Origin of the sequence: Pseudomonas plecoglossicida NBRC 103162 = DSM 15088, assembly GCF_000730665.1 — a bacterium.
Lineage (GTDB): Bacteria > Pseudomonadota > Gammaproteobacteria > Pseudomonadales > Pseudomonadaceae > Aquipseudomonas > Aquipseudomonas plecoglossicida.
Map to the genome: position 1 here is coordinate 56,571 of NZ_BBIV01000012.1, position 57,083 is coordinate 113,653.

A 57,083-nucleotide genomic window follows, 5' to 3' on the forward strand; every position below is an offset into this window, starting at 1 on the left:
GGTCATCAGCCTCGAAGAAATCGACGAGCTGGTGGAGAAGGCCCGCAAGTGCCTGGACTTGACCTATCAGGCAATCCGTTAAGGGCAGGGCACCTCGGCAGGGGCGCATTTGCCCTGCCGAGGTGCCTGCAGGTCACGCGCTTGATTTGTGCAATTATTCAGGTATTTTCCATGCCAATAATTCCGCAATGACTGGTCGCGCTTGATCATGGTTCACGAAGAAATTGAAGAGCTGGCCACACTGCTTCGCGACCTGCGCAAGTTCAAAGGCCTGACACTGGGCGAGCTGGCACAACGCATCGGCCGTTCGGTGGGCTTTCTCTCCCAGGTCGAACGCGGCGTGTCGCGCCCGACCGTGGCAGACCTGACAGCCATCAGCGAAGCGCTCGGCGTATCGACCGCCTACTTCTATAACCTGGACAAACCCCGCGACCTCGAGTGGGTAACGCGCCCGCATGAGCGGCGTACGCTGCACCTGGCCGGGGGCATCACGGATGTGCTGGTATCGCCCACGATCACGGGGGGGTTCTCCATGCTCGACAGCCACCTCGAGCCAGGAGCCACCAGCGGCGAGGAGTTCCTCAATGACAGCTCGGAGCAGGGCTGCTTCGTGCTCGAAGGCGAGCTGACCGTGTGGCTGGACGAGGGCGAACCGGTGACGCTGTACGCCAATGACAGTTTTCAGCTGCAATCCCACGCCAGTTTCCGTTATGCCAATTTGACCGACAAGCCGACGCGGGTGTTGTGGGTATTCAATTGATGCTGCTGCACTAAGCACCACGCCGGGGAACGCCATCTGCCCGTCGGCGCGGTAGTAGCCCTTCATCACGTTGGGCCCGCGTAGCTACAAGCTGGCGAGCAAGTCGTTGAAGTACGCCGACTTCCTCAAGGCAGGCGCCATCGAGCCGCAGTACGTGCGCTACGAGAAGCACCGCGTCTGGGTGGTCGAGGCAACCCTCAAGCCCGGCGCTCGGCACGTCTATGGCAAGCGGCGCTTCTACCTCGACGAGGACACCTGGCAGATCGCGCCCGAGCTGCTGGAAAAAGTTTGCAGGTAGGCCCGTTTCCATCGCGCTTGGCCATGCGCGCCGAACGCATCACTTCACTGTCAGCGCGACGTGCCCTCGATTGTTGCCATAGCAGTTCCACGCATCATTGGCGTAGGCGTAGAGATACCCTGACCGTTTTGGTGTGTAGGTGCGTTCCTTGCCGATCTCGAATATTTCAGGCTTGATCAGATATCCCTTGGCGTCGACCCCATCGCCGTTGGCGATCGCCCCGATCAGGCTGAACCAGGGGAACTGTTCATGGCGCTTGGTGAAACTGAAGTTGGCATCGTCGTTCCTGAACAGCTTGCTGTACCAGGACTCCACTTGCCCGACTGCGCTGGCCACCAGTTGGGCGACCTCCGCCGGCTGGAAATTACCGTCATTGGTGCCAGCCGGGCCGCACTTGATCGAGCTATCGAGCCATTCCCCGGAGGCGCTGAAGCGATAGGTGCGGCCGGCCTCCAGCCACAAGCCCGTTTCGTTCCAGAGGATGCGAGCGGAAATGTCGATCACCAGCGGCAGCGGCGGCGAGATGAGGCGCGATTGCCGGTAAGGGTGTTGGGTGATGGGCGGGTCGTCCTGGCGCTTGAGCGCGGTTGCATGAAAGCTGGCCTTTTGTGCCTTGAGGTTGGGGATGCTGCGCGGCTGCGTGGGCAACAGGCTGAACACGCCATCGCAGGAGTCATGCATCATGTCGTGGAAGTCAGGATGAATCTGCTTGATGGTCTTGGGGTTGAACGCCAGGCCACAGCGCGACGCTTCGTCGATCATCCACTTCAAGGCGCCGTCAGCCAGGCCGTTTTCGCGGTAGCCGCCGCCCACGTCGCAATGCACGCCGGGGAACCACAACTGTTGCACATCACAGTTTGCGGGCACGTCTGTCCACAGGGTGGGCTGGAAGGAGGCACGGCGCTCGTCCATCGCCAGGGCATGACGGCCCGTCTGCACAGAGGCGTGGAAGGCGGTGTCGTGGAAGGTGTAGCGATTGCGGTCATCGAGCAGGTTGAGCAAGGCCATGTCGTCCGGTATGCCCAGTGCGCCGACGGTGTCCCACACACCGATGAAGCGGATTGGAATGCTGGCGCCTTTGGCGTTATGGAATTTCCAGCCCAGCTTGATCCAGTCGTCGCGATCTTCGAGTTTGCGTCGGTAGCCGAATTTCATCAGGCGGTCGAGGCGTTGCCAGACCTCCGCTGCTTCCAGGTCGGCGATCTTCAGCAAGCCGCAACTGTTGATCAGCCCGCTGAGGCTGCGCACGGTGTAGGCACCGCGGCTGAAGCCGAACAGGTAGATGTCCATGCCCGGCGCGTAGCTATAGCAGAGCTTCTGGTAGGCGCTCTTGATGTTGTCGTCCAGCCCCGACCCCGTGCCGCCGCCCAGCGCCTTGTCCCACCATTTGCCGGAGGTGCCGACACCGGGGTGGTAGTACTTTTCCTGATGGGCGCCGGTGGCGTCTTCGTCCGCCACGGCGTTGTGCAGCCTGACCACGTTGGTGGGTGCCGGGACACCCTTGTCCAGTTGCTCGGGGGTGTTCCAGGTGCCGTCGCAGCAGATCACGAGGTTGGGCATGGGAGCGTCCTCTGTTCGGGTTGAGAGTGTGATGACCTAGGCATGTATCCAGAACGCACTTTCGGCAAATTGTTCGCCGTTCCACCAATTGGCATTGCCGGTTGCATATTCGAAGTTGCGCGCCCCTGCCTGGCTCTGCAGCGGCGCGACAACTTCGCCGGCGGCACCGCGCCGGGCGCTGTGGGTGGCATCCTCGGGCACCACCGCGACGATGTGCCCGGAGCGGCCATCCTCCTTGCGCCGGGCAACGATCAGGGCCACCGCGCCCTGGTTGGCGGCCTGCTGCAACTTGCTGAGGGTGCCGGTCTGCCGCCAGCCGAATTCGCTGCCGAAATCGCGCAGCCAGCGGAACAGGTCGTTGGCCCGCATCTCGGTGATCGTGGCGCCGATCAGCGGGGCGACTGCCTTGCCTTGCGCCAGGTCCAGCAGCGCCTTGGCCGTCCACCAGGTGCGTGGCAGGTACACCCCGGCGAGGTAGCAGTAATCGTGGCAGTAGATGTTGCAGAAGGTCAGACCGTCATGGGGCTGGTAGCGCTTGTTGGCGGGATTGTCGACGCCCAGCCATTCGATGATGGTGGCCAGTTCGGTGCGCAGCGCCTGCGGCGTGTCGCCCTGGCGTTGCGGTTGGCCGCGTTCGTTCAATGAATGCGCTCCAGCAGGCGCGGTGCGTCGGGTGACCTGGTTCGGCTTGTGCGGCATGTATACCGCGACGATGCCAGTGGAGGGGTTCGTGGGGGCGGGCAGGGTGACAGGCACATCCTCGATCGATTCATCCGCAACCAGGTACTTCTGGGCGACGAAGCCGTGCAGCAAGGCGCCGAAGAGCGAGGTTTCGATTTCCCGGAAGCCGTTCTGCGCACGGCTGCCGACAGCACGAACCGGATGGCCGTCGGGCAGGTTGCCGATGACGTTGGCTTTGGACGGTTCGCTGATGCGCGGTTCACTACGCACGCGCAAGGTGCTTTCGCGGGTGTCCACCCGCAGGAACGCACCCGTGGCCGACAGCGTGCTCGGGGGTGGCAACAGCGCAAGGCCTGGCGCAGCAGGCGCAAGCAGGGGAGGCGCACCGTCCGGGGTGACGGTATGGGCGAGCTGGATGAAGTCGAGCAAGTTCTCGCCGTAGAACCGTTTGCCATCGAAGAAGCCCTGGCGCAGCCCCTTTTTCGGATTGAACCCGCCAGTGTTGTAGGCGATGCCGACCGATGCCAGTTGCAGGTCGCTCAGCGATTGCGCCTTGGATAGCCCCAGTGTCGTCAGGCCGCGCTTGAGTTCCTCCAGGCAATGGTCGAGCGCACCGTCGAACTGGGCGTAGCGCTGGTCGAGAAAGTAGTCGGGATCGTCCTTGAAGAACTGCAGGTCGCGCTGGAAGATGCCGAAGCCGTGGCAAAACTTGTTCTGCCGTTTCGCCACGGGAGCGAAGCCTTGAACGTGCTGGGCCATTTCGACGAGTGACTGGTGGGCGAGCTCGAACATCTCCTGGCCGCGCGGAGCGGCCAGCAAGGCGGCCTTGTCTCTGGGAAAGGCCTTGCGGCCCTTGTCGGCATCGAGCGTGTCGCCGACGCACAGCCGCAATACCTCTGCTTCCGGAAGGTCGTGGCGCAGGGTCGGCCAGATCTCGCCCGACTCCTGGCAGGCGATGGCGGTCAGGAAGTCCACGGTCAGCGGGGTACCGACCAGGGCAGGTTGCAAGCGGTTCTGGAAGTGCGACTTGAACCATTTGACATCGTTTGCAGTGGGCATGATGAGCTCCTCTGCCGGCCCGCAGGCCGGCGTGTGGGTGCATCAGAACTTCGCGTAGTTCAACGCATCGACCAACGCCGAGCCACCGATGCCGGTCAGCGACAGCAGCAGTGCGCGTACCACCGGCTCGTCGGCATAGCGGGAGAAGGCGCCGGTGTTCAGCGCCACGATGCGTTCGCGAATCAGGCGGAACTTGGCGGACAGCGGTTCTTCGCCGGCGATTTCAAGCAGGTATTGGTCGATGCGTTGCAGGCCGAGCGTTCTGGCTTTCTCGGCCGACCGGCGCAGGGAAAGTGCCGAAAAAAGCAGGATCAGCCCCGTCAGCGTGAAGGTGATGATCATCCCTGGCGGGGTGGGCCAGTTGTCGAAGTAACTGCTGCGGGAAACGATCAGGATCAGCAGCACGATGGTTGGCGCGTAGATCAGGCGGCTGACGGCGGCGGTGCGCTTGGCGATCAGGTTCAGGCCGAACCATTCGTCGATGCTGGGGTGTGCGGCCTTGTGCAACGAATGCTGGTGGTTGCCGAGAAACAGGGATTGCTCCCGACGCAGCTTTCTTGGCCAGTGCCAGTGCTCTTCACTGAGCTGACGTATAAAGCCGGTCAGCAGCCAGTTGGCATCTATTACCCAGAAAACCAGCAGGTTGAAGGCCAACAAGGAAGGTAACCAAGTCCACATTCCCAACGACAAGTTGCCCCGTATGGGCGTGCCGGCGAAGGGCCATATCACGAACAGCAGGCTGGTGAGTACCACGAAGACCCAGCAGCTCAGGGCCGCGCGTAACAACCTGGCCCCGAAACTTCCGCAAATGCGGTGCTCGCGCCAGTACCACGCCAGCCTCCTGGGGCGTGGGTTGGTTGGAGTGTCGGGGGAGAGCGGCAGGAATACATGGTGTATCCACAGACCAAGCGCGTCGAACAAACGGTTGAATGGCCGTAGTTTGCCATCTCGGGTCAGGTGCCGAAGTTGCTGCCATAACCCGGCCGGAAATTCGCTCGAAATGGGGCGCAGGCGATATTCACGCTCGATTTCCTGGCAGTTCACACGCAGGCTGCGCGCTCCCCATAGCACTGCGCTGATCGATATGAGCACCGCGAGCAAGCGCAGGGCCAGGGTCGGCCAGGCACTGATGCCTTCCAGGAGGAACATCGGCTCACCCAGGCCATTTTCGGTCAGGCTTCTGCGTTGCTGGTAGGCGCATAGCAATGCCAGGATGAAAACCACCAGCGGTACCAACACATACCAGGCATTGGCGTCGAAGAGGCCGCGGGCCGCAACACCGGTTCGGTCGATGCTGGTCGTGTCCTGGGCCCGACGGTTGAGGATGGAGCCGATCAACCCCAGCACGACCAGGCCGAAGGTGACCCAAAGCATCTCGACCAGCCAGAAGCGCATGGCGACCCACGCAGTCAGCGCAGCCGCGCCATACAGGGCTGATGGTATCCATGCACTCAATCCCACGCGTTTCTCGCCTCTGCTGCAGCCCCACCAACTCAGTGACAGACCGAGTATCACCAGGATCAATGTCAGCGGGCCCGCCTGGAACAACGACAACGTTCCATGCAACCGGTCTTGCTGTGCCTTGGAAGGGTCTGGATAAATCGGCGGCGAGGGATCCTGCAGGCAACGCAAGGCCATGATGTCCTGCGGGCGAATATACGTGCCCTGGGCAGAAACATTGTCCAGAGGCGAGCAGTCTGGCGGGCGTCGCTTGGTGGAGCTGCTGTCGAGCGGTATGAAGCCGCTGATGCCGACCTCGTAGATGCTCGGCGACAAGATGCCGGCCTTGCTGAAATTGAACTTCGATTTTTTGGCATGGAACGGCTCGGGCGCCATCGCTGCCAGTACCGAGACGAACACTGCGCTCTGCAGGCTGTCGCGAAACGGTGGCATTTCCTGTTGCAGGGCACGGGTCAGTGTCAGGCCATAAGGCGATGCCAGTATCAGGTTCCGCGTTACCTGGGATTGCTCGCTTTGCAGCATGCGCGCATCCAGATCGGTGGAGAAATACAACTTGTTCGGCATGCTGCTCTTCAGCGCCTGCAGCACCAGCAGCTTGTCGTAGGTATCCAGGCCCAGCACGCCGATGGCACCGATGCCGTTCTGGCCGGCAGCGAGGAAGGCCTGGTCCTGCATTTTTATGTGATCGGCGAGACGTCGCAGGTAGTCCAACTGCGAGTTGCCGTCCGATTTCTCCTCCGGGCCGAGTTCGATCGGGCGATTCTGCTTTTCGGTCTTCTGCTCGGTCTTGGCGATGGTGTCCTCGGGTAGACGGCCGTCCAGGCCACGCAGGTAGCTGTAGCGCAGGACCCATGGGTCGACCCGGTACTCGTCCAGCGGTGGCAGCGATGGTCGTTCGCCGATCCTGATGCGGAAACTTTCGATCAGAGCGCGGCTATAGAAACTGTCCCATTCGGAAACCAGGGCAATGCGATTGGCGTTATGCCAGTTGGAAAAGCACAGGCTTTCCTTCTCCTCGGTGCATCGGGCGCCTGTCGCTGGGTCGACATTGCGCAGCTTGAGTTCGTCCAGCAACAGATGGGCCATCATGGTGTCGTCGCTGATCGTGCGTACCAGCTTGAGGTCCCTTGGCGACGTTTGCTCATCGTGGTCTTGCGTGTAGTAGCTGCCCACCAACAGTGTTTTGTCTGCCGTCGCCAAGGGGGAATAGATTTCGATGTTCTGCCAGAACTGCGCCGGTTGGTTTTTCCCATGCTCGATGGGCTCGCCTGTGGTGCTCAGGCCACGACGTGCATAGGCCTCTTGCAGATACATGCTGCGCAGCATCGCGGAGTCGGCAGGGCCAATCACCTTCAGCGTGTCGCTGCTCGAACTGTCGCTCAATGCCGTTCGTAAGTTATTCAGCTCCCCTAGCGGATCTTGCGTTGCCGAATTCTTGGCGAGCACATCCTGTTTGAGCCAGAGCAGCCTCACGCGCCCTTCAGGTGCCTGTCTTGCGCTGTCGCGCGGGTAGGCTATCAGCGGATCGGCGATGAAATCCTCGTAGGGGACTTCCACATCCGCTGCTTGCGGCTCTGCTGCAAGTTCCAACGGGTTGGATTTCATGGCCAGACACCGCACATGCTGCTCGTCCTCAGGCACCAGTCGAGCGCTCTTCAGACCCGCCAGAATGGCATAGCGCATCCGCCGTCGAAGCTCGACGGTTTCGGCATAGGCGCCATCTTCCACCAACGCCACGATCAGCTGAGCGGGTTTCTGGGGTCGAGCCTTGGAACATGGCGTCGGCGGTGGGGTGTCGGTCAGGGCCTTGACACGTTTGCGGTAACGCTCCAACGCATCGAAGGGGTCTTGCCACAGGCGGGCTTCGATAGTGGTGTGCGGCTGGAACTGGGCACCTTCGGGGCGCGTTTCCAGAAAGGGGGCGCGCGACAGGGCAAAGGCAGAAACGACAAGGCTCAGTATCAGCGCACTGCCAGGCAGCCAGACGGCATAGTTACTCGTCGAATTGTTGTTGCTGTCCATGGTGCATTACCTGAATCAGGTCGCCCTTGGCACAGGAGCGGGACCGGATCCAGAAGCCACGAACAGCGGCTTGCACTACGTCGATGGGGTCGGACGTGCGGAGCGGCAGACATTGGACTCTGCTGAGAGAGGCTGGCAAGTTCAATTCTAGAAAGTTCAGGCGAGCTGGCAAGTTGCCATTTTAGTGCAGAGTCTGATTTCTGATGTTCGGTATATTTCTGGTCGCTAAACAGCGCAAAGTGTATCAGTGAAGTTACAGCCGAGTTGGGCTGCAGTCCCTGTCAGCAATCCGAAAAGTGCGTAGACCCTCCGTGCTACGCTGCGTCCAGACCCTGCGAGATACGAACCCATGTCCATCGCCGACAACCTGATCGCCTTCACCCTGGCCGCCACGCTCCTGACTCTGACCCCGGGGCTGGACACAGCCCTGATCCTCCGGACCTCTGCAACAGAGGGCCGCCAGCAGGGCCTGCGTGCTGCCCTGGGCATCAATGCCGGCTGCCTGCTGTGGGGCGCCGCCGTCGCCTTCGGCCTCGGCGCCCTGATTGCCGTTTCCGAACTGGCCTATGACGTCCTGAAGTATTGCGGCGCAGCCTACCTGGCCTGGCTCGGCATCAACATGCTGCTGCGCCCGCGCCATTCCATGGCAGCGACCGCTGCCAATGGCCAACTCGCTCGCAACTGGTTCCTCAAGGGCATGATGGGCAACCTGCTGAACCCCAAGGTCGGGATCTTCTACGTGTCGTTCCTGCCCCAGTTCATCCCGCAGGGGCAGCCGCTGGTGGCCTGGACCTTCGGCCTGGTCGGCATCCACGTGGTGCTCGGGTTGCTGTGGTCCATGGCGTTGATCGGTGCGACAGAGCGCCTGGCCGGCGTGTTGCGCCGCGAGAAGGTCATCACGTGGATGGACCGCACGACTGGCCTGGTCTTCGTCCTGTTTGCCGCCCGCCTGGCCCTGAGCAGGCGCTGAACCGCACGATACGGGTCAGCCCAGGACCTGGCGTCGATAAGCGAGGGGCCTGCGCTTGCCAACGCTTGAGTCAGGACGCTGAGCGGATGGCGAGGACCACGCCGTTGGTGATCTGCACCAGCACATAATGGTCGCCCATGCGCACCCAGTGGCTTTCTTTCTCGGGGGCTGGCAGGCCTTTGGCTTTCCAGTCCTTCACAGCCTGGTCGTCGCGCTTGTATTGATCGGGCGCCTTGTCGCCGACCTTGATTTCACGGTTGTGGGTTTGCGGGGCGGTGATGCTTTCTTCAGTCGAGGGCGCAGCTTTGGTAGCTTGATCGAGCGGGCAATGGAGGTCCTTCTCGTGACCATGCTCGGGGTCGTGCTCATCGAGCATTGGGACTGGCGGGCATTGCCGGTCGCCCTAGCGCTTTTCCTGCCACTATTTCATCAGGGGGTTGCGGCTGCGCCGAGGCTGGAACAGGCATCCGATACAGGAAGTGCTCTTCAGTCTCGAAGACGCACTGTTTCAAAAAATCGGCATTGACCAGAGAGGAACCCAGGCTGTTCGGCACCGGCAGCAGATCGTCAGCCATGGGCAACTTGAACCTAACGATCGCAACGACAGTCATCTAACCGACACAAGGACACTCTAATCTCGGGAAGGAACCTGCCGGATCCAAGCCAGTCAATTACAAAAGGGCAGCGCATGAAGGCAATGGACACTGCAACAGCCAAGCGAAAAGGCATCAAGCTGCGCGCCACGATCATCTACCGCAAAGACGGTGAGGTCTTGTTTGTTCGCAAACGCAACGCCAAGTGGAACTTGCCAGGCGGACGCGTTGAGCGAGATGAGACGCCGCTCGAAGCGGCTATGCGAGAAATGGCCGAGGAAACCGGCCTTGCGTTCGATGAGCTTCGCTACCTCACGATGTACCGGGAAGACAAGGTCATCCACTACCTGTTCGAAGCCCGCAAGGCAGACGATAAACCGCGCCCCCGAAACGAGATCGAGGCTTGCCGTTGGATCAAGGCCAGGGATGTGTCGAAGCGCCGAGTGCGACGCCCGATCAAGACGATCCTCAAGCGCTGCGCCTGATCAGATCGGTCAGTGCCTTGGTGACGACTTTCCGTTGTCACCTGAACCGTTCGTTTCAGGGCCGTCGTGGTCCTGTCCAGACCCGCCACACCACACTGTCCAGCCAGGCCGGTCAAAGACTGTCGGGATCCCCGAAGAACATTTGAATCCGCGACCGCAACCACCGCTCCGCCGGGTCATTGTCCTGTGCCCCTCGCCAGGCCATGTGCAGCTCGAAACTGCGCACCTCAAGCGGCAGCTCCTCGGCACGCAACCCCCCGGCCGCAGTCAGCGCATCCGCCGTGTAGTCCGGCACCGTGGCGACGATATCGGTCCCCGCCAGCAGGCTTCCCAGACCGTTGAACTGGGGCACCGCCAGCACCACGTGGCGCTTGCGACCGATTTCCTCCAGCGCCTCGTCGATGAACCCGGACAGGTCGCCGGCGAACGACACCAGCGCATGCGGGCGGGCGCAGAAATCGTCGAGGGTGATGCTGCCCGGCACGCTGTCGGCGCGCAGCAGCTTGGGCATGCTACGGCGCAGCACCTTGCGCTTGGCGTTGGCCGGCAATTCGTTGGTGTAGCTCACGCCCACCGAGATTTCCCCCGAAGCCAGCAGGGTAGGCATGAGCAGGTAGTTGACCCGGCGCACCACCAGCACGATGCCTGGCGCCTCGGCGCGGATGCGCTTGAGCAGCATCGGCAGCAAGGCGAACTCGGCATCGTCCGACAGGCCGATGCGGAACACCGCGTTGCTGGTGGCCGGGTCGAATTCGGCGGCGCGGCTGACGGCGGTGGAAATCGAGTCCAGTGCCGGGGAGAGCAGGGCGAAGATCTCGTGCGCGCGCGCCGAAGGCTCCATGCTGCGACCGGTACGCACGAACAACGGGTCGTCGAACAGGTTGCGCAGGCGCGACAGCGCCGCACTGATCGCCGGCTGGCCAAGGAACAGCTTCTCGGCCGCTCGGGTCACGCTACGCTCATGCATGAGGGTTTCGAACACGATCAGCAGGTTGAGGTCTACGCGACGCAGGTCGTTTCGATTCATCGGTGCGTTTCGCCTTAAGTGGGGCAGGGGTGAATATTAAGGCCAAAGGCTGTTACCCTGCACCGATTTCCGGGGGCCAATGCACAGGAATGTCAGGTGCCCAATCGATGACAGGCATGTCGACTATTAACCGCCACTGATGGTCTAACGGCCAAAGCCCGGATAAAGTTCGTGGTAATACGAGGTTCACACAGGCGAGGTATGCGATGTCCCGCATGATCCGTTTCCACAAGTTCGGCGCTGCCGATGTGCTCCGTTGCGAGGAGCAGGCCGAACCGTCCCCTGGCGTTGGCGAGGTACAGATTCGCGTAGAGGCGATCGGCGTGAGCTGGTACGACGTGCTTTGGCGGCAGAACCTGGCACCGTCCCAGGCCCGCCTGCCGGCCGGGATCGGCAGCGAGATGGCGGGCGTGGTGATGGCGGTCGGCGAGGGTGTCGAAGATATCGCGGTCGGCGATCGGGTGGCCAGCTTCCCGGCCGCCAGCGCCAACGAGCATCCGGTGTATGGCGACGTCATCGTCATGCCGCGCACGGCAATCACCCGTTATCCGGACGTGCTCACGCCGATCGAGGCCAGCGTGCACTACACGCCGCTGCTGATCGCCTATTTCGCCTACGTCGATCTGGCCCGTGCCAAGGCCGGGCAGACCGCTCTGGTGACTGACGCCAGCCACTGTGCCGGCCCTGCGTTCGTGCAGCTGGGCAAGGCGCTGGGGCTGAAGGTGTTCGCCGCCACCAAGGAGCCCGAGCAGCGCGAGTACCTGCTGGGGCTGGGGGCGGACAAGGTGATCGTCACCGAAGAGCAGGACTTGCTCATGCAGGTCGGCAAGTACACCGAAGGCCGCGGTGTGGACATGGTCCTCGATGGCATGGGTGGTCCGCAGATGTCGTTGCTCGGCGATGTCCTGGCGCCGCGTGGCAGCCTGGTGCTGTATGGCCTGCAAGGGGGCAACCAGACGCCGTTCCCGGCCTGCGCGGCGTTCCAGAAGAACATCCAGCTCCATGTGCATTGCATCGGCAACTTCACCGGCAAGCCGGAATTGGGCATCAGTCAGGATCAGGTGGCCTTGCAACGTGCCTTGCGCGATATCAATCAGTTCACCGCCGATCAACTGCTGACACCGCAGATCATCAAGGTGTTTCCGTTCAGTCAGGTGGTCGAGGCTCACCGCTGCATGGACGAGTGTCCCTGCGGTGGGCGGGTGGTGTTGGACATGGCGCAGTCCTGAGAAAGTGACAGTGCAAGAAGAACCCGGGCAGAGCCCGGGTTTTTTCTGCCTGAAATATAAGAAAGTTCCCACGGCGTAAGTTCAATATTCCCATTGCTCTTTCGAGTTAGACTTATTTTTCAATTCGTTTTCTCCCGGGCGACTTCCTGTTTTGGAATTACGTAAGTGAATGTGTTGGAATTTTCCGCAGACTGAATGGTTTTTTTACCGCCATCTGTATCTTTTATTCATTCGGCGACGATTGATAATGGCGTAATGACAGTTAACGCAAGGAGCGTGTGATGGAGAAGGGGAGGCCCCGCGCTGGGTCGAGGTGCCAAGTGGTAGGTGCGCGAAGGGGATCTTTCTTCTCGATGGCTTGGCGACAGCGTTTCGCTACTTCAGTTTTTTACAAATAACTATAGGAAATTTCTCCTGTCGATTTCGCCGCGCCGTTGTTCATGCGAACAATACGGTGCGGTGCATGACTGAAGCGGTGAGGTAATCCCGTGAGCCATATTCACGATCAGGCTATGCATTACATCTACCAACAAGTGCTGGAGCGTTTGCTCGCCCATATGACGCAACCTCAGCGCGCCTCGCTGCAATTGCTTATCCAGCGTTTGCTGGTGGCGGCCGGAGGCCCGGACTACATCGGTACTTTCAGGTTGCTGGTGATACAGGGCGGCGATAACCGCAGCGCCCGCTTGCTCGCGATCTTGCGGGCGGCGCAGTTGAGCATCGCCTTGCGCGCACCGGTGACTTTCCAGCTGGAGGTGCGGGTAGTGGGCGTACCGGCACTCAGCAGTGCCCTGCTGGAACACCATCAGCGCAGTTTCGATGCCCTGTTCATGCATGACGACCCGCGAGTCAACTTGCAGATGGTCATGTCGGGGAGCGTGGAGCCTTTCAATCGTAACGTCGGTGCTGGTGAGCCCTGGGCACTGGCGCGCGATGCCATGTTGCTGTTCGGGCACTTGATCGACCCGCGGCCTGAAGCGCTGCTCGGCAGCCGCCTGCACCTTGAGCTGGCGGCCGCGGTGGGGTTGGCGTGCGACGGCCAGCCCTGTGCAGATGCGCTGGTGACCGCCATGCCCGCGAAGCAAAGGCGCCGCTACCTGGCCTGGGCTCGCCGGGGCTTGCGTCTGACAGGGGGCGCCGGCCCGGTCAAGGTGACCCCCTGCGTTGCGGCCTTGGCCGATCGATTGAGCGAGTTGCACGGGCTGGCCGGCCTGCCGGTTGGCGAGCCCGAAATGCCTGACCACGAGCAGCCCGATGAAGCAGTGATGCGGCTCTTGTCCATCGATGATCTTTTGCCCCAGCTGCTGGATGAAGGCGCGCTTGATCGGATGATGGAGCTCAAGCTCGAGCCTGCGCATGACGCCACACCGCTGGCTGCCTATCTGGATCCCGTGGCATTGGCGCAGCTGCGGGCGTTGTGTTCGCGCTGCCTGGCGCCTGCTCGTGCGCGGGAGGCATTGCGGCTGCAGGATCAAGGAGCGTCGAGCGCGCAGCACAGGCCACAGTCGGTGCGCTTCTCTCAGGTGCATGGCGCCGACCAGGCCCAGCTCATCTGCATGCTCCATGGTCCGTTCGCCGACCGCGGGCGGGGGTTGGAGCGCTTCCTGCAGTGCCGACACCCCGACATGCTGGTGGCATTGCCGTACCTGCACCGTGCGTTGCAAGGCAAACCTTGCCCGGATGCGGTCAAGAACTGGCTGATCAATACCAGCGGCCTTGCGCTTCGACATTTGCGGGCAATCTACGGCGGGCATCTTCAGCACGGCACTCGGCGGCTGCTGGCAGGGCTGGCGCGGCGCGATGTGCAGCTGCGCTTGCTGGACCGCCCGGCAGGCCGAGAGGCGTCGCGCTGATGGGGCGAGAGTTCGCCTACCACAAGGTGTATCGCTACCTGCAAGCGTTGATCGACCAGGCAGAGCGGGGTGGCGAGCCGCGACTGCCTTCGCTGCGGGCTCTGGCCCGGCGCCTGCGGGTGTCTCTGGCGACTGTTCAGGCGGCTTACAGCCTGCTGGAAAATGAAGGCCGGGTGCGCTCGGTGGCGAAATCCGGATACTTCGTGCAACCCAGCGTCAAGCTGGGTGGGGCTCGCCTGGGCCGTTGTCTCGAGCCTGTGCTGCCAAGCCTTGAGCGCACGCTGTTCGCGCACGAACGTCGCCTTGCGCGCCAACGTGCCCAAGCCTTGCCAGTGCCACCGAGCATCGCCGGCGCGCGTCTTCGCGAGGTGCTGGCGCAGCGCTATAGCCGTTCGGGCAGCCAGCCTTGGAAGCCGGAACATGTGCACCTTGGCCCTGACGTACAGGCATTGCTGGAAACGCTGCTGGCGGTATTGGCGCTGCAGGGCGGCATGGTCCTGGTGACATCACCCTGTTGCTGGCGCTTGCTGCAGGTTTTGCAGCGCGCTGGCATGCAGGTGCTGGAAATGCCTCAGGGCAGCCATGGCGGTTTCGACCTTGGCAGCCTGGCACAGCTACTGGAGCAGGGTTCGGTGCGCATGCTGGTCATGCCCTCGTGCCTGGGCCTGCCCGGGGGGCGCATGATCGTGTCGCACGATCAACAGCAAGTCGCCCGGCTGCTGGCGCGACAACCGGTTTGGCTGCTTGAGAACGACCTGGACAGCGAACGCTGTTTCAACCCGCCTGGCGCGCGCTTGCGTGACTGGGTCGATCAACGTTGGTTGCTGGTGCTGGGCTCGCTGGAAGCCGTGGTTGGCGCCGAGGCACCCTATGCCTACGTGCTGGGCCGGCATCCGGCGCTGGGCGAAGCGTTTGACCGGCGCGCCTACCAATTGCCGCCGTTGCGCCAGCAGGCCCTGGCGCAGATGTTCGCCAAGGGTGAAATCGACGATCACCTGAACCGCCTGCGCGTGGATCAATCACTGCGCATGCGACAGTTCTGTCAGCAGTTGCAGGTGCACCTGGGAGGCCAACTGGACTTTGCCATGCCCGAGGGCGGCAATGCCGTGTGGGTGCGCTTGTTGCAGCCTGTCCCCGTGGATCGCCTGGTGGCGGCGATGGCGGGTACCGCCTTGGCAGTCATCGCCGGCGCACGGTTCAGCGTGCAGGGACGTTACCAGCACTGCTTGCTGCTGACCTGGACGGGGCACGGCTCAGCTGCGCTGCGCGAGGCGCTGTGCCGGCTGGGCGATGCCTTGGCGCAGGACGGCGGGCGCCATTCGTCGGCAGGGTTGATTGCGCTCGGGCAAGGCGAGCAGTGACGCTTGCCAGTGCTGGTTATCTGTATGTATAAACAGTGCCTGTTCCTCTTTGCCTGACGTGCCTTGTGATTGCCCATTCCGTCGATGACCCGCTGTACTACCTGCATAACTTTCGCCAGGTGTTGCAGTGGGTCGAACAACGCTATGCCGATGTGCTCGACGCCCAGGAGCTGGCTTTCCTGCAGGCCTTCGCCGCACTGGAGCAGCCGGCCCAGGCGCTGATGGTGCGCATGGTCATGCGCAAGGGCGAGCTGTTTCGCAGTGATCGTCTCGACTATGCCGAAATCGGCGATACCCGCCAGGCGCTGCAACCCCTGCAGGCGTTGGGCTGGGTACGCGAGCCCGAGCAGTTGAGCGTGGAGCAGTTGTTCGCCTTGCTGCGCAAGGACGAACTGGCCCAGTGTTTCGCCAGCCAGCTGAGCCGACCGCGCGCCGCCAAGCGCGACCTGTTCGACCAGTTGCAAGCCCTGGACCTGGCGCCCAGGCCGCTCTCGCAATGGTTCGCCCTGGCTTCGGTGAGCATCCTTGAGTGGTGCCTGCAGCCGTTGTGCGACCGCATGCGCTTGCTGTTCTTCGGCAACCTGTATCAGGACTGGTCGGAGTTCGTGCTCGCCGACCTGGGCCTGCTGCGTTTCGAGCAGGTGCCGTTCAGCGCTGGATCACGCGCGCTGCAACAGCGCAGCGACGTCGACCTGGCGATGAGCTTGCACCGGTGCACCGAGCGCCTTGAGCACGGTGAGGCCCCAGCGGCGATCCTCGATGCCCTGGCCCCATGGCGCAGCGACAACCCTTGGTTGGCACGGCGCCATGGGCGCTTGTTGTTCGCCCTTGGCCAGCAGTGCGAGCGCCTGGGTGATTGGGACCAGGCCCTGGCGGTGTATGCCCGCAGCAACCACGCACAAGCGCGCATCCGCCAGGTGCGGGTGCTCGAGCGCAGTGCGCGCTGGCAAGAGGCTCAGGCGTTGGCCCTGCAACTGGCCGCGGCACCGGCCAACGCACTGGAAGTACAGGCACTGGAGCGCATGCTGCCGCGCCTGGCGCGCAAGCTGGGCGGGCCGGCGCAACCGCGAAGGCGCACCCAGACCCCGCAACTGATCGAACTGGAGCTGCCACGCGAGCTGGCTGCTCTGGGCGTCGAGGAGGCAGTGCGGCATCACCTGGCACAGGCTGGCGGCCAGGTGCATTACGTGGAAAACACGCTGTTCAACAGCCTGTTCGGCTTGTTGTGCTGGGATGCGATCTTCGCCCCGGTGCCGGGCGCATTCTTCAATCCGTTCCAGGCTGCCCCCCAGGACCTGCATGACAGCGATTTCCAGCTGCGCCGCCAAGCCCTGTTCGACGCCTGCCTGGGGCGGCTCGACGATGGCACGCATCGCCAGGCGATTCTCGACTGCTTTGCCACCAAGTACGGCCTGCAATCGCCGTTCGTGTTCTGGCAGGTGCTTGACCAGGCCTTGCTCGAGCAGGCCTTGGCCTGCCTGCCACCTGCACACCTCAAGCAATGTTTCCTGCGCCTGCTGCAGGACATCCGCAGCAACCGCGCCGGCATGCCCGACCTGATCCAGTTCTGGCCCGAGCAGGGCAGTTACCGCATGGTCGAAGTCAAGGGGCCGGGGGATCGGTTGCAGGACAACCAGCTGCGCTGGCTGGCATTCTGCGCCGAACACGGCTTGCCGGTGGCAGTCTGTCATGTGCGCTGGAGCGAGCCGGTGTGAGCTATCGGGTAGCGGTGCGCGCCCTGTGCGAGTTCAGTGCCAAGGTCGGTGACCTGGACTTGCGCTTCACCCCGTCGCCCACGGCCCAGGAAGGGATCGAAGGCCACCGCCGGGTGGTGGCCAGGCGTGCGGCCGGCTATGAGGCGGAAGTCGCCCTCGAAGGCGAGTATCGAGGCTTGCTGGTGCGCGGCCGGGCCGACGGCTACGACTCGGTCGCCAATCGCCTGGAGGAGATCAAGACCCACAGGGGCGATCTGGCCCGACAGCCGGCCAACCATCGCCAGTTGCACTGGGCCCAGGCCAAGGTCTATGGCTGGCTGATGTGCCAGGCGCGGCAGTTGCCGGCCATCGAGGTGGCGCTGGTCTATCTGGATGTGGACAACGACGGCCAGACGCAGATCAGCGAGCACTACAGCGCCGAGGCCTTGCGTGCCTTCTTCGAAACCCAGTGCCAGCGCTTCCTGGCCTGGGCCCAGGCCCAGGAGCGTCGCCTGGCCGAGCGTGACCAGGGCCTTCGCGACCTGGCGTTTCCCTACCCGCAGTTTCGCCAGGGCCAGCGCGAGCTCGCCGAGACCTTGTACAAGGCGGTGAGCACCGGGCGTTGCCTGATGGCCCAGGCCAGCACGGGCATCGGCAAGACCCTGGGTACGCTGTTTCCCCTGCTCAAGGCGATGGTCCCGCAACAGCTCGACAAGCTGTTCTTCCTGACCGCCAAGACCCCGGGCCGGGCGCTGGCGCTGGAAGCCCTTGCGCACACGACCGCGGCCTCACCGCAGCCGGCCCTGCGCACCCTGGAGCTGATTGCCCGGGACAAGGCCTGCGAACACCCCGGCAAGGCCTGCCACGGGGAGTCCTGCCCGCTGGCCCAGGGCTTCTATGATCGCCTGCCTGCTGCGCGCACGGCGGCCGCGCAACGGCCCTTGCTGGACCGCGACGGCCTGCGTGAGGTAGCGCTCGCCCATCAGGTCTGCCCGTACTACCTGGGCCAGGAAATGGCCCGCTGGGTGGATGTGCTGATAGCCGACTACAACTACTACTTCGACGCCCACGCCCTGCTATTCAGCCTGGCCCAGACCAACCAGTGGCGCACTGCAGTACTGGTGGACGAGGCGCACAACCTGGTCGAGCGCGGCCGCGGCATGTACAGCGCCAGCCTCGACCAGGGGCAGTTGCTCGCCTTGCGCCAGAGCAAGCCCCAGGGCCTGGCAAGCGTGCTGGACCGGCTGAATCGGCAGTGGAATGCCTTGTACAAGGCGCAACGGGCGCCTTACCAGGCCCGCGAGCGATTGCCCGATGACTTCCTGCGTGCGTTGCAGCAGTGCATCGGGTTGATTCAGGAGCGCCTCAGCCAGCGGCCCGCCGAGCTCGACCCGCAGGTGCTGCAGTTCTTCTACCAGGCCCTGCAGTTCAGCCGGGTCGCCGAGTTGTTCGACGAGCACTTCCTGTTCGACATCACCCTGCGCGAAGGCCCTCGCAAGCGCAAGCTGGCCAGTCTGTGCCTGCGCAACGTCAACCCGGCCCGCCTGCTCGGCCCGCGTATGCAGGCGGCGCGCAGCGTGACGCTGTTTTCCGCCACCCTCAGCCCGCGGCATTTCTACACCGACTTGCTGGGCATGCCGGCCGATACCGCCTGGCTGGATGTGGCCGCGCCATTTCGTGCCGAGCAGCTCGAAGTGCGCATCGCCAGCCAGGTGTCCACCCGCTACGCCGAGCGCCAGGCGTCGCTGGCACCGATCGTTGCGCTGATCGCCGAGCAGTACCAGCGCCAGCCCGGCAATTACCTGGCCTTCTTCAGCAGTTTCGAATACCTGCAGCGGGTCGCCAGCCTGTTGGCCGAGCAGCATCCGGCGATACCCGCGTGGGCTCAGGCGCCGGGCATGGATGAGGCGGCGCGCCAGGCGTTTCTCGACCGTTTCGTGGCCGATGGCCAGGGAGTCGGCTTCGCCGTGCTCGGCGGGGCTTTCGGCGAGGGCGTGGACCTGCCCGGGACCCGTTTGATCGGGGCCTTCGTTGCCACCCTCGGGTTGCCCCAGGTCAACCCGGTCAACGAGCAGTTCAAGCAGCGCCTGGGCCGCCAGTTCGGCGCCGGGTTCGACTACGCCTACCTGTACCCTGGCGTGCGCAAGGTGATCCAGGCGGCCGGCCGGGTGATTCGCGGCGACCAGGACCGTGGGGTGCTGGTGCTGATCGACCAGCGTTTCGCCGAAGCGCGCGTGCAGCAGATGTTTCCTGGCTGGTGGCGAACGGCCAGCGAATAATCCCCGACGGGCCGTCGCGCGCCTTTGCAACTCCCAGTACACTGCGTGTTCCAACACCCACATCTGTTGAACTCGAGGTTTCTGCATGACGCTCAGTCCTTTGGCAGGCAAGCCGGCTCCGGCCAGCGTGCTGGTCGATATTCCCCGCCTGCTCACCGCTTACTACACCGGCCGCCCAGACGCTGCCGTAGCGGTCCAGCGCGTGGCCTTCGGCACCTCGGGGCACCGGGGCAGTTCGTTCGACCTGAGCTTCAACGAGGATCACGTACTGGCGATCACCCAGGCCATCTGCCTGTACCGCCAGGAAAAAGGCATCGACGGCCCGCTGTTCATCGGTGCCGATACCCATGCACTGTCCGCGCCGGCTGCCGCCAGCGCCCTGGAAGTGCTGGCGGCCAATGGCGTGCAGGTGATGCTGTCCAAGGACGATGAGTACACCCCGACGCCGGCGGTGTCGCATGCGATCCTCTGCCATAACCGTGGCCGCGAGCAGGGCCTGGCCGACGGGATCGTCATCACCCCGTCGCACAACCCGCCGCAAAGCGGTGGCTTCAAGTACAACCCACCCAATGGCGGACCGGCAGACAGCGACGTGACCAAGTGGATCGAGGCCAAGGCCAACGAACTGCTGGCTGCAGGCCTTGTCGGGGTCAAGCGCATGGCCTATGCCCAGGCGCTGCAGGCGTCGACCACCCAACGCCATGACTACATCAGCCATTACGTGGCCGACCTGGAAAACGTCATCGACTTCGATGTCATTCGCGCCGCCAACCTGCGCCTGGGCGTCGACCCGCTGGGTGGGGCAGGGGTGCGCTACTGGTCGGCGATCGCCGAGCGCTATCAATTGAACCTTGAAGTGGTCAACACCGAGGTCGACCCGACCTTCCGTTTCATGACCGTCGACTGGGACGGCCAGATCCGCATGGACCCGTCCTCGCCCTATGCCATGCAGGGCCTGATCGGCCTGCGCGAGCGTTTCGACGTGGCCTTCGCCTGCGACCCGGACCACGACCGCCACGGTATCGTCACCGCAGAGGGCTTGTTGCAGCCTAACAACTACCTGGCCGTGGCCATCGATTACCTGTATCGCCACCGCCCGCAATGGCGCAGCGATGCCGCGGTGGGCAAGACCGTGGTGTCCAGCGGCCTGATCGATCGGGTGACCGAGCGTCTGGGGCGTGAGCTGTATGAAGTGCCGGTGGGCTTCAAGTTCTTTGCCCAGCGCCTGTTCGACGGTTCGTTGGGCTTTGGCGGCGAGGAAAGCGCTGGTGCTTCGTTCCTGCGCAAGGACGGTTCGGTCTGGGCGACCGACAAGGATGGCCTGATCCCGGCGCTGCTGGCTGCCGAAATGACTGCACGCACCGGCCGCAACCCTGGCCAGGCCTATGCCGACCTCACGGCGGCACTGGGCAAACCGTTTGCCACCCGGGTCGAGGCCAAGGCCGATGCGCGGCAGAAGGCCGCGTTGAGCAAGCTGGCGCCAGAACAGGTCAAGTCGACCGAGCTGGCCGGCGAGCCGATCGTGCAGATTCTCAGCCACGCCCCGGGCAACGGCCAGGCGATCGGTGGCCTCAAGGTGATGACTGCCAACGGCTGGTTCGCCGCGCGGCCTTCGGGGACCGAGGACATCTACAAGATCTATGCAGAGAGCTTTATCGACGAGGCGCACCTGCAGCGTCTGGTGGGCGAGGCCCAGGTGCTGGTGGATGCTGCGATTGCCTGATTGATCTGTGAGGGGCCGCAACGCGGCCCCGGCCACTCAAGCGACATCGACCAGCACGATCTCACTGTCTTCCACGGCAGTCACCCGCAGCACTTGCTCATCCTCGATGGCCACCCCATCCCGGGCCTTGGCCCGTACGCCGCTGACCTCCACCAACCCTTTGGCCGGCACCAGGTATCCCCGGCGCCCGGCATCGAAGGCGTATTCGGCCGTTTCACCCGCTTTTAGCGTGGCCGCGACCAGGCGCGCATCGGTACGGATCTGCAGGCTGTCCTCATCGCCCGAGCGGCCGCTGGCCAAGGTCACGAAACCTTCGCCACGTTCGCCTTTGGGAAAGGGTCGCGTGCCCCACGAAGGTGCATCGCCAACCCGCTCCGGCACGATCCAGATCTGGAAGATCCGGGTATCGACTTCCTCCAGGTTGTACTCGCTGTGCACGATTCCGCTGCCCGCGCTCATCACTTGCACGTCGCCAGCTTCGGTACGGCCCTTGTTGCCCAGGCTGTCCTGGTGGCTGATGGCGCCTTCGCGGACGTAGGTGATGATTTCCATGTCGCGGTGCGGATGCGGTGGGAAACCGCTGCCGGCGGCGATCAGGTCATCGTTCCAGACGCGCAGGTTGCCCCAGTGCATGCGTGCCGGGTCGTAGTACTCGGCGAACGAGAAATGATGGTGGGCGTCGAGCCAGCCGTGGTTGGCATGGCCAAGGCTTTCGAAGGGTCGCAGTTGCAGCATGGTCGTGCTCCTTGAATCAGTGGAATGAAGCCATGATGCGCCAATGAAAGATCGAAAATAAGCGTAAATATCGACTCATAACAATCGACTCAGTCGATTTAACAAAGCGTTGTAAATTATCCGGTTCATCGCCTAATTCACTGATCTGAAAGCATTCGCTGGCGATTTGTGGCGGATGAGGCGAACATGCCTGCTGATTCGATTTTCAACGGAGTGACCGTGCCCCACGATCAACCCCAGGCCCTCGCCGAACTGACCCCGCCCGCCCAATTACCTTGGTTTCGCCGCCTCGCTGCCCGCCTGTTGGGCCGTGGTTTGACCCGCCTGCAGGCACAACACCGTGAGTCGTGGTTTCTCGGCCATGCCAACGGACAGCGCAGCGGTCATGCCGAAGGCCTGCGCGAAGGCTTCGAACAGGGGCGGGCAGAGGGATACGAGGCGGGCCGCCAGGTGCTGGTGATCCGTGATTCGCGCCCCGACAGCGCCGCCGTGCCGGGCCAGGACGACAACCTGTTCGATGACTGGCGGCTGCCACTGACGGCCGAACTGAAAAAGCGCTTCAAGGCCGACGTGGCCCAGCGCCTGCCCGCGCAAGCCCAGCCCAGCGCCGCGCAATGGAAGCTGATCTTCAGCGACACGCCGTCAGCCTGCGTGGTGGCTGGCGCGGGGGCGGGCAAGTCCACTTCGCTGGTGCTGCGCATCCTGTTGTTGCGCCACTACCTGGGCTTCGAGCTCGATGCCATGACCGTGGTCACCTTCACCCGCGAGTCGCGCAAGGATTTCATCAAACGCCTGGTGCAGGTGTTCGCGCTGTGGCAGCTCGACCTGCCACCGGCCCGCGCCCGCGAACTGGTGCGCACCTTCCATTCGCGCATTCTGCCGCTGGTGCGCAGTCTGCCTGGCTTCGGCCAGCTGCGCGCCTTCGAGACCCTGGGCAACGAAATGCCAGCTGGCCGCGAAGCGGAAGCCGACAGCAATCCGTTCGACTTGCGCCTCAACGATGCCCAACGTCAGCAACTCAACCTGTGCTACTTCGACCTGCTCGCAGGCAGCCCGCGCTTTGCCCAGATCGTCGCCACCTTGCGCCGTGAAGCTTTGCAGCTCAAGCCGCTGGACCCTGACCATCCCGACGTGCAGAAGCGTGTGCAGGTGACGCAACTGGCCGCCCAGCGCGACGAAGAGCTGTGCGACGTGATCGAAGACCTGTGGTTCGCCGCAGGCGCGTGGCCCATCAAGGGAATCGAACCTTGCCGCGAAACGGTTGAGATCCGTGGCAGTCGCTTCCACGTCCATGGCCGGCTGGAAGGGCTGGATGCCTGGGTGGTGCTGGGCTTCGACCCGGCCGAAAGCGCCCAGTACCAGCGTCCTGGCGCGAAGCTCGCGGTACGTGCGGAATGGGCAGTCAAGCGCACCTTGCTCCAGGCATTCTGCGACAAGCCGCTGATCTGGCTCGACAACTATGCCATGGCCCGGCGATTGGCCGCGTCGCTGGCCGGCGATGCGGTGGCCGGCCCGGGCTTCGAGTACAAGGTCAAGGGTGAGCTGGCCCCGGCCCCGCTGCTCGATGCCTTTGTCGGTGCAGCCAACTTCATCGAGAACCTCGGGCTGGAAGTGAACACGGCCGTGGCGGCCATGAGCTTCCCGACGGGCGACAGCGATGCACTGTTCTTCGAGGCGCTGGCCTTGTACTGGCAAGCGCTGGAGTCGCACTTGCTGAACCAGTCACCTCCGGTGATGAGCTACAACCGCATGTTCGCCCTGTTCGGCGAGAACAACCCCGAGAACCTGCAACTGCTGCCCGACCCGCTGCTGCGGCCGCTGGCGCACTTGATGATCGATGAATTCCAGGACGTCTCGCCACAGATTGTCAGCTGGTTGCGCGCCAGCCTCCGGGAGATCCGCCGCCGTGGCCCGGCCATGCACACCGGGCGCCGTGCCCAGCATTCATCGTTGATGTGCGTAGGCGACGATTGGCAGTCGATCTACGGCTGGCGGGGCAGTTCGCCAAAGTACTTCATGGAGTTCACCAAGGCTTTCCCGTCACCGGCCAACACGCGGGTGATGCTGGTCGACAACTTCCGTTGCCAGCAGCAGGTGATCGACGCGGCCGAGCACCTGGTCAAGGGCGCGCCGGCCATTACCGGCAAGAAGGCCCGGGCCGCGGGACCCGCGGCCGAGCTGCCAGGCTCGCCGGTCAAGGTGTTCGAGCGCGACGAGGCGGCGTTGGGGCAGACGCTGGTCGAGCATTACCAGCGCGGCGAGTCGGTGATGATGCTGTACCGCAAAGGTAGCGACAAAGCCCTGATGGACGAGCACCTGCAAACGGTATTGCACGCCGAGGCCGCGCTACCGGCCGAACAGCGGCGCCTGCGCCAGCTCACCTACCACAGCGCCAAGGGCCTGCAGGCCGATGCGGTGTTCATGCTCGGTGATTGCCAGTACCTGACCAGTTCGCCGTACAAGAACCAGGTGTATCGCCAGGCCGGCCTTGGCCGCGCCGGCGATGCCCAGCCGTTCGACACGGCGCAGAAGGAGGAAGTGCAGCGCCTGGCCTATGTGGCGGTGACCCGGGCGGTCAGGCACTGCTACTGGCATGTGGAAGCGGCCAACGGCGACGCGGCGACGGCGCCGCGTGCCTCGAGCCAGGTAGATGGACGGCAGGCGTTCTTCGAAGACCTGCGCGGCCAGTAGCGAGGTTCAGTCGTTCCAGTCCTGATCGCGGGTCAGCTGTTCGAACAACGCCTGACGATCCTGATCGCGGCCGGCGTTCAGACGCCGGCTGGCCTGGTCGTAGGCTGCGCTTTCCAGGTCCATTCTGCGCAATTGGCCAGCATCATCCAGCGGCGCCTCGGGCATCACATCGGTGATTGCCTGCAAGACCGCCTGATCCAGCGACGTTAGCGCTTCGTTCTCTGCATCCAGGCAGTAGTCCAGGTACTGGATGCCCTGGTACCAGCGTTCGTCCAGGGCCATGAAGTGCTCGGCAAAGTGTTGGCTGAGGTAGCGCTGCCAGCTGGGTTGTCGGGCAATCCAGTCCCTGCGCCCGGCGGCCGTTTCGTCGAGCGCGAGGACCGCGTGTTCGACGTTGCTTGCCACCCGTCCTGAAATCATGGCTTCGGTGCGGTAGAGCATACCTTGGCTGGTTTCCGGAAAATCCAACCCCAGCGCCAACAATTGGCGCAACGCCAGGCGGATTTCGATCAGGTCCGTTCCGCCCTGCAGAAGGTCATCGTCAGTGAGCCTGTCGAGTTCGTCCAGTGCCGGAACGGCCAGGTCCGTAGGCTGCGCCTCGGGGGGAAGTCGTTCCAGTTCCAGCAGACGAGCTTGGCGTGCCAGGCGGGCGAGTTGAATCCGCTCGCCCAGTGCATTGACCATTTCGCGGCGATAGAGCTTCCTGAAGAAATTGAACAGGTAGGCGGGGCGGTCGGCTTCTTCGGCAAGCTCCCTGAAGGCCAGTGCTTCGAGTTCGAGGGCGCTGAAGCCATCGGTCCCGGCGTCGCCGCAGGTTGGCGGATAATCTTGCGCGACGGTGTCCAGATGCGTACGCAGCTCCTCATCTCGACCGGCCTGCTCAAGCAGTTGCCAGACTTGGTCAGTCAACTCGGGCAGATTGTTCTGGGCCTGCGCCGAACCTGCGACGCGTTCGACCACGTCGCGTAGATGGCGATTGGCATCCCCTTCGAACAGTTCGTTCCAGAGCGCGCGCTGTTCATCGTTGGCATGCTGCGGCCAGAAATCTTCGGCAGCGGCCGCCAGCTCGTTTTCGCTGTCGATGACGACCCCCGTGGCACCTAGCCTGCGATTGCTCTGTGCATCCAGGTCATTGGCAGTGAAGTCCCAATGGCCATTGTCTTGTCCTGAGCGTACGGCCTCGGCGAAGGGGCTGGTGAGAATCGGCTCGAGGTCCACCAGCTCGGCAATGGGGTTGTAGCTCAGGCTCAGGTAGCGCAACTGCAGGTCAGCTTGCGTCATCAGCGCCGTGAGCCCGCGTGGCCAGGTCCGCAGCAGGCAGTTGCGCAGGCGAAGGTTGGCCAGGCGGGTCAGGCCGGTCAGGTCGGGTGCGTGCTGCAGGGGGTTGTTGGTCAGGCGCAGGTCGCGCAGGCGGGTCAGGTTGGAGAAGCGTGCTGCCAAGGCTGGGGTCAGGGCAATGTCGTTATTTTCCAGGTCAAGGCGCTCCAGGGGCAACTGTATGATGGTCTGTAGATCTGCATCGGAAATCTGCAGCCTGTTGAGGCGCAAGCTCAACCGCCGCAGGCGGGTCAGGCCAGCCAGGCGCTGGCGCATGCTCTCGGTCAGGGCGCCTAGCTGGTTGTTGCCCAGTTCCAGCGCTTCCAGCTGGGGGGTGGAGGCGAGCGCATGAAACACCTCTTCGAAGTCCAGCTCAGGGCTTTGCGCCAGGCGAAGCGTGCGCAGTGAAGGGAAGCTCTGGAAGAAGTCCGCCGGGATGTGGCGGATGCCAAGGTTGCGGATGTTCACGGTGGTGATGTGATCGAATCGCGCGGACAACGACGGCAAGGATTCGATATCCAGCGCTTGCAGGGTCAGGGTGTCAGGCTCGTCCCGGCGCCAGGCGCTGTTGATCAGCTCGCGCAACACGCCACGTTCGGCGCGCTGGTCTTCGGGGCCTTGGTTCTGCCAATCGCGCAGGCTGTTGTCGAGTGTGTCGCGTTGGATTTCCAGCGCACGGATCTGCCCAGCGACATCGCCGCGCTGGCGCAACTGGCCCAGCAAGGCATTACGCTCGTTTGCATTCAGGCCTGGATAGAGCGCGCGTAGCCGTCGATCAGCCGTGTTGGGCCAACGCAGACGACCGCTGAGCGGATAGCCAGGGCGCCCATCGGCCAGGCGCATCGGCGAACGATAGCCAGGCCTGATCGGCTGCTGGCCGATCAGCCTGGCCGCATGGGGTCGGTCGGCAGCAGCGATCTCGAAGCGTTGCAGCGCATCGGCGTCGGGATGTTCGGTTTCAAGGGCTGCGTCCAATACCGCGCTATCGGTGTTGGCCAGCTCTGGCCGATAGAGCCCCAGCAGGGCCTTGTCCAGCCGGGCGTGAGCTTGCAGCGCCCGGGCCTCCTCGGCAACGCGCAGGGGCACTCGGCCATTGCCCAGGTGCAAGCGTTCGCTGGCGCTGGTCCTGGCCATGATCTGCGCGATGGCTCGGTGGGGCACGCTGGGAAACTGCGCGGCGATGACCTGGGCTTTCTCGGACCGGACGGTGGCATGACGGGTGTACAGCCGATCGAACAGCGTTTCGCGTTCGGTTTCAAGGTGCCGTGCAAGCTTTTCGCTCAACGCCTTGGCCTGATCGGCCACATCGGTACCTTGAGGTAAAAGCCTGTCGATGGCGTCATCATCCAGTTGCGCCACGATCCGCTCACTGAGCTGGCCGTTCTCCAGTTCACTGCGGTTGATCTCGATCGCCACCGGGTGGGCTTGATCCACCTGCCCGTAGAGCGTGCTTTCTCCCCAGCTTTCCGGCCCACGGTAGGCCTTGATCACGTACTGCTGCGGCCAGCCATCGAGCTCCGTCAGGCTAGGCAGCGCAAAGTTCTTGTAAGCTGCGAGCGCCTTGCCATGGCGCACCCGGTCGATGATGTCGTCTACCTGGCGGTTAGACCTCAAGCGGTCGATGACATCGGCCAGCAGCGCGGGGGGGCGTTGTGCGCCAACCTGGGCATGACGCAGTGTATCGCTGCGCTCGCCGGTGCATTTCATCGCTGCGTCCAGTTCTGTGTCATCGAGGCCGTCGCTGATCGGCCCCAGGCGCCGCAACAAACGGTGCTGGTCCCATTCAACAGGGTTTTCATGAACCGAGCGCCAGCTGCCTGCTTCGTTGTCCACCAAGGCTGGTCGGTAGGCTTGTGGGTTTTGTGGGTGGTTTATCTGCCAGCGGCCGTCCTCTTGCACCTGTTCGTACAGTTCGCCATCCAGTCGCACGTAGTAGCGGCCATCCAACGCGTAGCGGCCCATAGAGTCGGGTTCAAGGTGCGGCGGAATCGAGGTGGTGTTCACATAGTCTTTCACGGAGCCGTTCCACAACTGGTCTTTACCGTCCTTGACGATACTCTGCAGGCCATCGACGAATCCGGAGGCTTTCAGGGCCACCGCGCCTGCGCCTATCGCACCGACGACCGCGACGTTCAGCAACACCGATTCCAATTGCGCCAAGGCCTGTGCGTTATCGCCTTCCTCCCAGGCCGAGATGCCCTCGAAGACACTTTCCATGATTTGCGAGGCACCGAGGGTGAGCATGATCGGGTTCAGGCAAGGCACGAACATGGCCGCGACGTTGAGCACGGTCATGCCCAGTTCGAACCAGTGTTCCAGGTTGCGCAGGCGTACGTTGGCGTCCACATCCGCTGTGGGGACTGCGATTCTTCGCGCATCGGCCTTGAGCCTGATCAGGTGATTCGACTCCAGGGACGCCCACGGACGGACAGGCAAGGCCTTTTCGATGACTTCAAGATGCGTCGAAGTGTCAGGTATCAGTGGCTTGTCGGGCGCTTCGTCGGCGTTGCTGAACAGTTGGCCCATGAGCGTGGTGTTCAGCTCGGCTTGCTGCGCCTGCAGGGCAAGGGCCACGAAGCGTGCGCGGTAGGCGGTGTCCAGCAATTGCGTGCTCAGGTGTTTGTAGGCATCGCCCAAGGAGGCGAACCCTCTGATCGGGTCTTCATCGACCGGGTTGTAGAGGAATACCGGGTCATGCTTGCCGTTGGTCTTTGGCGCGATGAACAGCAGTTCATGAATAGGTACGCCGAGCAGCAACAGCTGCCAGCAGCGCAGGGGCCGGCCCTCATAGGTCGTCGGAGCGTTGGCATCGTCTGCACATATCCCGTGCAGCGCCAACGATTGGGGGGCACTGAGCAGGCCCTTGCATGTGGCGATACGGACCTGGACGCGAAACTCATCGCGTCGTGCCTGGACAGCCAGGGCATGAAGCCGGTCTTTGTTTTCGCCTTCGAACACCGTGCCCAGGTGTTCCTGATAGCATTGGCCAAGGTCCAGTGTGCGGCACGCTTCGATGAAGCGAGGCAGCGTCAGGCCGGTGATTGGCATGATGTCCTGGCGGCTGCGCTGCAAGCGGCTGAACCGCGTGGTGTCGGTGGCGCCCTCGAAGTTGTGCAGGGCCGCTTCCAGCAGGCTGCGGTACTGCGGGGCGCCATCGGCCACGATCTCGTTCTGTTCCGAAGGTACCCCAGGGCCGCCCGGTAAACCTTCCGGTTGCTTGATCTTGGTCGCTTGATGCACGTACTGCGCTTGGCTGACCGGGGTGTCGAGTTTCAAGTGATCTTCGAGCAGCGGTGTGCAGTACTCGGTGATGCCTTGCAATGGTCTCAAGGCAGCCTGCAAGGCATTGCGGCTGTTGTCGCGTTTGGCGATGGCCCGCTGCAAGGTTTCGCGGGTGAGGCTATCGGCCTGGGTGTACCAAGGGTAGGCGACACCCTCTGCATCCAGGTAGTCCTTGCGCAGGCTCTGCACGATTCGGCTGGCGTGATCAGGGTGCAGGGCCTTGCTCCAGTCGGGCAGGGTACGGACCATCTGCGCATGGTGATAAGGCGTGTGGGTCATGTTGGCGCTCCGGAGAAAGGAGCCGCTATGGGGCCGCAGACCATCAAGTGCCGTGCGGTATATAACTGCTCGCTGCGGTCGGTCACGCATATGTGGTTGTCGGCAAGGGGCCAGCGGCGTCCGCTCGGCTGGGTCATGGTTGGCTGCCGGCCTGACGAGTAGACGCCAGGCACCAGTCAGGGAGAGAGAGCATGCGTTCGCCGTTCAGTCCCAAGGATCATCTGCTGGATCTAGACGGTATCGAGATTGCCGTGCGTTGTTGGGGGCCGGAAGACGGCATCCCGGTGCTGGCCTTGCACGGCTGGCTGGACAACGCCGCGTCGTTCGAGCGCCTGGCACCAATGCTCGAAGGCTGCTTCGTGGTGGCGCCGGACCTGGTCGGCCATGGCCGTTCCGACCACCGCCGCCACGACAGCGGTTATTACCTCTGGGAGCATGCCGAGGACATGCTGGCGGTGGCAGACAGCCTGGGCCTTGGGCAGTTCCACGTGCTGGCCCACGGCATGGGCACCGGCATTGCCTCGCTGCTCGCCGCCATGACCAGTGGCATTGCCAGCATGATCTTCCTCGACGGCATGGGCGCTCCTTTCACCGTCGCCGAGAACGACCGCGTGCACCATCTGGCCCGCGCCTATCGGCTCAAGCGCATGGTCCAGCGCAGCCAGTTGCAGGGCTTTGCCGAACCCGGGGGCTGTTGCTTCGACAACCTGGAAGCGGCCCTGGAACAGCGCCGCAAGCGCCTGGATGGCGAGCTCTCGGAAGATGCCGCGCGGCTGCTGGCCCTGCGCGATCTGTTGCAGGTGGGTGAGGGGTACTGCTGGCGGCATGACCCACGTCTGATCCTGCCCGAGCCGATGCCGCTGACCGAGCGCGAGGCCTGCGACCTGCTTCGGGAAATCCGCAGTCCGCTGTACCTGATGCTCGGCCGCCAAGGTGCATATGCCGAGGGTGCGTTCGAGAAGCGGCAACCAGCCTTGCCTGATCACGCCCGGGTTTCCTGGCACCCTGGGGGGCACCATCTGCATTTGGAGGCGCCGGAGCGCGCCCTGGCCGAGCAGATCCTGCGCATCCTGAGCCGCCACGATGGCGGGGTGCTGCAACGCCAGGTCAACGAGTAGCAGGATGGTCAGCGCGCCGCTTCCTGGGCTATGGTGGGCAACGCCATCGCGCCAGCGCCCCAAGGAGACCCGGCATGCGACCGTTCACCCTCAAGCACATCGATCACCTGGTTCTGCGGGTCAGTGACCTGCAGCGCAGCGTGGCGTTCTACCGCGACCTGCTGGGCTGCACCGTCAGCCGGGAGCGCGAGGACTTGGGGATGGTCCACCTGGCGACCGGAACGGCCATGATCGACCTGGTGACGCTCGACGGCCCGCTGGGCCGTCCTGGTGGTGCGGCCCCAGGGGCCGAAGGGCGTAACCTGCATCATTTCTGCTTGCGCATCGAGCCGTTCGACGAGCCGGCGCTGACGGCCTACCTGCAGGCGGCCGGCGTGGTCGTGGAGCCAGCCGAGAAACGCTATGGCGCAGAGGGCGAGGGGCTGTCACTGTACTGCTTCGACCCCGATGGCAATCAGGTCGAGCTCAAGGGCCCGGTGGGAGAGCAGGCATGACAGACGTCACTGTGCGCGAGCACTGGGTCGACACCGTCGACGGCAGGATTTTCGTCCAGGACTGGCTGCCGCGTTCGGCCCAGGGGGTACCGATCATCCTGCTGCATGATTCGCTGGGCTGCGTTGCCCTGTGGCGTGATTTCCCCGCGCAGCTTGCTGCGGCCACCGGGCATCGGGTGATTGCCTATGATCGGTTGGGGTTCGGCCGTTCCGATGCGCACCCGGGCAAGTTGGCCAGGGGTTTCGTGGAAGCACAGGCGCAGGAGGAATTCACTGCGCTGTTGAATCAGCTCGGGGTCGACCGCTTCATTGTCTTCGGCCACAGCGTCGGCGGTGGCATGGCGGTAGCCTGTGCAGCCGAATTTGCCGGGCAGTGCCAGGCGCTGATCATCGAATCGGCCCAGGCCTTCGTCGAAGACCTTACCCTGCAGGGCATTCGCGAGGCCGATCGCCAGTTCGCCGTCCCGGGGCAACTGGAGCGCTTGTCGCGCTATCACGGGGACAAGGCCGAATGGGTCCTGCGGGCCTGGGTGGATACCTGGCTGTCGCCGGCATTCGCCGACTGGAATCTCGATGCCTTGCTGGCCAAGGTGCACTGCCCGATGCTCTGCCTGCACGGTGACCAGGATGAGTTCGGCTCGCTAGCGCATCCCCGGCGCTTCAGTGAGTTGGCTGCAGGCCCCGGCGTGATGCACGTGCTGGCCGGTTGCGGGCACGTGCCGCACCGGGAGCAGACCGCTGTGGTGCTGGCAGAGGTGCAGCGGTTTCTGGGGTGATGGCATCCGTCGATGCTGGCAAGTGGATATCCCGCTAATCCCGATTATGCTTCAGGTACCTTGCTGCGATTCGAGGCGGCCCGCCTCGTCGTGCTTCGCGCGATGCAAGCCTTGGGGCCTGGGTGCGACGGTGAACTGGGTGTGAGGTACTCCGGCCTGCGATAACGACAAGACGGAGGCAACCCATGGCGGTTCTCGACAGCGCATCCACGGGCAGTAGCGCGCCCCAACGCGGCATCACCAAGGAGGAGCGCAAGGTCATCTTCGCCTCTTCCCTGGGCACGGTGTTCGAATGGTACGACTTCTACCTCTACGGCTCGCTGGCGGCGATCATCGCCAAGCACTTCTTCGCCGGCGTCAATGAAACCACCTCGTTCATCTTCGCCTTGCTGGCATTCGCCGCAGGCTTTGCCGTGCGGCCGTTCGGCGCGATCGTGTTCGGTCGCCTGGGCGACATGATAGGGCGCAAGCACACCTTCCTCATCACCATCATCATCATGGGCCTGTCGACCGCCATCGTCGGCCTGTTGCCCAGCTATGCCAGCATCGGCGTGGCGGCTCCAATCATCCTGATTACCCTGCGCCTGTTGCAGGGCCTGGCCTTGGGTGGCGAGTATGGCGGTGCGGCCACTTATGTCGCGGAGCATGCGCCGAAAGGCCGGCGTGGTTTCTTCACGTCATGGATCCAGACCACCGCGACGCTTGGGCTGTTCCTGTCGCTGCTGGTGATCCTGGCCTGCCGTACGGCCATGGGCACCGAGGCATTCGAGGCGTGGGGCTGGCGCATACCGTTCCTGCTGTCGATCCTGCTGCTGGCGATTTCGGTGTATATCCGCATGCAGCTCAACGAGTCGCCGGTGTTCATGAAGATGAAGGCCGAAGGCAAGGCCTCGAAAGCGCCACTGACCGAATCCTTCGCCCGCTGGGACAACCTCAAGGTGGTCATCATGGCACTGCTCGGCGGTACTGCTGGCCAGGCGGTGGTGTGGTACACCGGGCAGTTCTACGCGCTGTTCTTCCTGTTGCAGACCCTGAAGATCGACCCGCAGACCGCCAACCTGCTGATCGCCGGCTCCTTGCTGATCGGTACGCCGTTCTTCATCTTCTTCGGCAGCCTGTCCGACCGCATCGGCCGCAAGAAGATCATCATGGCTGGCTGCATCATCGCCGCGCTGACCTACTTTCCGATCTTCAAGGCGCTCACCGAGTACGGCAACCCTGACGTGTTCGTCGCCCAGGAGCAGAACCCGGTGGTGGTGGTAGCCGACCCCGGCCAGTGCGCGTTCCAGTTCGACCCGGTGGGCAAGGCCAGATTCACCAGTTCCTGCGACATCGCCAAGAGCTTGCTGGCCAAGCGGGCGATCCCTTACGAGAACCAGAAGGCCGAGCCAGGCAGTCTGGCGCAGATCCGTATCGGCGAGCGGGTGATTCCGAGCTTCGACGGCAGCAGCCTGGCGGCGGCCGACTTGAAGACCCAGAGCGACGCCTTCACCGCGACCCTGACGGGTGCATTGAAAGAGGCCGGTTACCCGGAGAAGGCTGATCCTGCGAAGATCCATTACCCGATGGTGCTGTTGCTGCTGACCATCCTGGTGATCTACGTGACCATGGTCTACGGGCCGATCGCGGCATGGCTGGTCGAGCTGTTCCCGGCGCGCATCCGCTACACCTCGATGTCGCTGCCTTACCACATTGGCAACGGTTGGTTCGGTGGCTTCCTGCCGACCGTGGCCTTTGCCATGGTGGCGGCTACCGGGGATATCTACTACGGGCTGTGGTACCCGATCGTGATTGCGCTGATGACGGCGGTGATGGGGATCTTCTTCATGCCCGAGACCAAGGATCGGGATATTACTCACACTTGAGTCTTGGGTAATGGTCGCTGGCCCTATCGCCGGCTTGCCGGCGATAGGGCCCGAGCAGTCAGTCGTAGTATCCGCGCAAGGTGTAGGCATAGCCAATATCTACAGCCTTGGCTTCGCCCCGGCTCCAGCGCTTCTTCATCACGAACTCGAACGCCGGCTCGTACAAGCCGTCACGCACCAGCGCACCGCCCAGCACCTCGACGTCGTACCAGCCATTGTCCAGCTCGACGATCGGCCGCCCCGGCACCTGGTAACGGGCCAGCAGATCACCCAGGGTCTTGGGCGTGAAATGCTGCAGGATGCGCCAGGTGTACAGCATCACGGCGCGGTGCTGCACCTGCAGCACATAGCCATTGCGTCGATGCTTGAGCCGGCTGCCGGGCTCGAGCAGGGCGGGCGGGTGGCCATCGAGGGTGAAGATGATGTGGTAGGGCAGGTTGTCGATCCCCGCCAGGGGCAACACCACGCCCCGTTGCACGGCCAGGTCGCCGCTGTCGCCGTGGGTGAATTCACGGGCCAGGTCGTCGGGCAGCTGGTGGGTCTGCTTGAAATGGTCGAGCAACTGGATGTCACCGACCAGAAAGTAGTCGACCAGGTCGTTGAGCACTTCGCTGAATTCGTGGCGCATCTGTTTTCCTTGTTGTGGCGCACGGGTAACAGCAGCCAATGTAGCGAATGGGCCCCCGGCCTGCCAGCGGCCGTGCTCAGTGCTTCTGGGCGATCTGGATCAGGTTGCCGCAGGTGTCGTCGAATACTGCAACGGTAACCAGGCCGAGGTTGGTTGGCTCCTGGGTGAACTTGACACCGGCCTTGCACAACCGTGTGTACTCAGCCTGGATATCGCGCACACCGAACGAGGTGGCGGGGATGCCATCTTGGCGCAGGGCAGCCTTGTAGGTCTTGGCAGCAGGGTGGGTATCGGGCTCCAGAACCAGCTGGACGCCGTTGGGGTCGTTGGGTGAGGTCAGGGTGAGCCAGCGGTACTGGCCCATGGGGATGTCGTCCTTGGGCTCGAAGCCGAGCACGTAGTGGTAGAAGGCCAGGGCCTTGGCCTGGTCGTCGACGAGAATGCTGGTGACCACGATCTTCATAGGCATACACCGTACCTGTGGCTCGTAAGCTTCAGTAAAGACGCTCTGGATCATTTCACCACTAAAGCGCGTTTTCAGAACATGGCGTAGGAAAAGCACAGGCCGAACAACGTTTAGCCCAAGCAATGCAGGGTGTACGGGGGCTGGGCGTGATCGGCATCTGGAGCCACATAGCGGCTTACATTTGCCTTGCGGACGCCAGCCCGGTGGGCGGGCAAGATGCTGCTGACCATCCAGCCTACTAGGAGCGTTACCATGCGTTTGATCAAAGTTGCCCTGTTCGGTTGTGCGTTACTCACTGGCCCGGCGTGGGCCACCGCGTTGTCTCACGGCGAGGCCACGGCGCTGGCCAGCAAGGTGGTCGAGCTTGCCACCCGGCAAGGCTACAACGTCAGCGCCACGGTACTGGATGTCGAGCGCAATGCATTGGCCACGGTCAGGTCCGAACAGGCCGGACCCTACACCCCGAGGGCCTCGTTCAAAAAGGCCTATACGGCGCTGGTGGTTCGCCAGCCTACCCAGCTGTTTATCCGAGACACCCTGCAGAAACAGCCTGAAGACCTGGAGAAATTCATCGTTGCCAACATCCGCGACAGCGATCACCTGATTTTCCTGCCCGGCGGGGTGCCGATCGTCAAGGATGGCCGTACGCTCGGGGCAATAGGGGTGGGTGGCGCGCCTGGCGGCCACCTGGACGATGCGCTGGCCAAGCACGTGCTGACGGACATGGGCTTCACCTACTGAGCAAAAACCTGCTCAAGCTATAGGCAAATCCTTCATCAGGCCGAGGCGCCAGCAGCGCGGCGTCAAGGTAAAGTGACAGGAAAATTCCCACGGCGCTGTTCGGCGCCAGAGAGGTGCCTGTGGCTTCCTACACCCTGCGACAACTCAAGTATTTCGTCACCACCGTCGAGGCCGGCAGCGTTGCCGAAGCTTCGCGCCAGCTGTACATCGCCCAGCCTTCGATCTCCACGGCGATCAAGAGCCTGGAAGAAAGCTTCGGTGTGCAGCTGTTCATTCGCCACCATGCCCAGGGCGTATCGCTCACGCCCAGCGGCAAACGTTTCTACGCCAAGACCAAGTCGCTGCTGCAGATGACCCACGAGTTCGAGCAGAACGCCCTGGCCGACAACGACACCGTGGCCGGGCAGATCGACATCGGTTGTTTCGAGACCGTGGCACCTTTGTACCTGCCACGATTGATCGCCGGTTTTCGCCAGCGCTACCCGGGCGTCGACATTCGCCTGCGCGATGGCGAACAGCAGGACCTGATTCAGGGCCTGACCGCGGGTACTTTCGACCTGGCTTTTCTTTACGATCATGACCTGGATGGCACCATCGAGGCCGAGCCGTTGATGCCGCCGCAAAAACCTTATGTGCTGCTGCCGGAAAAACACCGCTTCGCAGGTCAAGCGCAAGTATCGCTGCGCGACCTGTGCCCGGAGCCGATGATCTTGCTGGATGTGGCGCCAAGCCGTACCTATTTCGTCAGCCTGTTCAACGAGATGGGGCTGACGCCGAACATCGTGTTCAGTTCACCATCGATCGAGATGGTGCGCGGCATGGTAGGGCAGGGATTTGGGTTTTCTCTGTTGGTGACGCGGCCGCACTCGGCGTACACCTATGACGGGCAGAAGCTGGTGACGCTGGATATTACTGAGCCGGTAGCGCTTTCGGGGCTGGCGGCGGCGCGGCTGAAGCGGGTGCAATTGACCAAGCCGGCGCAGCTGTTCGTGGATTTCTGCCGGGAAGAGCTGGCCAGGTTCTAAACGCTTCGTAGGTAGTTCATTTCCAGATGGGGGGGAGGGTGGCTTGGCGTTAGCGTTGTCCAGCTATCCAATCTCGGTACGGGGTGATACCTATGAAATCCATGGTTTTGGCTGCAACACTGATCGCTGCAGGCCTGGTGCAGGCTGCAGAACACGCGCCGCCGGGCAGCGAGGCTCAGCAAACCGGCGCCATGCACAGACTCAAAGTCGATGCCTCCACCGCTCAGGACGCTGATGCGCCCGTGAAGCTACCCCAACACAAGCGCGGAATCGGCCCAGTCGTGGGTATGCCATGTGAAGTGGGATACAGGCTGGTCGGCGATGACTGTGTCATGAGCAATGTCGAGTTCGAATGATCTCGATGCCCATAAGGGCCTTGGCTGAACCCGACATCAGCGCAGTACTTGTGGGAGCCGGCTTGCCGGTGAATGGGGCGCAACGCACCCCACCCATGTCACTGGATCACTCCTGATCCGGCACCACCGCAATCACATCGATCTCCATCAGCCATTCAGCCTGGGCCAGGCCCGCCACCACCAACCCGGTGGAAATCGGGTAAACGCCCTTGAGCCATTTGCCCACTTCCTTGTACACAGGCTCGCGGAAGCGCGGGTCGGTGATGTAGGTGGTGGTCTTGACGATGTGCGACAGGTCCGAGCCTGCTTCTTCAAGTAGCTGCTTGACGTTCTTCATCGCCTGTTCGGCTTGCGCACGTGGGTCACCCAGTCCCACCAGGCGCCCTTCGAAGTCTGTACCGACCTGGCCACGCACATAGACGGTGTTACCCGCCCGCACGGCCTGGCACAGGTCGTTGTCCAGGGTCTGGTTCGGGTAGGTTTCCTTGGTGTTGAACATGCGGATGCGAGTGTGAGTAGGCATCAGTGGGCTCCGAGGGTGCTGACGTTGCTGATCAAGGTTTGTTGTTGGTCATCCGCTTCACGCTGTTCGCGGTCGCGGTAGGCCAGGTAGGTGCGCTGGGTGGCGATGTGGCCGGCGACATGCTTGGCGTCGTGCCACACGCCCCAGATGAACGACGAGCCGCGGCGCGACAACCAGGGCAGGCCGAGGAAATACACGCCTGGCTCGCGGGACACGCCGCGCTGGTGCTGCGGTTTGCCATTGGCGTCGAAGGTGTCGACCTGCAGCCAGCTGAAGTCCACGCCATAGCCGGTCGCCCAGATGATGCTGGTGACGCCGGCCTGGGCCAGGTCCAGTTGCTGCAATGGGTTGCTGATGCACGCCGGGTCGGGCAGGCGCTTGCGGGCCTCGGGCTCTTCCGGCAGGTCCAGGCCGTTGCGCTCGATGTAGGCGTCGGCGGCATCGAGCAGGGCCAGGTAGTTTTCGTCGCCGCGCTGGATGTTCTCGGCCAGGTTGTCCTGGAAGCGTGCCACGCCGTTCTCGAACGACTGGGTCAGGCCGACCAGGGTCATGCCCTGGTGGGCGAGGGCGCGGAAGTCCACGGTGTGGCCGCCACGGGCGCCGCTGACGGCGATGGTCACGTGCTCGCGGCCAGGCTTGGCGATCTCGGCATCCCACTCGCCCAGCACGCCCAGCCACCAGCAGAAGTCACGGTTGCGGTAGGCACGTGGCGGACGGTCATGGGCGCCGACCGACAGGTACACCTGGCGGCCTGCGCGCATCAGCTCTTCGGCGATCTGCACGCCGGAGGAACCGGCACCCACCACCAGCACGGCGCCTTGCGGCAGTTGCTCGGGGTTGAAGTAGGCGGCGGAATGGATCTGGTGCAGTTGTTCATCCTTGGGCGCGATGGCCGGGATCACCGGGCGCTGGAACGGGCCGGTGGCGGCAACCACGCGGTTGGCGCGGATAACACCCTCGTTGGTTTCGATGGTGAAGCCAGGGCGGTCGGCATTGCGCACCACCTTCTTCACCTCGATACCGGTACGCACCGGCAAGTTGTACTTGCGCACGTACTGTTCGAAGTAGTCGGCAACCTGGTCCTTGCCGGCGAAGGCGTCGGCGTCGAGGTTGAATTCCAGACCCGGGAAGCGGTCGTGCCAGACCGGCCCGTTGGCTACCAGCGAGTCCCAGCGGCCGGTGCGCCACGCTTCGGCGATGCGCTTGCGTTCCAGTACCAGGTGCGGCACGCCAAGCTTGCTCAGGTGTTCGCTCATGGCCACGCCGGCCTGGCCGGCGCCGACTACCAGGGTGTCGATTTCGATATTGTTCAGTGTCATGTCCGAGCCCTTGTTCAGGCGGTTTTTGTCAGGTCGGTTTTGGTGGACCGCCGTTACCTGGGGCCAGACTAGGGACGCCGCACAAATCGCGAAAATAGTATTTAGCTTGGGCTTGCCGATAAAACGACGAAGGCCTTGAAAGGCAAGGCCTGCAACTAGGGTTTGCGGTGTTTTTCCAGTGTTTTGCACGGGCGTTTCCGGGCTTAGTTTTTTCCTGTTCAAGGCACAGGAAAAAGGTCGTTTCGCGCACGGGAGGGTTCTGTTCAGATTGCCTGCAATCGCACAGGACAACAGGAGTCTTCACATGACCTTCTCCATCATCGGACGCTGCCAGGAAACCGGCCAGGTCGGTATCGCCATCAGCTCGTCGAGCATCGCCGTTGGCGCACGCTGTCCGTGGGTGCGTGCCGGTGTCGGCGCCGTCGCCACGCAGAACATCACCTTGCCTGCGCTGGGGCCGCAGATCCTCGATGCCCTAGAGCAGGGCCAGTTGCCGCCTGCCGCGGCGCTGGACCGGGTGCTCAGCGCCAACGGCTGGAGCGAGTATCGCCAGGTCACGGTCATCGACAGCCAAGGCCAGGTTGCGCTGTTCACCGGCAAGGAAGCCCTGGGCGTGCACAATGCGGTAGCCGGAGAGCAATGCGCGGCGGCCGGCAACTTGCTGTCTTCGATGCAAGTGATCGAGGCCATGGTGCAGGCCTTCGAACAGGCCGGTGGCCACCTGGCCGATCGCCTGCTGGCGGCCATGCATGCGGCGATGGCCGCCGGTGGCGAGGCGGGCCCGGTGCACTCGGCGGCGCTGAAAATCGCCGGCGAGCTGACCTGGCCGCTGGTTGACCTGCGGGTGGACTGGGCCGACGAAGACCCGATCGGTGTGCTCGACGGCTTGTGGCAGGCGTATCGCCCGCAGATGCAGGACTATGTCACCCGCGCCCTGGACCCGACGACCGCACCGAGCTACGGGGTGCCTGGCGATGAGTGAGTTCAGCAGCCGTGCCTTGTTGGCGCGGCTGGTCGGTTTTGCCACGGTCAGCCGCGATTCCAACCTGCAACTGATCGGCTTCGTGCGCGACTACCTGGCCGGGCTTGGGGTGGACAGTGAACTGTTCCTCAATCCCGAGGGTACCAAGGCCAACCTGTTCGCCACCATCGGGCCCAAGGATGTGGGTGGTGTGGTGTTGTCCGGGCACACTGACGTGGTGCCCGTCGATGGCCAGGCCTGGACCGTCGAGCCGTTTGCCCTGACCGAACGCGAAGGGCGTTTGTATGGTCGCGGCACGGCCGACATGAAGGGCTTCATCGCCTCGGTGCTGGCCGCTGTGCCGGCGTTTCTCGCGCAACCGCTGCGCATGCCGGTGCACCTGGCGTTTTCCTATGACGAGGAGGTCGGCTGCCTGGGCGTGCGCTCGATGCTGGCGGCACTGCAACAGCGGCCACACAAGCCGCGCTTGTGCCTGATCGGCGAGCCCACCGAGCTCAAACCGGTACTCGGGCACAAGGGCAAGCTGGCCATGCGCTGCCAGGTGCAGGGCGCTGCGTGCCATTCGGCGTATGCGCCTTATGGGGTCAATGCCATCGAGTACGCGGCGAAGCTGATCGGCAAGCTGGGCGAGATCGGTGATGCCCTGGCATTACCCGAGCACCATGACTCACGTTTTGATCCGCCGTTCTCGACCGTGCAGACCGGTGTGATCAACGGCGGCAGGGCGTTGAACATCGTGCCCGAGGAATGCGCGTTCGACTTCGAGGTGCGCGCCTTGCCGGGGTTCGAGGCCCAGGCCGTGGCCGACCAGCTGCAGACCTATGCCGAGGCCGAGTTGCTGCCGCGCATGCGCAAGGTCAGTGCGGCCAGTGCGATTCGCCTGGCGCCCTTGAGTGCCTATCCGGGGCTGGCCACATCGGCGGACAGCGAGGCGGCGCGCCTGGTGGCGTTGCTCAGCGGTTCGGAGGATTTCGGCACGGTGGCGTTCGGTACCGAAGGGGGGCTGTTCGAGCAGGCCGGCATCCCGACGGTGGTGTGCGGGCCGGGCAGCATGGACCAGGGGCACAAGCCGGATGAGTTCGTCAGCGTCGAACAGTTGCAAGGGTGTGATGCGATGCTGCTGAGGCTGGTGGATTACCTCAAGCAGGGCTGAAGGTTGTGGCCGCTGAAATGCGGCTACCCGGTAAATGTTCCTATGGAAACGTCTGAAACTTATCCGTCGCCACAAATGCTTACAACGCTGTCATACCCCCTCGATCCCATGCCTGACGGGTCTTCTCATGCGCATCTGCAGACCCGTCGGGGCAAGGGCTCGGCCATATCCTGAGGCCCTTTGGGTCGTCCTCGATAAAGCAATTAGCCATCACCCCGTACGGCTGGAAGCCTTGGTTTCAGTGGGGTGCAGCACATTGACAGCGCTTTTTCCCCGGGTATTAACTCTGCGCGGTCCAAGGCCAGAGCACGGAGCACCGCACTGGCGGGCTGGCCACATTGTCAGGGAGATACCTTTGCCATGCGCATTGCAGCACATGGCCGCCTCGCCTCTGTCGAGCAAGGCGGCCGGCCATGATCAGAAGAACAAGCATCTACGACCGCCTTTCAGAAAGGCGTGAAGCCGCTGAAAAAGCAGCCAGGGAACAGGCCGAACGTGACGCCGCCGCCGAAGCGGCCTTGCAAGCCGCAAAGCTGGCAGAACGTGCCAGACCGCTGCCACTGGTACCCGAGCGCAACGAACTGACCCTTGCCGGCTTGCGCCTGGTCATGCCGCCAGGGTTCGAGCTGCGCGATTGCACCACGACACTTCAGGTCGGGCAGCATCAGGTCACCCTGCACACGCAGCGCAGCCCCCTTGCACAGGGGCAGACACTCGATCGGGAGCTCGAACAGCACCTGGCAGAGGCACGCCAGCGTCACACCGAAATCACCCTCATCCGCAAGCAGGCCTGCAGCTTCGCCGGTCACGACGCGTTGCGCCTGGATTACCGCTTCTGCAACGCCGATGAGGCCCGGCACTGCCAGGCCGTGATGCTGCTGGTCCCCGGAAGTCCCGGCCAGGAAGCACAGGCGCTCACCCTCTCCACGATCGTCGACCCCGACCAGGAGGCGTTGGCCAGCTGGTTGATCACCTTCGATGCGATGGTCGCCAACATCACCTGCGCCCCCGCAGCTGCCCAGGAGTAGGTGCCATGTTCGAAGCAGCACGCTGGGGCGACGATATCGAGCACACATCGGCGCTGACCGGGTTCCTGGCGGGTGCCGTGGCCGGTTTGGCCATGGTCGCCGCCGCCTCGTTCATCATCGGCCCCGCCGTGGAGCGCGCCTTGGGCGGGCTGCTCGGCAACCCGGTGGACCTTACCTGCGGGCGCAAGGTCCTCACGGACGAAGCCGATTTCGTCATCCCCGGCCTCATGCCCATCGAATGGTCACGGTTCTATGCCAGTGACCTGGACACCGGCAGCGTGCTGGGGCGTGGCTGGACATTGCCCTGGGAACAGAGCCTGCGCCGCAACGGCTGCTTCGTGTACCTGAACGACAACCAGGGCCGCAGCGTTCCTTTCGTCGATGTCGAGCCGGGTGAGCGCATTTACAACCCGCACGAACAACTGACGCTGGTCCGCACTATCGGTGGGCACTACATCCTGCAGACCCTCGACAACCTGTTCTTCTATTTCGGCGAAGTGCCCAACGACAACCGTGAAGTGCCCCTGCAGCGCCTGGAAAACGCTCTGGGCCATTACCTGCACCTCACCCGCAATGCCGACGGTTGCCTCACCGACATCAGCGCACCTGGTGGGATCCGCCTGCACCTGCACTACGAGGCCCCTTTCGGCCGCCTGACCTCGGTCAAGCGCATCGTTGACGATGCTGCCGTGGAAACCCTCGTGCAGTATCGCTACGACAGCGCAGGCCAACTGGTCCACGTCACCAACCGCAACGGCGATACCTCCCGCACCTTCGGCTACGACGATGGCCTGATGGACCGCCACAGCAATGCCCTGGGCCTGATCTGCGAGTACCGGTGGGATGAGATCGAGGGCCAGCGGCGCGTGGTCGAACACTCGACCAGCGATGGCGAGCATTACCAGTTTCGCTATGACACGGCTGCCCGAACCAGCTGGGCCACGGATGCGCTGGGCCGCGAGTTGCAGATCCAGTACAACGAGGACAACCGCATCATCGCCAGCCGCCAAGATCACCCGCGATGCGCATCAGGCATTCGACTACGACGACGCGGATCGCCTGCTGAGCATCCAGCGCAAACCAAGCGGCATCGGCAAGCAACTCGGCATCAGCGAAGAAACGCTGGGATACCGCTACGACCTGCTCGGCCGGCTGACGCAGGAAATCACCACCGACGATGTCCTGGCCTACGAGTATGACTTGCTGAGCAATCTGACCACCCTCACCCTGCCGGACGGGCGCAAGCTCAACCACCTGTACTACGGCAGCGGCCACCTGCACCAGCTGAACCTGGATGGCCAGGTGATCAGCGATATCGAGCGCGATGACCTGCACCGCGAGGTGTACCGGACCCAGGGCAAGCTCACCAGTTGCTTCGGCTATGACGCCATGGGGCGCAAGGCCTGGCAGTTCGCGTCGACCTTACCCGCCGACAAACTCTCCCAGGTGCACAACGCCGGGATCCACACATCGTTGCTGGTGGAGCATGCCTACAACCCGATCCACCGGCGATACCAGTACGACCCGGCAGGTGAGTTGACCCGTACGCTCGACAAGCTGCGCGGGGAGATCAAGTACGACTACGAAGCCAATGGCCGGTTGCGCAGCCGGGATACCGGCTCACTGGTAGGCAGCGAGGAATTTCGTTACGACCCGGCCGGGAATCGCCTGGACTTCAATGCGCGGCGGTTTGCCAAGGTCAGGGACAACCGGATTCCGAACTGGCAGAACCACGAATTGAAGCGCTTCTGGTTTTGGAGGCACCTCCGAGCCTCATAGTCAGGCTCAAATTGGAGGTGCCAACGTCTTGCGATTGACTAGCGAGCGATCCGCTTCAGATGTCTGACTACTGTATCAACGCCGCAAAGCGGCCCCAAGGATTCAGAAGGTCGCCTTGACCTGCAACCCGACCACCAGCGCATTGTCGATGTCTTTGCCGGAGAAGGCCCCCGGCTCGATGATGTACTGCACATCCGGCCGCAGGTTCAGCCACGGCGTGGCCTGGTAGCCATAGCTCAGTTCGATCAACTGCTCGGCGCTGTCGATGTTGGGGAACGGTTGCCCGGCATTGGCGGTGGCATCCTCCAGCACATCCCGGCTGCGCGGGTTGGGCACGGCGCGGCCATAACCCAGGGCCAGGGTGTCGCGCGGTCGGCTTGCGAACGGCTTGTACAGCACGACACCTGCGCCATACCACTTGGTGAACGGCGATGCCGCCTCGCTCGAGGCCGAGTACTGGCCGAAGGCATGAAGACTGCGGCCTGGCGAACCGGCATCGTTCCACACCGCCTGGTCGACCAGCACATAGTGGCCGCCACGGCCGGACACGTCCTCGTCGCTGCCAATACGCTTCACGTCGGAGCTGTCGTAGTAGTAACCCAGCTTGTACTCACCCGGCAGCTCGCCCTGCAGCTTGTACACCAGCTCCACCGGCAGCACCGTACCGGTGGTGTGCTTGGGCCCCAGGTGCCAGGCACGGCTGGAGTTGCCGTTGCTTTGCGGGTCGACGTTGAACGCCGCCACGCGCAACTGCCAGGCGGGCGACAGGTCGTATTTGACCCGTACGCCGAGGTGGGCGTTGGGGTAGTTGGTCCAGCCGCTGCCACCGGACATGTTCAGCGGGTGGCCGCAGAAGCCGGCGTTCATGAAGTTGCACAGGATGCCGCTGTCCAGGCCGCCGAGGTCGTTGCCCATGGCCATGTAGCCGAGCTTGACGTCGAGCGCCGGGGTGAACAGGGTGCGCTCGTAGCTGAGCTCGGTCAGGCGGGTGTACAGGCCACCGTAGTTTTCCTGGATCGGCAGGCGGTTGCCCACCAGGTCTTCCGAGGCGCTGTTGCCGCGGCGGTCGTTGAGGGTCAGCTGGACCTTGCCGCCGTTGTCCAGGCCGTACAGTTTCGACAGGTCGAACTGCACGCCGAGCTTGAGGTTCTGCGAATAACGGGCGGAGCGGTGCAGTCCACCGTGGGCGTTGTAGGCGGTTTCACCGCTGTAGTCGCCGGTGAACCTGATGCCGTCATCTTCGAGCTGGTGACGCAGGCCGCCCCAGTCGCCGGTCATCGTGTTGCGGGTCATCAGGTCGCCCTCGGCCAGGGCGGTGGTGCTGGCCAGGGCCAACAGCAGGGGAGCAATAGTGCGAAAAGCGGATGGCATTGCGGGGTCTCGATTGAACGTTTAGGGCCTCATCGCCGGCAAGCCGGCTCCCACAGGTTGTAAACAAGACCTGGTGGGAGCCGGCTTGCCGGCGATAAGAGCGACGCGATTTACGGCAAGGCGTAGGCCATTACATAGTCGCCACGGTCGGTCGACTGACGGGCACCACCGGCGGTGACGACCACATACTGCTTGCCGGTCTTGGGCGAAACATAGGTCATCGGGCCACCCTGGCTACCTACCGGTAGGCGGGCTTTCCAGACTTCGTTGCCGTTGCTGCTGTCGTAGGCGCGCAGGTAGAAGTCCTGGGTACCGGCAATGAAGATCAAGCCACCTTGGGTCGACAGGGTGCCGCCCAGGGTCGGCAGGCCGATCTTGATCGGCAGGTGCATGCGGATGCCCAGGGGGCCTGTGTCTTCCACGGTACCGACCGGCACCTGCCAGGCGACCTGGCGGGTCTTCATGTCGATGGCGGTGAGGGTGCCGAATGGTGGCGCCTGGCACGGGATGCCGGCCACCGACAGGAAGCGGTTCTTGTTCACCGCATACGGGGTGCCCTTGAGCGGCACGGCGCCCATGCCGGTGTTCAGCGCCTCGCCACCGGAGGTGGCCTGGCCCTTGTTCTGCGACGGGATCATCTGGATCCACAGGCCCAGGCGCATGTCGTTGACGAAGATGAAGCCGTGCACCGGGTCGGTGGAGATGCTGCCCCAGTTCATGCCACCCAGCGATCCCGGGAAGCTCAGCGACAGGTCGGTACCCGGCGCGGTGTACAGGCCGTCGTAGCGCATTTTCTTGAAGTCGATGCGGCACAGCAACTGGTCATAAGGCGTGGCGCCCCACATGTCCGATTCGGTCAGGGTCTGCGCGCCGATTTGCGGCATGCCCACCGATTTGGGCTGGGTCGGGGAATAGGGCTCGTTGGGGATGTTGCTTGGCTTGACCGGGACTTCATCGACCTGGGTCAGCGGCTTGCCGGTGGCGCGGTCGAGCACGTAGATCTGCCCGGCCTTGGTGCTGATCACCACGGCAGGCACGCTGTTGCCGTCGTCCTTGGTGAAGTCGATCAGGCTCGGCTGCATCGGCAGGTCGAAGTCCCACAGGTCGTTGTGCACGGTCTGGAACACCCACTTCTGGTTGCCGGTGGTGGCATCCAGGGCCAGCACCGATGCGCCGTAGGTGTGATCCAGCTTGCTGCGTTCGACGCCGTAGATGTCGGTGGACGACGAGCCCATGGGCAGGAACAGGGTGTTCATCGCCGGGTCGTAGGACATCGGTGCCCAGCTGTTGGGGGTGCTGCGCACGTAGGTGCTGTCGCCCTGGGGGGCCTGGCGATCTTCCGGGTTGCCCGGGTCGAAGGCCCAGCGCATTTCACCGGTGATCACGTCGAAACCACGGATCACACCGCCAGGCATGTCGGTCTGGACGTTGTCGGCGACACGCCCGCCCACCACCACGGTGGTGCCGGCCATCAGCGGTGCCGAGGACAGCTGGTAGTAAGAGTCCGGCACGTTACCCAGGCCTGCCATCAGGTTGACCTGGCCGTTGTTGCCGAAGCCTTGGCAGAACGCGCCGGTGTCGGCGTCGACTGCGATCAGGCGGCCGTCGATGGTGTTGGTCAGCAGCCGACGCTGGCAGTTGGCACCGGCCGGCACGCTGGCGACGGTGATCGGCGAACTGTTCGGCTGGGTCGGCTGGGCGATCGCGGCCGTGGCGTCGAAGTAGGCCATGCCGCGGCAGCGCTGCCAGACCTTGGACTGGGCGTTGATCGCGTTCTTCCACAGCTCCTTGCCAGTGTCGGCGTCGAGGGCGATGAGGTTGTTGTGCGGGGTGCAGATGAACACCTTGTTGCCGACCTGCAACGGGGTCAGCTGGTCTTCGGCACCGTTGCCGTCGCTGATGGCGACATCGCCAGTGTGGTAGGTCCAGGCCACCTTGAGCTTGTCGACGTTGTCGCGGTTGATCTGGTCAAGTGCGGCGAAGCGGCTGCCGCCTTCGGTGTTGCCGTAGTGGGCCCAGTCCTTCTGCGCCTTGCCGGCTTCCACCGGGGTCATGCCCGGGCCATTGCCGGTAGGGGCGACGCTTGGGTGCGCGACGAACATGTTGCCGGCAGCGATCACCAGCACCACGGCCAGCACGCCTGCGATGCCGTAGGCACCTCGGCCGGTGTTGCCGCCATTGGCGCGGGCAAGCAGTGGGTAGACCAGCGCCACCACCATGCCGATCGCACCGAACATGAACAGGCGCGAGAACAGTGGCCAGAACACCAGTCCGGCGTCGACCAGTGCCCATAGCGCGGTGCCGACCAGAAATGCAGCGTACAGCCAGGCACCGGCCTTCTTGCAGCGAGCGATGAGCACGCCGGCGATGGCCATGGCCAGCCCGCCGACCAGGAAGTACCAGGAACCGCCCAGGCCGGCGAGCTTGACGCCGCCAGCCACGAGCAGCAGGCCGAGCAGGGCGATGATCACGCCCAAGCCGACCAGGATGATTTTTGTGGCGCCAGAGGCGCGCGGTGTTTCGTTCATGCCAGGGATCTCAGCAGGTGGAATGCGCGCAGTTTAAGCCCTTAGCAAGCTAATTAACAAGTTAGTACAAAATCTCATGAGGCTGATTGTCGCAGGGTGAAACTTGCCAAGTCGTGGCTAAAAGTTTAGATCGAGGAGGGAAAATTGATTGAAATTCGTTGTTCTGGCGAATTGCTCAGCGGTAGAAAATGGCGAGCCAAAGCGTGGTTTCGGCTGTTGAGGTCCACTCCACCCGATGCCGGCAATGGGCGGGAATATCGAGGCAATCGCCTGGCACCAGCAGCCGTGTCCAGTGCTCGTGCTCCAGGTGCAAGCCGGCGCGACCCGTGAGCAGCAGGATCCATTCACTTTCTTCCTGGTCGTACCAGAAGCCCGGCGCACTGGCCTGCCCGCAGGAAACGATGCGTTCGATGCGCACGCCGGGCCGCCGCAGAAGTTGATCGACGCGCTCGGCTTGAGCGGGGTCGCAGGCGGGCACAAGGGCCAGCAGGTTGGTCGGGATCATTGCCGGTCTCACCATGACGCGTTGCGTTCACTATGGACGCGGCCCGGGCTTCTTGCCGCCCTGCAAAGCCCTATCGGCTGAGCGGCAGAGCAACGCCAATCAACGCGAACAGGCTGCCGCAGCAACGGTTGAAGCCCTTGCCGCCCTTGGTCAGCCAAGGCCGAACACGGAACGCCAGCCGTGCCAGCAGGTACTCGACCATGAACTCCACGCTGGCGAAGGTCGCCGCCATCACCACGAACTGCAGCAGCAACCCACGTTGCGGGTCGATGAATTGCGGCAGGAAGGCGCCATAGAACAACAGCACCTTGGGGTTGGCGATGGCCGACAACAACCCTTGGCGGAACAGGCCGACATTACCCAGGCGGGCGGCGCGCTGGCTGTGCTCCAGCTGCAGGGCAGGGCTGCGCCAGAGCTGGATGCCCAGCCACAACAGGTAAGCCCCGCCTACCCATTTGAGCACGGTCAGCACGGACGCCGAGGTCTGCAACAAGGCGCTCAGGCCGAACATGGCCAAGGCGATCAACGCGCTGAAGCCGAACACCCCGCCCACGATCGTGAACAAGGTGCGACGCGCGCCGTAGAGTGCGCCATGGGTCAGGGCCAGCAAGCTGTTGGGGCCTGGCGTCAGCGACAGGCCGATGCTAGCGAGCAGATAGATCAACCAGGTGTTCAGTGCCATGTGAAGTGCCTTCGAGTTGCAATGCAGATGAGTCTAAGGGACGACCAGGGCATCGAAGGGTATCATCTGGTCATTTGATGGTACTTTTTGGACGCTTTGCCATGTCGCCTGATATCCGCCTGCTCATCGTGCCGTTGCCCGAATTTGCGCTGTTGCCCTTTGGCGCCTTTCTCGACAAGTTGCGCTTCAGTGCCGACGATGAAGACTACAGCCGCCAGCGTTATTGCAGCTGGACGCTGGGCAGCCTGACGGGCGAGCCCGTGGCGTCGAGCAGCGGGGCGGTGCTCCAGGTGGAGGCCATCGGCGAACAGCGGCTGGCGGACTACGACTACCTGGTGCTGTTCGGCAGCCGCAATGCCGAGGCCACGGCGAGCCTGGCGCCGCACTACAACAGCCTGCTCAAGCGTGCGACCCGAGCTGGCGTGAAGCTGGTCGGCATCGACAATGCCGCGTTCCTGATGGCGGCCTGCGGTTTGCTGGACGGGCACAAGGTGGTGGTGCACTGGCGCCATGAAGCCGAGTTCCGGGCAAGCTTCCCGCACCTGAACGTGCTGCGTGAGCAGTTGTACTGCATCGACAGGGGGCGTATCACCTGCGCCGGCGGTACGGCCGCCATCGACCTGGCGGTGGAGTTGCTGTCACACGGCTGTGGGCGCGCACGTGCGCTCAAGGGGCTGGCCGACATGCTGGTGGACGAGTCCCGCGACAGCCGCCATGCCCTGCGCTCGCTGGAAGCCGGGGCAGGGCAGGGGCGCCAGGTGCAGCGCGCCCTGGCGTTGATGCGTCACCATCTGGCGGCGCGGCTTTCTATCGAGCAGCTGGCGGTCGAGCTGGGCATCAGCCGGCGGCAGCTGGACCGTCAGTTCCAGGCCAGCCATGGCATGAGTGCCAAAGCCTGGTGGCAGGAGTTGCGCCTGCAGCAGGCGCGCTGGCGTTTGCTCAATTCCAGCCACAGCCTCGGGCAGATCGCCGATGAGGTGGGGCTGGGCGATGCCAGTTACCTGGGACGATGCGTGCGGCGGCGCTTTGGCTGCACAGCGCTGGCGTTGCGCAGAACCGCTGTGTGAGCGAGCCAGGGTCAAGGCGTTTACAGAAGCTGTGGGAAAACCTGCGAGAGAAGCTGTGGGAGAACTTGTGGGAGCCGGCTTGCCGGCGATGAGGCCTGGGTAGGCAAAACGGGCCTCATCGCCGGCAAGCCGGCTCCTACAGGGATCGCGTCGCTGTCTTATTGCGGCGTACCGAACAGCCCCGTCCAGTAGATCCCGGCATCGCTCTTCGGGTCCACGGCATAGGCTGCGCCCATCTCGCGGAAGTCGGGGTTCATCAGTGTGGCGCAATGCCCGGGGCTTGCCAGCCAGCCATCCACCACTTTCTGCGCAGTGTCACGCCCGGCGGCGATGTTCTCGCCGATCTGCTGGTACAGGTAGCCGGCCAGCTCCGCACGATCACCCGGCGTGCGGCCGTCGTGGTCGATGTGATCGAAAAAGTTCTGGTTGGCCATCGCCCGCGTATGACTGGCCGCCACGCCCGCCAGGGCAGTGCTCCAACTCAGTGCCGGGGCTGCCGCGAACGGCTGCCCACCACATTGGCGCGGTGCCTTGCGCGCGGTATTGATGGCTTGCATCAGCTTCTGCCCCTCGGCCTGCCAATCGCCCAGGCGACCGCTCAGCAACGGGCGGGCCAGGACGATGCGCCAATCGCGGCCCTCCTGGCTGACGCCGATATCGACGAACTGCGGGTCGAGCACCACCTGGCAGAAGCTCTCTTCGATGGCGTGCATCGCGGCGCGGGCGTCGCGTGGGCCGGACAGGCTGATGGCCTGGACATTGACCATGGGGTAGGCAGCGCGGGTCATGGCCTGCTGCAGGTCGCGGGTACCCTCCGGCGACAGGGCCAGGCGGGTGTCGCTGCTGAGCGGTGGCAACTCCAGCGATGCCTCGCCGCCACAGGGCTGGGCCTGGCTGCGGTAGGCGTTGATCGATTCGATCAGCTGCGCCTCTTCGCCAGTGGCGGCCAGGCTCCCGGTCGTGACGAACAGGCCCAGCGACAAGGCAGCAACGGATGACAGGACGCGCATGTGGATCTCCCTGTGACTGGCAGCGTCTTGGTATGCGCTGCTCATCCTACACAAGCCCAAGGTTTTTGGCCCGGAATCGTGCTTCGCGACGTAAACGCCTGCAAAGGTTTGCAGGCGGCAAAAGAGGGGGTAGACCACGGGTCGCCAGAAAAGTGCGCAATTAATGGAAATAATTCGTAATATCGGGTAAAAATTATACGCAAATGATAATGATTGACTTTGCCAGGGAGGCTTCACTCATCACACCGGAGCCTTGCATGGCACGTTTCCCTTCCTATCGGTCGACCTTCTTCGTCGCTTGCTGTTCCGTTGCCGTCGGCGCCCAGGCGGCCGACGGCGCCATCGAGCTCGATGCCACCGCCGTCAATGCCCGGTCAGCCACCAGTTGAACATCGGCGCAGCCACGATCTGGACCCAGCAGGAAAACGCTTTCGTCTTCTACAACTCGCAAGCCACCAACATCTACCACACCGACCCGCTGCCCAAGCCGACCACGCCGACCTTCACTGGCGGCAAGCTGGACGATCCCGGCGTGACCGGCAAGACCCGCAACCGCAGCATCGCCGTGTCCGACACCGTGGGCCTGTTCGACGACACCTTGCTGCTCACCGCCGGGGTGCGTCGCCAGCAACTGCGCGTCGAGGGCTACGCCTACGATGGCGAAGACCCGGACCTGGGCCGCAACGCCTTCTACGACGAGTCGGTCACCACCCCCGTGTACGGTATCGTCTACAAGCTCAACCCGTCGATCTCGCTGTATGCCAACCGCATCGAAGGCCTGGCCCAGGGCGCCACGGCGTCGGGGCAGGTGGTCAACGCCGGCGAGGTGTTCCCGCCTGCCAAGACCAAACAGGTGGAGGCGGGGGGCAAGCTCGACTACCAGACCTTCGGTGCCAACCTCGCCGCGTTCCGCATCGAGCGACCTACCGACGGTTTCGTCGAAGGCAATGTGTTCGTCCAGGACGGCGAGCAGGTCAACAAGGGCATCGAGCTCAGCGTCTTCGGCGAGCCGCTGCAGGGCCTGCGCCTGATGGCGGGCGGCACGCGCATGGACAGCGAGTTGAAGAAGACCCAGAACGGCGCCAACGATGGCAATCATGCCGTCGGGGTACCGACCTTCCAGCTCAATGCCAGCGTCGATTGGGATGTACCTGGGCTCGAAGGTGTGGCATTGAACGCCCGCATGCTGCGCACTGGCGGGCAATACGCCAACCCGTCCAACACCTTGAACCTGCCGACCTGGAACCGCTTCGACGTGGGCGCGCGCTATCGCTTCAAGGTGCAGGAGAAGGAAGTCGCCCTGCGCATGAACGTGGAAAACCTCACCGACAAGAACTACTGGGCTTCGGCCAATGGTGGTTACCTGACCCAGGGCGATCCGCGCCTGGTGAAGTTCTCCGGAACGGTCGATTTCTGATCGGCCGGGGGCTCAGCGCGCCACAGCCTGGTTGGGCTTGTAGAACAGGAAATGCCGGGTCTCGGCCGTCTTGCGGTAGGCTTTGGCCCAATCCGGGTGCACATTGCGGTCATGGAAGTACAGCGCGCCTCCCGTCGAGTCCTTGAGCTGCTGGTTGAGGGTCTTGCGCGCGATTTCCTTGGCGATGTCATAGCGCTGGGCTTCCTCGACCTGGTCAGGGCGCCCGTCGCACCACCAGGAAAACTGGCAGGACTTGCTTTCGACCCCTTGCTTGACCACCCCGCAGATGGTGTCCGGGAAGCCTTCATGGCCAAGGCGGTTGAGCACCACGCTGGCCACCGCACTCATGTCCTTGGCATCCGCGCCCTTGGCTTCCCAGTAGATGGTGCGGGCCAGGCAGGTGATGCTGTCATCCATGGGCGCCTGGCCGGCCGGGTCGACCGCCTTGACCTCGCCAGGCGTCAGGGTTTCGGCCTTTTTCGGCGGCGGCGCATCCTTGACGACCTTCTCCTCGAGCACTTCGGCCTTGTCCTCGGCCACGGCGGCCTTGGCCGGCTCGACAGCGTGCAGAGGGCCTGCGAGCAGGGCCGCGGTCAATCCGATCAGCATCCACGAGCAGCGCATGGTCGAGCTTCCGAAGTGTGCGATGCATCACAGTCTAGCCAGAAGCCATCATTTGAGCGTAAGCATTACTACCAATGGCAGGGTCACGGCGGCCGCGACGGTCTGCAAGGCGATAATGGTGGCCATCAACGGGGCGTTGCCACCCATCTGCCGCGCCATGACATAAGACGATGACGCCGTCGGCAGCGCCTGGAACAACACCGCTACCACCGCTGCCTGGCCACCCAGGCCAAGCAGGCGGCACAGGCCCCAGGTGGTCAGTGGCATGACCAGGAACTTGAACGTCGACGCCGCCATCAGCGGGCGTACCTGTTGGCCAAGGCTGGCTCCACCCAGTGCCGCGCCGACGCACAGAAGGCCCAGGGGCAGAGCAGCTTGGCCCAGGGCCCTGACCGTCGGTTCGAGGCCTGCAGGAAGGCCCAGGCCCGTGATCCGCAGCAACAACCCACTGGCACAGCCGACGATCAGCGGGTTGGCGAAAATCGCCCGCAACACCGTGGCGGGTGAGCTGTGGCGGGCGCTGAAGCGCGCGAACACCAGCACGCAGAGCAGGTTGACCAAGGGCACGATGGCCGCGTTGGCCACTGCCGCCAGGGCGATCCCGGCACTGCCGTAGATGCCGGTAGCAAGGGTGGCACCGATGTAGTTGTTGAAGCGCACGCCACCCTGGAATACCGAGGTGAAGTCGGCGCCGTCGTGGTTCACCGCGCCTTGATAGAGCATCAGCAGCACGGCGCCGAGCAAGGTCGAGAGCATCAGTACGCCCACCATGCCCAGCACCGGTACGCCATCGAGGTTGGCGGTGGCCAGGCCATGGAGGAACAGCGACGGCAGCAGCACGTAGTAGCTCAGCCGCTCGGCGCCTGGCCAGAAGCTTTCGGCGAGAAAGCCGCGGATGCGCAGCAGGGTGCCCAAGGCGATCAGCAAGATGATGGGCACCAGGGTGGTGAGCAGCAGGTGGAGCATGGCAGGCGTTCCGTGGTCGGCTACGGGCACAGGTTAGCGTGGCGGACTGATCAAGAAAAACGCGTAATTCTGCAGCGACCATTGAGAAAAACTTGACTGTTGCTGCTTGCGCCAATTCCTGTGGGCGCTGGCTTGCCAGCGATGAGGCCGGGGCAGGCAGACCTGGACCGCGTGTTCGGGCCCCATCGCCGGCAAGCCTGCTCCCACAGGGTATGCACCGTTTTCAAATAGGGGGATGAACAGCGGCCAGTGCTTTTATCACGACTGCGCTCAGATGCCGCCGCTGGCTTTTCTCATGCTCCAGCAGCACCACCTGCCGTTTCAGCTGCGGCTCGCCGAAGGGCAGGCATGTCGCAGGTGGCAGCCGCTGCAGATCGTCATCCGCCATGGGTATGATCGCCACCCCCAGCCCCATCACTGCCATGCTCGCCAGTGCTTCCTGGCTGTCCAGCTCCATCTGCTCGCTGACTTGCAGGTGTTGTCGGCGCAGCTCCTGCTCGATCTGCCGGCCAGCCCAGGCGCGCTTGTCGAAACGCAGGAAAGGTTGGCTGGCCAGCAACTGTGGCAGGCTCTGCCCGGCCAGCGTCGAGCTGGCGATGGCCCAGAAACTGTCCTCGAACAGCGGTGTGTAGATGAGGTTCTGCGGGTGGGGGCTGACCGGCTCGGTGGTGATCGCCGCGTCCAGTTCGCCATCCTCGACGCGCCGTGCCAGTTCCGCTGACATCCCGGAGGCGACACTGACGTGCAGCTCCGGGTGGTGTGCCTTGATCCACACCAGGGCCTTTGGCAGACGGCGGGCGAGCACCGTGTGTATCGCCCCGAGCCGCAGGCGGCCACGCAGGCTCGGGCCACTGGCGAGGGCGTCGGCCAGTTCGTCATACCCTGTCAGGATGGCCTCGGCACGCATCACCGCCAATTGGCCGGCTTCGGTCAGCACCACCTGACGGCGGCTGCGGTCGAACAACACGACTTGCAGTTCGTCTTCCAGGGTCTTGATGTGCAGGCTCACTGCCGACGGGGTGAGGCTGAGCAGGTCGGCGGCGCGGGCGAAGGTGCCATGACGGGCGATGGTGACCAGGGTGCGCAGGGCTTTGAGAGACACGCGGCAGGCTCCGGGTTTGAGCGAACGAAGCAGCATTGTGTTTCAGTCTGTGGCTGGATGGAATATCCGGCGGCTTGGGCAGTCCGAACCTTTACGCGGGTAGCAACGCCCGTGTCATACACGTCATGGAGAACGCTATGAAAGCAGTGCTATTCACCGCCTTGCTGGCCTCGGCCGGTCTTGCCCAGGCCACGCAGACCGTGGAGCTCAAGCTGGCAGGGCCCGATAGCCCCGGCAAGTCGATCGGCACCGTCAGCATCGAGCAGAGCCAATACGGCACCCTGCTTACCCCGGATCTGAAGGACCTGCCGCCGGGCGTGCACGGGTTCCACCTGCACCAGAACCCTTCCTGTGCACCGACCCAGGAAAACGGCAAACCGGTGCCTGCGGGCGCCGCGGGTGGGCACTGGGATCCGGATTCCACCAACGCGCACAAAGGCCCCTATGACGATAGCGGTCACCGGGGCGACCTTCCGGCGCTGTATGTTGGCGCCGACGGCAAGGCCACCTATCCGGTACTGGCGCCACGCCTGAAGGCCGAAGACTTCAAGGGCCATGCCCTGATGGTGCATGCCGGTGGCGATAATCACAGTGACCATCCGGAGAAGGTGGGCGGTGGTGGTGCCCGTATGGCCTGTGGGGTGGTTCAGTAGACGCGACAGATGCCTATGGCCTTATCGCCGGCAAGCCGGCTCCCACAGGTACCACACCGCCCTTGAGTCTCGCTGTGGGAGCCGGCTTGCCGGCGATAGGGCCGCATCAGCCAGCACTTGGCTAACTGCGCAACCACTCCACCAACCCCAATACCGTTGCCGTGGTCTCACGGCCATGCGGCACCACCAGGTAGTAAGCTTCGCGTGGTTTCACCATCAGGTCAGTCAACCGCACCAGCTCACCCGATGCCAGTAGGTGATCGAGCATGCGTCCCCAGCCCAGCGCAACGCCATGCCCTTGCAAGGCGGCCTGGATGGTGTCGGTGTACAGGTGGCTGCGCAGGCTGTAGCGCAGTTTCGGTGGGTTTTCCCCCAGCTCGCGGAACCAGGTCGGCCAGGTCATCCAGCCTTCGCTGGTGGCGTCGGCGTCGAGCAGGTCGGTGCGGTACAGGGCTTCGAGCGAATCCACTGGCGCGTGGCGCTCCAGCCACTGCGGCGAGCACACCGGAAAGATCGCTTCCTCGAACAGTTTCAGCGCACTGCCATCTTCCCAACGGCCATTGCCGTAGCGCACCAGCAGGTCGACATCGTGGTTGCGCAGGTCGCCGGTGAACATCTGCGTGGCCATGCGCAGGCGCACGTGGGGCAGGGCGGCGCGCAGCTTGCCCAGGCGTGGCATGACCCGCAACTGGGAGAAGGTCGCAGTGGTGCTGAGCACCAGCTCCTGTTCCTCGCCCCCTTCGCTGAGGCGGTCGAACACCGAGGCGATCTTCTGCAGCGAGTCGGAAACCACGGCGAACAGTGCCTGCCCCTCGCTGGTCAGGCGGATGCTGCGGTGCAGGCGCTGGAACAACTGCGCGCCGATGTTTTCCTCGAGCTGGCGAACCTGCTTGCTCACCGCTGCCTGGGTCACGCCCAGTTCCTGGGCGGCGAGGGTAAAGCTGCCGTGGCGCGCCACCGTCTCGAACTCCAGCAGCGCGGTCATGGAAGGAATGATCCGCCGATAGCCCTTGTGCTTGTTGCCGTTTTCTTGTGTTTTCATGCGACGTCCTGGCAAGGCGCGGCGCGCAGGGACGCGTCGCGCGCTGACAGTGGCAGAAAAATGGCGAAGGCGATAGGCCTCAGGGCTGGCGTTCGGCGACAGCACGCAAGGTGCGCAGGGTCACCACAGGCGCATCGACCACGAAACGATTGGCCAGCCAGCCTGGCACATCGCCGGCCGGGTCTGCCTTGAGTTGGTAGGTCACTTCGGTTTCGCGCTCGCCCAGCGGTTTCATCACCCATTCGCCGCTCAGGTGCTGCACTCGAATCAGCCCTGGTTCTTCGGGCAACTTGCCGGGTTCGGCGCTCAGGTGCCGCACCAGCGTGCCGTCGTCCAGGCGCTCGCTGGTGACCTTGAGAATGATGTCGCGCGGCAGTGTCGGCCAGGGCAGGTTGGTGGTCAGGTAGACCCAGGTGCTGTCGCCCTCGACGTCGACCAGACGCATCTGGTCGCAGGCATACAGCCATTTGCAGGCCACCCGCAGGTTCTCCTGCAAGTCGACCA

At 63.6% G+C, this 57,083-nt stretch carries 46 protein-coding genes and 3 pseudogenes (2 of these 49 cut by a window edge); 27 read left to right on the forward strand and 22 right to left on the reverse strand.

The window, feature by feature from the left end; translation table 11 throughout:
* The 3 genes and pseudogenes from PPL01S_RS09150 to PPL01S_RS09160 form a co-directional block, all read left to right on the forward strand.
* On the forward strand, positions 1-82 hold the final stretch of the coding sequence (locus PPL01S_RS09150) for an aspartate aminotransferase family protein (protein ID WP_016395023.1). It extends 1,277 nt beyond the left edge of the window; the window shows 82 of its 1,359 coding nt (coding positions 1,278-1,359); the start codon falls outside the window, past its left edge; the stop codon is at positions 80-82.
* A gap of 123 nt (positions 83-205) precedes the next feature.
* On the forward strand, positions 206-760 hold the full coding sequence (locus PPL01S_RS09155) for a helix-turn-helix domain-containing protein (protein WP_028624885.1): 555 nt from the start codon (positions 206-208) through the stop codon (positions 758-760).
* An 82-nt stretch (positions 761-842) separates the two neighbouring features.
* Positions 843-1,025, forward strand: a pseudogene (locus tag PPL01S_RS09160) (DUF1329 domain-containing protein); the annotation flags it as partial.
* Between the two features lie 72 nt (positions 1,026-1,097).
* Here the strand turns inward: PPL01S_RS09160 and PPL01S_RS09165 are convergent.
* The 3 genes from PPL01S_RS09165 to PPL01S_RS09175 are packed head-to-tail and all read right to left on the reverse strand — an operon-like array spanning position 1,098 to position 7,841.
* Complete coding sequence (locus PPL01S_RS09165; protein ID WP_028624884.1) at positions 1,098-2,618, reverse strand: T6SS phospholipase effector Tle1-like catalytic domain-containing protein; 1,521 nt, start codon at positions 2,616-2,618, stop codon at positions 1,098-1,100.
* Positions 2,619-2,654: 36 nt separating this feature from the next.
* Positions 2,655-4,358, reverse strand: coding sequence for a hypothetical protein (locus PPL01S_RS09170; protein WP_028624883.1), 1,704 nt, complete (start codon positions 4,356-4,358; stop codon positions 2,655-2,657).
* Between the two features lie 42 nt (positions 4,359-4,400).
* Positions 4,401-7,841 carry a hypothetical protein gene (locus PPL01S_RS09175; RefSeq protein WP_028624882.1) on the reverse strand — a complete coding sequence of 1,147 codons (3,441 nt, stop codon included), beginning with the start codon at positions 7,839-7,841 and terminating at the stop codon, positions 4,401-4,403.
* Positions 7,842-8,190: 349 nt separating this feature from the next.
* Here PPL01S_RS09175 and PPL01S_RS09180 point away from each other — a divergent pair, with 349 nt between their 5' ends.
* Positions 8,191-8,811: a LysE family translocator gene (locus PPL01S_RS09180; RefSeq protein ID WP_028624881.1), complete on the forward strand. Its 621-nt coding sequence runs from the start codon at positions 8,191-8,193 to the stop codon at positions 8,809-8,811.
* Positions 8,812-8,881: 70 nt separating this feature from the next.
* Here PPL01S_RS09180 and PPL01S_RS09185 read toward each other — a convergent pair whose 3' ends face one another.
* Complete coding sequence (locus PPL01S_RS09185) at positions 8,882-9,187, reverse strand: RcnB family protein (protein WP_016395016.1); 306 nt, start codon at positions 9,185-9,187, stop codon at positions 8,882-8,884.
* Positions 9,177-9,386 (reverse strand): hypothetical protein, encoded by a 210-nt coding sequence (locus tag PPL01S_RS25070; RefSeq protein WP_144062904.1) that lies wholly within the window; start codon positions 9,384-9,386, stop codon positions 9,177-9,179. The genes PPL01S_RS09185 and PPL01S_RS25070 overlap by 11 nt, the downstream gene beginning before the upstream one ends.
* A gap of 113 nt (positions 9,387-9,499) precedes the next feature.
* Between PPL01S_RS25070 and PPL01S_RS09190 the strand changes: the two genes are divergently transcribed.
* Positions 9,500-9,889 (forward strand): NUDIX hydrolase, encoded by a 390-nt coding sequence (locus PPL01S_RS09190; RefSeq protein ID WP_016395015.1) that lies wholly within the window; start codon positions 9,500-9,502, stop codon positions 9,887-9,889.
* A 112-nt stretch (positions 9,890-10,001) separates the two neighbouring features.
* Here the strand turns inward: PPL01S_RS09190 and PPL01S_RS09195 are convergent, their stop codons facing one another.
* Positions 10,002-10,916: a LysR family transcriptional regulator gene (locus tag PPL01S_RS09195; RefSeq protein ID WP_016395014.1), complete on the reverse strand. Its 915-nt coding sequence runs from the start codon at positions 10,914-10,916 to the stop codon at positions 10,002-10,004.
* Between the two features lie 206 nt (positions 10,917-11,122).
* On the opposite strand from PPL01S_RS09195, the gene PPL01S_RS09200 reads away from it, so the two are divergent.
* The 6 genes from PPL01S_RS09200 (at position 11,123) to pgm (ending at position 21,055) form a co-directional block, all read left to right on the forward strand.
* Positions 11,123-12,145: a zinc-dependent alcohol dehydrogenase family protein gene (locus PPL01S_RS09200; RefSeq protein ID WP_028624879.1), complete on the forward strand. Its 1,023-nt coding sequence runs from the start codon at positions 11,123-11,125 to the stop codon at positions 12,143-12,145.
* Positions 12,146-12,633: 488 nt separating this feature from the next.
* Positions 12,634-13,998, forward strand: a complete 1,365-nt coding sequence (locus tag PPL01S_RS09205) for a hypothetical protein (RefSeq protein ID WP_028624878.1) — start codon at positions 12,634-12,636, stop codon at positions 13,996-13,998.
* Positions 13,998-15,359 carry a GntR family transcriptional regulator gene (locus tag PPL01S_RS09210; protein ID WP_028624877.1) on the forward strand — a complete coding sequence of 454 codons (1,362 nt, stop codon included), beginning with the start codon at positions 13,998-14,000 and terminating at the stop codon, positions 15,357-15,359. Before PPL01S_RS09205 ends, PPL01S_RS09210 begins: the two co-directional genes overlap by 1 nt.
* A 65-nt stretch (positions 15,360-15,424) precedes the next feature.
* Complete coding sequence (locus PPL01S_RS09215) at positions 15,425-17,074, forward strand: VRR-NUC domain-containing protein (protein WP_016395010.1); 1,650 nt, start codon at positions 15,425-15,427, stop codon at positions 17,072-17,074.
* Positions 17,071-19,332: an ATP-dependent DNA helicase gene (locus PPL01S_RS09220; RefSeq protein ID WP_028624876.1), complete on the forward strand. Its 2,262-nt coding sequence runs from the start codon at positions 17,071-17,073 to the stop codon at positions 19,330-19,332. The genes PPL01S_RS09215 and PPL01S_RS09220 overlap by 4 nt, the downstream gene beginning before the upstream one ends.
* An 85-nt stretch (positions 19,333-19,417) precedes the next feature.
* A complete protein-coding gene (gene pgm, locus PPL01S_RS09225; RefSeq protein ID WP_016395008.1) occupies positions 19,418-21,055 on the forward strand; it encodes a phosphoglucomutase (alpha-D-glucose-1,6-bisphosphate-dependent) in 1,638 nt (545 codons plus the stop codon).
* A 36-nt stretch (positions 21,056-21,091) separates the two neighbouring features.
* Here pgm and PPL01S_RS09230 read toward each other — a convergent pair whose 3' ends face one another.
* Positions 21,092-21,790, reverse strand: coding sequence for a pirin family protein (locus PPL01S_RS09230; protein ID WP_016395007.1), 699 nt, complete (start codon positions 21,788-21,790; stop codon positions 21,092-21,094).
* A 186-nt stretch (positions 21,791-21,976) separates the two neighbouring features.
* Here PPL01S_RS09230 and PPL01S_RS09235 point away from each other — a divergent pair, with 186 nt between their 5' ends.
* Entirely contained in the window at positions 21,977-24,481 is a 2,505-nt protein-coding gene (locus tag PPL01S_RS09235; protein ID WP_016395006.1) for a UvrD-helicase domain-containing protein, read from the forward strand.
* 6 nt (positions 24,482-24,487) lie between these two features.
* Here PPL01S_RS09235 and PPL01S_RS09240 read toward each other — a convergent pair whose 3' ends face one another.
* Positions 24,488-29,359 (reverse strand): NEL-type E3 ubiquitin ligase domain-containing protein, encoded by a 4,872-nt coding sequence (locus tag PPL01S_RS09240; protein ID WP_028624875.1) that lies wholly within the window; start codon positions 29,357-29,359, stop codon positions 24,488-24,490.
* 191 nt (positions 29,360-29,550) lie between these two features.
* On the opposite strand from PPL01S_RS09240, the gene PPL01S_RS09245 reads away from it, so the two are divergent.
* From PPL01S_RS09245 to PPL01S_RS09260, 4 genes are all read left to right on the forward strand, one after another.
* Entirely contained in the window at positions 29,551-30,477 is a 927-nt protein-coding gene (locus tag PPL01S_RS09245) for an alpha/beta fold hydrolase (RefSeq protein WP_016395004.1), read from the forward strand.
* 74 nt (positions 30,478-30,551) lie between these two features.
* Positions 30,552-30,971, forward strand: coding sequence for a VOC family protein (locus PPL01S_RS09250; RefSeq protein ID WP_016395003.1), 420 nt, complete (start codon positions 30,552-30,554; stop codon positions 30,969-30,971).
* A complete protein-coding gene (locus PPL01S_RS09255) occupies positions 30,968-31,747 on the forward strand; it encodes an alpha/beta fold hydrolase (protein WP_016395002.1) in 780 nt (259 codons plus the stop codon). The genes PPL01S_RS09250 and PPL01S_RS09255 overlap by 4 nt, the downstream gene beginning before the upstream one ends.
* Positions 31,748-31,932: 185 nt before the next feature.
* On the forward strand, positions 31,933-33,612 hold the full coding sequence (locus PPL01S_RS09260) for an MFS transporter (RefSeq protein ID WP_016395001.1): 1,680 nt from the start codon (positions 31,933-31,935) through the stop codon (positions 33,610-33,612).
* Between the two features lie 58 nt (positions 33,613-33,670).
* Here the strand turns inward: PPL01S_RS09260 and PPL01S_RS09265 are convergent, their stop codons facing one another.
* Both PPL01S_RS09265 and PPL01S_RS09270 read right to left on the reverse strand, forming a co-directional pair.
* Positions 33,671-34,240, reverse strand: coding sequence for a hypothetical protein (locus PPL01S_RS09265; RefSeq protein ID WP_016395000.1), 570 nt, complete (start codon positions 34,238-34,240; stop codon positions 33,671-33,673).
* Positions 34,241-34,316: 76 nt separating this feature from the next.
* A complete protein-coding gene (locus PPL01S_RS09270; protein ID WP_016394999.1) occupies positions 34,317-34,703 on the reverse strand; it encodes a VOC family protein in 387 nt (128 codons plus the stop codon).
* Positions 34,704-34,958: 255 nt separating this feature from the next.
* Here PPL01S_RS09270 and PPL01S_RS09275 point away from each other — a divergent pair, with 255 nt between their 5' ends.
* From PPL01S_RS09275 to PPL01S_RS09285, 3 genes are all read left to right on the forward strand, one after another.
* Positions 34,959-35,447 (forward strand): GlcG/HbpS family heme-binding protein, encoded by a 489-nt coding sequence (locus tag PPL01S_RS09275; RefSeq protein WP_016394998.1) that lies wholly within the window; start codon positions 34,959-34,961, stop codon positions 35,445-35,447.
* A 119-nt stretch (positions 35,448-35,566) separates the two neighbouring features.
* Positions 35,567-36,472, forward strand: coding sequence for a LysR family transcriptional regulator (locus PPL01S_RS09280; RefSeq protein WP_016394997.1), 906 nt, complete (start codon positions 35,567-35,569; stop codon positions 36,470-36,472).
* A gap of 92 nt (positions 36,473-36,564) precedes the next feature.
* Entirely contained in the window at positions 36,565-36,828 is a 264-nt protein-coding gene (locus PPL01S_RS09285; RefSeq protein WP_016394996.1) for a hypothetical protein, read from the forward strand.
* Positions 36,829-36,934: 106 nt separating this feature from the next.
* Here PPL01S_RS09285 and PPL01S_RS09290 read toward each other — a convergent pair whose 3' ends face one another.
* Positions 36,935-37,351, reverse strand: coding sequence for a RidA family protein (locus PPL01S_RS09290; protein WP_016394995.1), 417 nt, complete (start codon positions 37,349-37,351; stop codon positions 36,935-36,937).
* A complete protein-coding gene (locus tag PPL01S_RS09295) occupies positions 37,351-38,670 on the reverse strand; it encodes a flavin-containing monooxygenase (RefSeq protein ID WP_016394994.1) in 1,320 nt (439 codons plus the stop codon). The genes PPL01S_RS09290 and PPL01S_RS09295 overlap by 1 nt, the downstream gene beginning before the upstream one ends.
* Before the next feature lie 304 nt (positions 38,671-38,974).
* Here PPL01S_RS09295 and PPL01S_RS09300 point away from each other — a divergent pair, with 304 nt between their 5' ends.
* The 4 genes and pseudogenes from PPL01S_RS09300 to PPL01S_RS09315 all read left to right on the forward strand — a co-directional run.
* Positions 38,975-39,652 carry a DUF1028 domain-containing protein gene (locus tag PPL01S_RS09300; RefSeq protein ID WP_016394993.1) on the forward strand — a complete coding sequence of 226 codons (678 nt, stop codon included), beginning with the start codon at positions 38,975-38,977 and terminating at the stop codon, positions 39,650-39,652.
* Positions 39,645-40,805, forward strand: a complete 1,161-nt coding sequence (argE, locus tag PPL01S_RS09305; protein WP_016394992.1) for an acetylornithine deacetylase — start codon at positions 39,645-39,647, stop codon at positions 40,803-40,805. Before PPL01S_RS09300 ends, argE begins: the two co-directional genes overlap by 8 nt.
* Before the next feature lie 413 nt (positions 40,806-41,218).
* Positions 41,219-41,833: a DcrB-related protein gene (locus PPL01S_RS09310; protein WP_016394991.1), complete on the forward strand. Its 615-nt coding sequence runs from the start codon at positions 41,219-41,221 to the stop codon at positions 41,831-41,833.
* A gap of 5 nt (positions 41,834-41,838) precedes the next feature.
* Positions 41,839-43,576 (forward strand): annotated as a pseudogene (locus PPL01S_RS09315) (DUF6531 domain-containing protein); the annotation flags it as partial.
* A gap of 138 nt (positions 43,577-43,714) precedes the next feature.
* Here the strand turns inward: PPL01S_RS09315 and PPL01S_RS09320 are convergent.
* The 4 genes from PPL01S_RS09320 to PPL01S_RS09335 form a co-directional block, all read right to left on the reverse strand.
* Entirely contained in the window at positions 43,715-44,983 is a 1,269-nt protein-coding gene (locus PPL01S_RS09320) for a carbohydrate porin (RefSeq protein WP_016394990.1), read from the reverse strand.
* Positions 44,984-45,093: 110 nt separating this feature from the next.
* On the reverse strand, positions 45,094-47,511 hold the full coding sequence (locus PPL01S_RS09325) for a glucose/quinate/shikimate family membrane-bound PQQ-dependent dehydrogenase (RefSeq protein ID WP_028624872.1): 2,418 nt from the start codon (positions 47,509-47,511) through the stop codon (positions 45,094-45,096).
* A gap of 175 nt (positions 47,512-47,686) precedes the next feature.
* A complete protein-coding gene (locus PPL01S_RS09330) occupies positions 47,687-48,016 on the reverse strand; it encodes a cupin domain-containing protein (RefSeq protein ID WP_028624871.1) in 330 nt (109 codons plus the stop codon).
* 70 nt (positions 48,017-48,086) lie between these two features.
* Complete coding sequence (locus tag PPL01S_RS09335) at positions 48,087-48,698, reverse strand: LysE family translocator (RefSeq protein WP_016394987.1); 612 nt, start codon at positions 48,696-48,698, stop codon at positions 48,087-48,089.
* A 101-nt stretch (positions 48,699-48,799) separates the two neighbouring features.
* Here PPL01S_RS09335 and PPL01S_RS09340 point away from each other — a divergent pair, with 101 nt between their 5' ends.
* A complete protein-coding gene (locus PPL01S_RS09340; RefSeq protein ID WP_016394986.1) occupies positions 48,800-49,765 on the forward strand; it encodes a GlxA family transcriptional regulator in 966 nt (321 codons plus the stop codon).
* 158 nt (positions 49,766-49,923) lie between these two features.
* Here PPL01S_RS09340 and PPL01S_RS09345 read toward each other — a convergent pair whose 3' ends face one another.
* Positions 49,924-50,775, reverse strand: coding sequence for a CAP domain-containing protein (locus PPL01S_RS09345; protein ID WP_016394985.1), 852 nt, complete (start codon positions 50,773-50,775; stop codon positions 49,924-49,926).
* A 257-nt stretch (positions 50,776-51,032) separates the two neighbouring features.
* Between PPL01S_RS09345 and PPL01S_RS25620 the strand changes: the two genes are divergently transcribed.
* Positions 51,033-51,164, forward strand: coding sequence for a hypothetical protein (locus PPL01S_RS25620; RefSeq protein WP_255212386.1), 132 nt, complete (start codon positions 51,033-51,035; stop codon positions 51,162-51,164).
* Positions 51,146-52,192 (forward strand): annotated as a pseudogene (locus PPL01S_RS09350) (TonB-dependent receptor); the annotation flags it as partial. The gene PPL01S_RS25620 and the pseudogene PPL01S_RS09350, both read left to right, overlap by 19 nt.
* Positions 52,193-52,204: 12 nt before the next feature.
* Here the strand turns inward: PPL01S_RS09350 and PPL01S_RS09355 are convergent.
* The 3 genes from PPL01S_RS09355 to PPL01S_RS09365 all read right to left on the reverse strand — a co-directional run bounded on the left by PPL01S_RS09355 (position 52,205) and on the right by PPL01S_RS09365 (position 54,884).
* Positions 52,205-52,816 carry a cell wall hydrolase gene (locus tag PPL01S_RS09355; protein ID WP_028624870.1) on the reverse strand — a complete coding sequence of 204 codons (612 nt, stop codon included), beginning with the start codon at positions 52,814-52,816 and terminating at the stop codon, positions 52,205-52,207.
* 48 nt (positions 52,817-52,864) lie between these two features.
* The gene (locus PPL01S_RS09360; protein ID WP_016394982.1) at positions 52,865-53,782 is read right to left on the reverse strand and encodes an AEC family transporter; all 918 of its coding nucleotides are present in this window, start codon (positions 53,780-53,782) and stop codon (positions 52,865-52,867) included.
* A gap of 223 nt (positions 53,783-54,005) precedes the next feature.
* Positions 54,006-54,884, reverse strand: coding sequence for a LysR family transcriptional regulator (locus tag PPL01S_RS09365; RefSeq protein WP_016394981.1), 879 nt, complete (start codon positions 54,882-54,884; stop codon positions 54,006-54,008).
* 137 nt (positions 54,885-55,021) lie between these two features.
* Here PPL01S_RS09365 and sodC point away from each other — a divergent pair, with 137 nt between their 5' ends.
* Positions 55,022-55,537, forward strand: coding sequence for a superoxide dismutase family protein (gene sodC / locus PPL01S_RS09370; RefSeq protein ID WP_016394980.1), 516 nt, complete (start codon positions 55,022-55,024; stop codon positions 55,535-55,537).
* 121 nt (positions 55,538-55,658) lie between these two features.
* Here sodC and PPL01S_RS09375 read toward each other — a convergent pair whose 3' ends face one another.
* Together PPL01S_RS09375 and PPL01S_RS09380 are read right to left on the reverse strand one after the other, a co-directional pair.
* Positions 55,659-56,579 carry a LysR substrate-binding domain-containing protein gene (locus PPL01S_RS09375; RefSeq protein ID WP_028624869.1) on the reverse strand — a complete coding sequence of 307 codons (921 nt, stop codon included), beginning with the start codon at positions 56,577-56,579 and terminating at the stop codon, positions 55,659-55,661.
* A 79-nt stretch (positions 56,580-56,658) separates the two neighbouring features.
* Positions 56,659-57,083, reverse strand: the 3' portion of a protein-coding gene (locus PPL01S_RS09380) for an START domain-containing protein (protein WP_016394978.1). The gene runs 175 nt beyond the window's last position; 425 of the gene's 600 nt are visible here — the last part of the coding sequence; its start codon lies beyond the right edge, outside the window; its stop codon occupies positions 56,659-56,661.

Coding starts and splice junctions, on each gene's coding strand:
- PPL01S_RS09165 (WP_028624884.1), bottom strand. CDS start 2,618: ATGCCCAACCTCGTGATCTGCTGCGACGGCACCTGGAACACCCCCGAG.
- PPL01S_RS09170 (WP_028624883.1), bottom strand. CDS start 4,358: ATGCCCACTGCAAACGATGTCAAATGGTTCAAGTCGCACTTCCAGAAC.
- PPL01S_RS09175 (WP_028624882.1), bottom strand. CDS start 7,841: ATGGACAGCAACAACAATTCGACGAGTAACTATGCCGTCTGGCTGCCT.
- PPL01S_RS09180 (WP_028624881.1), top strand. CDS start 8,191: ATGTCCATCGCCGACAACCTGATCGCCTTCACCCTGGCCGCCACGCTC.
- PPL01S_RS09185 (WP_016395016.1), bottom strand. CDS start 9,187: ATGCTCGATGAGCACGACCCCGAGCATGGTCACGAGAAGGACCTCCAT.
- PPL01S_RS25070 (WP_144062904.1), bottom strand. CDS start 9,386: ATGGCTGACGATCTGCTGCCGGTGCCGAACAGCCTGGGTTCCTCTCTG.
- PPL01S_RS09190 (WP_016395015.1), top strand. CDS start 9,500: ATGAAGGCAATGGACACTGCAACAGCCAAGCGAAAAGGCATCAAGCTG.
- PPL01S_RS09195 (WP_016395014.1), bottom strand. CDS start 10,916: ATGAATCGAAACGACCTGCGTCGCGTAGACCTCAACCTGCTGATCGTG.
- PPL01S_RS09200 (WP_028624879.1), top strand. CDS start 11,123: ATGTCCCGCATGATCCGTTTCCACAAGTTCGGCGCTGCCGATGTGCTC.
- PPL01S_RS09210 (WP_028624877.1), top strand. CDS start 13,998: ATGGGGCGAGAGTTCGCCTACCACAAGGTGTATCGCTACCTGCAAGCG.
- pgm (WP_016395008.1), top strand. CDS start 19,418: ATGACGCTCAGTCCTTTGGCAGGCAAGCCGGCTCCGGCCAGCGTGCTG.
- PPL01S_RS09230 (WP_016395007.1), bottom strand. CDS start 21,790: ATGCTGCAACTGCGACCCTTCGAAAGCCTTGGCCATGCCAACCACGGC.
- PPL01S_RS09235 (WP_016395006.1), top strand. CDS start 21,977: ATGCCTGCTGATTCGATTTTCAACGGAGTGACCGTGCCCCACGATCAA.
- PPL01S_RS09240 (WP_028624875.1), bottom strand. CDS start 29,359: ATGACCCACACGCCTTATCACCATGCGCAGATGGTCCGTACCCTGCCC.
- PPL01S_RS09245 (WP_016395004.1), top strand. CDS start 29,551: ATGCGTTCGCCGTTCAGTCCCAAGGATCATCTGCTGGATCTAGACGGT.
- PPL01S_RS09250 (WP_016395003.1), top strand. CDS start 30,552: ATGCGACCGTTCACCCTCAAGCACATCGATCACCTGGTTCTGCGGGTC.
- PPL01S_RS09255 (WP_016395002.1), top strand. CDS start 30,968: ATGACAGACGTCACTGTGCGCGAGCACTGGGTCGACACCGTCGACGGC.
- PPL01S_RS09260 (WP_016395001.1), top strand. CDS start 31,933: ATGGCGGTTCTCGACAGCGCATCCACGGGCAGTAGCGCGCCCCAACGC.
- PPL01S_RS09265 (WP_016395000.1), bottom strand. CDS start 34,240: ATGCGCCACGAATTCAGCGAAGTGCTCAACGACCTGGTCGACTACTTT.
- PPL01S_RS09270 (WP_016394999.1), bottom strand. CDS start 34,703: ATGAAGATCGTGGTCACCAGCATTCTCGTCGACGACCAGGCCAAGGCC.
- PPL01S_RS09275 (WP_016394998.1), top strand. CDS start 34,959: ATGCGTTTGATCAAAGTTGCCCTGTTCGGTTGTGCGTTACTCACTGGC.
- PPL01S_RS09285 (WP_016394996.1), top strand. CDS start 36,565: ATGAAATCCATGGTTTTGGCTGCAACACTGATCGCTGCAGGCCTGGTG.
- PPL01S_RS09290 (WP_016394995.1), bottom strand. CDS start 37,351: ATGCCTACTCACACTCGCATCCGCATGTTCAACACCAAGGAAACCTAC.
- PPL01S_RS09295 (WP_016394994.1), bottom strand. CDS start 38,670: ATGACACTGAACAATATCGAAATCGACACCCTGGTAGTCGGCGCCGGC.
- PPL01S_RS09300 (WP_016394993.1), top strand. CDS start 38,975: ATGACCTTCTCCATCATCGGACGCTGCCAGGAAACCGGCCAGGTCGGT.
- argE (WP_016394992.1), top strand. CDS start 39,645: ATGAGTGAGTTCAGCAGCCGTGCCTTGTTGGCGCGGCTGGTCGGTTTT.
- PPL01S_RS09310 (WP_016394991.1), top strand. CDS start 41,219: ATGATCAGAAGAACAAGCATCTACGACCGCCTTTCAGAAAGGCGTGAA.
- PPL01S_RS09320 (WP_016394990.1), bottom strand. CDS start 44,983: ATGCCATCCGCTTTTCGCACTATTGCTCCCCTGCTGTTGGCCCTGGCC.
- PPL01S_RS09325 (WP_028624872.1), bottom strand. CDS start 47,511: ATGAACGAAACACCGCGCGCCTCTGGCGCCACAAAAATCATCCTGGTC.
- PPL01S_RS09330 (WP_028624871.1), bottom strand. CDS start 48,016: ATGATCCCGACCAACCTGCTGGCCCTTGTGCCCGCCTGCGACCCCGCT.
- PPL01S_RS09335 (WP_016394987.1), bottom strand. CDS start 48,698: ATGGCACTGAACACCTGGTTGATCTATCTGCTCGCTAGCATCGGCCTG.
- PPL01S_RS09340 (WP_016394986.1), top strand. CDS start 48,800: ATGTCGCCTGATATCCGCCTGCTCATCGTGCCGTTGCCCGAATTTGCG.
- PPL01S_RS09345 (WP_016394985.1), bottom strand. CDS start 50,775: ATGCGCGTCCTGTCATCCGTTGCTGCCTTGTCGCTGGGCCTGTTCGTC.
- PPL01S_RS25620 (WP_255212386.1), top strand. CDS start 51,033: ATGGCACGTTTCCCTTCCTATCGGTCGACCTTCTTCGTCGCTTGCTGT.
- PPL01S_RS09355 (WP_028624870.1), bottom strand. CDS start 52,816: ATGCGCTGCTCGTGGATGCTGATCGGATTGACCGCGGCCCTGCTCGCA.
- PPL01S_RS09360 (WP_016394982.1), bottom strand. CDS start 53,782: ATGCTCCACCTGCTGCTCACCACCCTGGTGCCCATCATCTTGCTGATC.
- sodC (WP_016394980.1), top strand. CDS start 55,022: ATGAAAGCAGTGCTATTCACCGCCTTGCTGGCCTCGGCCGGTCTTGCC.
- PPL01S_RS09375 (WP_028624869.1), bottom strand. CDS start 56,579: ATGAAAACACAAGAAAACGGCAACAAGCACAAGGGCTATCGGCGGATC.